The following is a 57,250-nucleotide window of genomic DNA, read 5'->3' on the forward strand; positions in this document are numbered from 1 at the left end:
GTAACGCCATGGACTACGACAACTGGTCGAAACTGCCCGGTCTGGAAGACTGGACCTACCTCGACTGCCTGCCGTACTTCCGCAAGGCGGAAACCCGTGACATCGGCCCGAACGACTACCACGGTGGCGACGGTCCGGTCAGCGTGACCACGCCGAAAGCCGGTAACAACCCGCTGTTCCACGCGATGGTTGAAGCCGGCGTGCAAGCCGGTTACCCGCGTACCGTAGACCTCAACGGCTACCAGCAGGAAGGTTTCGGCCCGATGGACCGCACCGTGACGCCGAATGGCCGCCGCGCGAGTACCGCTCGCGGTTACCTGGACGTCGCCAAGAAGCGTTCGACCCTGACCATCGTTACCCACGCCCTGACCGACAAGATCCTGTTCGAAGGCAAACGTGCGGTCGGCGTGCGTTACCTGATCGGCGCCGCTGAAGAGCGCGTTGAAGTCCGTGCCCGCAAAGAAGTGCTGCTGTGCTCCGGCGCCATCGCTTCGCCGCAGATTCTGCAACGCTCCGGCGTCGGCCCGGCCGAACTGCTGAAGAAACTCGACATCCCGGTGGTCCATGACCTGCCGGGCGTTGGTGAAAACCTGCAGGATCACCTTGAGTTGTACCTGCAATACGCCTGCACCCAACCGGTCTCGCTGTACCCCTCGCTGCTGCTGCACAACCAGCCGGCCATCGGTGCCGAGTGGCTGTTCAACGGCACCGGTATCGGCGCCAGCAACCAGTTCGAAGCCGGCGGTTTCATTCGCACCCGTCCGGAATTCGATTGGCCGAACATTCAGTACCACTTCCTGCCGGTGGCGATTAACTACAACGGCAGCAACGGTGTGAAAGAGCACGGTTTCCAGGCGCACATGGGCTCCATGCGTTCGCCAAGCCGTGGTCGCATCCAGGCCAAGTCCAAGGATCCGCGCGAGTACCCGAGCATCCTGTTCAACTACATGGCCACCGAGCAGGACTGGCAGGAATTTCGCGATGGCATCCGCCTGACCCGTGAAATCATGCAGCAGCCTGCACTGGACGCCTTCCGTGGTCGTGAAATCAGCCCGGGCATCGACGTGCAAACCGATGAGCAGCTGGACAAGTTCATCCGCGAACACGCCGAAACCGCGTTCCACCCGTCCTGCTCGTGCAAGATGGGCACCGACGAAATGGCCGTGGTCGATGGCGAAGGTCGTGTGCACGGCATGCAAGCCTTGCGCGTGGTCGATGCCTCGATCATGCCGATCATCACCACCGGCAACCTGAACGCGCCAACGATCATGATGGCCGAGAAAATCGCCGACAAGATCCGCGGTCGCAAGCCATTGCCACGCAGCAAGGCCGATTACTACGTGGCCGGTGATGCACCGGTGCGTGGCAAGCCGTTGCGGGATGTGAGCCTGACTGCTCAGTAAGGCAGTTACATCGAGGCGCGCCTATCGCGGGCAAGCCCGCTCCCACAGGTTCCGGGTTGGATTGCAAATGTGTGATCCACCCAAGGTCCCTGTGGGAGCGGGCTTGCCCGCGAAGGGGCCCGACCAGACAACACATCTCGACCTGACACATCCTGGCAATCCCTCCCTACACCGCTGCGCCCTTGATCTACCCCCCGCCCGGGCCTAATCTAGCGCCACGCAAACGTTTCATCCCCTCGCAATACCGATACATCGCAACTCCATACCAAGGAGGTTCCCGAATGTTCGATTTCCACCCCCAGCTCAAGCAGCGCTTCGCTGCCTTGCGCACGGGCGCTGAATTCTTTTCGCTGCGTTATGTGCGCGAGTCCGGCCAGTACCTGTCGGTGCGCAAGAATGTCGCCGAACCGCCGAGCCTGAGCCGCGACGAAGGCGCGATGCTGACCGTTCGGGTCAACGGCGTCGAAGCCTATGCCGCCACCAACGACCTGTCCCAATCCGGACTGCAAGCTGCGCTGGAGAAAGCTGAACAACAAGCCCGTCGACTCAAGCCTCACGCTCTTCTCGACCTGCGCGAGCAAGCCGTTTCCAGCGACCGCGCCGACTATTTCTCACCCAACTTCGACCAGCCCTTCCCGTCCCTCAGCGATTGCTACCAGTTGCTCGGCGCCGAATCCGCCGCCGTGCCCAAGGACGAGCGACTGGTGAACTGGCAGGCGAGCATCGGCATCACCAACGTCGAGCAAATCTACCTCAACAGCGCCGGTGCCGAGCTGCGTCAGGCCCAGCGCTTCGTCTACCCGAGCCTGGACGTCACCGCCTACGACGGCAACGACAGCCAGACCCGCACCCTGGGCCGCGAAAATTTCGGCCAACAAGGCGGCTTTGATGTGATCAGCCGTTGCGGCCTGATCGGTGCGGGCCCGAAAGTCGCCGATCAGGCGCTGCAATTGCTGCTGGCGCCGAACACCCCGCAAGGCCCGCGCGACTTGCTGCTGATGCCCGACCAGATGATGCTGCAGATCCACGAGTCCATCGGTCACCCGCTGGAACTCGACCGCATCCTCGGCGATGAGCGCAATTACGCCGGCACCAGTTTCGTCAAGGCAGAAGACTTTGGCAGCCTGCAATACGGCTCCGAACTGCTCAACGTCACGTTCGACCCGGACATCCCCGAGCAACTCGCCAGCTACGGCCATGACGACGACGGCAGCGCTGCCAGCAAGCAGTTCCTGATTAAAGAAGGTTTGCTGCTGCGCCCGCTCGGTGGTGCGCTGTCGCAATTCCGTGCAGGCCTCGACGGCGTCGCCAACAGCCGCGCCTGTGGTTGGAACCGTCCGCCGATCGACCGCATGGCCAACCTCAACATCGAGCCCGGCGATCAGCCGCTCGAGCAACTGATCGGCAATATCGAGCACGGCATTTTGATGAGCACCAACCGTTCGTGGTCCATCGACGATGCGCGCAACAAATTCCAGTTCGGTTGCGAATGGGGCCAGTTGATCGAAAACGGCAAACTCAAGGGTGTGGTGAAAAACCCGAACTACCGGGCGATTTCCGCACAATTCTGGAAAAGCCTCAGCGCTGTCGGCGATGCCAACACCGTCAAAGTGCTAGGCACGCCGAACTGCGGCAAGGGCGAACCGAACCAGGTGATCCGCGTCGGCCATGCGTCGCCGGCCTGTGTGTTCAGCAATGTGGATGTGTTTGGGGGAGATGCCTGATGAGTACTGCCACGAGCACTTCAAATAGCCAGGCCGAGTCATTCAAGGACCTGGTCAATTGGCTGCGCGATGCACTGCGCACGCCGGAGCAATTCACCCTTAGCTACGCCGCCGAGTCGTCGGCTTTCGTGCGTTTCAACCACGCCAAGGTCCGCCAGGCCGGGCAGGTGCAGCAAGCGAGTGTCGGGTTCAAATTGATCAACGATGGTCGCCATGCCGATCTGAATATCACGCTGTCGGGCGACCACGAAGTTGATCTTCAGCGTCTGGCCGAAGGTCTGCAGCAGTTGCGCGAAACCCTGCCACTGTTGCCTCAGGACCCGTACCTGCAGCTCAATCATAACGACTGGCAGAGCAACAACGTGCAGGAGCATCCGCTGCCGGACACCGAGCAAGTGGTCGCTGAAATCACTCAGGCTGCCGAGGGTCTGGACCTGGTCGGTTTCTATGCCGCCGGGCCGATCAGTCGCGGTTTCGCCAGTTCCTCGGGCGCGTTCGGCTGGCATCAGGCCAACAGCTTCAACTTCGATTTCAGCCTATTTCATGAAAACGGTCAGGCGGTGAAAGCCAGCTATGCCGGGCACGACTGGAACAGCGAAGGATTTGCCAGGCGCTTCCAGCAGGCCCGCGAGCAGTTGGCGTTTCTGGGTCGACCATTGCGCACGCTGGCGCCCGGCGAATACCGCGCCTATCTCGCGCCGGCAGCACTGGAAGAAATCATGGGCATGCTGAGCTGGGGCGGGTTTTCGGCCCAGGCGATTGCCAGCAAACAGAGCCCGCTGCAGAAGCTCTACGCCAGCGAAACCGGCTTCAGCCCCGACGTATGGTTGAGTGAGCAGGTCAGCGGCTCCTTGAGCCCGGCGTTTTCCGACGAAGGTTACCCCCGCGATGATCTGGGGTTGATCGCCAAAGGCATGGCCAATGCCCGACTGATCAATTCCCGCAGCGCCGCCGAATACGGCCTCACTGCCAACGGCGCGAGCAGCCATGAATACCCGACGGCGCTGGTCATGCAAGGCGGCAACCTGGAGCAGGCAGACATCCTCAAGCGCCTCGGCACCGGGCTCTACATCAGCAACCTGTGGTACCTGAACTACTCGGACCAACCGGCGGCGCGCCTGACCGGCATGACGCGATTTGCGACTTTCTGGGTCGAGAACGGCGAGATTCAGGCGCCGGTCAGCACCATGCGTTTCGATGACAGCGTCTACAGCCTGCTCGGTTCGCAGCTCGAAGCGTTGACCAAGGAGCGCGAACTGCTGTTGTCGGCCAGCACCTACAGTCAGCGGGCGACTGCTTCGGCGTTATTGCCGGGTGCGCTCGTCAGCCGACTTACGTTGACGCTCTGACACAGATCGTTCCCACGCTCTGCGTGGGAACGCCGCCCGGGACGCTCCGCGTCCCATTGCAGGCGTGACGCAGAGCGTCACAGGATGCATTCCCACGCGGAGCGTGGGAACGATCAACTCCGCCCACAAGAGGTCCCATGCCCAACCGCCCACCTCTCGACGCCGTCACCGCCCGCTGGGTACCGTGGGTTGTGGCCATTGCCTTCTTCATGCAGTCCCTCGACGGGACTATCCTCAACACCGCCCTCCCCGCCATGGCTCGGGACTTGGCCGAAGACCCGCTGCGCATGCAGGGCGTAATCATCGCCTACATGCTCACCGTCGCCTTACTGATCCCCGCCTCCGGCTGGATCGCCGATCGCTTCGGCACCAAAAAGATCTTTTTCGGCGCGATCCTCCTGTTCAGCCTCGGCTCATTGCTTTGCGCCTTGTCGAGCACCCTGAGCATGCTCATCGGCGCCCGAGTGATTCAGGGGCTCGGCGGCGCCTTGATGTTGCCGGTCGGTCGATTGGTGGTGCTGCGCGCGTATCCGCGCTCGGAGCTGGTGCGGATCATGGGGTTCATTACCATTCCAGGCCTGCTCGGCCCGCTGATCGGCCCGACCATGGGCGGCTGGATGGTGCAATACCTGACCTGGCACTGGATCTTCCTGATCAACCTGCCGGTGGGCGTCCTCGGTTGCTACGCAGTATGGAAATTCATTCCCGACCTGCGCGGCAGTGAGCGCACCCGCTTCGATAGCCTGGGCTTTTTGCTGTTCGGCGCGGCGATGGTGCTGATCACCATCGCCATGGAAGGCCTCGGCGAACTGCACCTGCCGCACTTGCGGGTGATGTTGCTGCTGTTTGGCGGCATGGCCTGTCTGGCGGCGTATTGGCTGCGGGCTGGGCACATCGACAATCCGCTGTTTGCGCCATCGCTGTTCAAGACCCGGACCTTCGCGGTGGGCATCCTCGGCAACTTGTTCGCTCGCCTCGGCAGCGGCGCATTGCCATTTCTGGTGCCGTTGTTGCTGCAAGTGGCGCTGGGTTATTCGCCGTCACAGGCCGGGATGAGCATGCTGCCCCTGGCTGCGGCCGCGATGGTCGCCAAGTCGGTGGCGCGGCCGCTGATCGAACGCTTCGGCTACCGCACCGTGCTGACCGGCAACACACTGGCGCTGGGGATCATGCTGGCAAGCATGGGCCTGGTCAGCGAGCAGACGCCGTATTGGCTGCTGCTGGCTCAGCTGGCGGTTCTGGGGGCGATCAACTCCTTGCAGTTCACCGCGATGAACACCGTCACCCTGATCGACCTCGACGACGCCAGCGCCAGCAGCGGCAACAGTTTGCTGTCGGTAGTCGCGCAATTGTCCCTGAGCCTCGGTGTGGCCTGCGCGGGCGCCCTGCTCGGTGGCTTCACGGCAGAGATCGGCAATGACGGCGTGGACACGGTTCTGGGCGCGTTCCAGCTGACGTTTGTGACGGTCGGAATCATGGCGATGCTGGCTGCAACGATCTTCTCGCAGCTTTCACCCAAGGATGGCCGACGGACGGTCAGCCGCGAGCACGATATCGAGCACTGACCCTACGACTTCTCGTCCGGAAACTTCAGGCGAATGGCCATGAGACTGATACACTGCGCGACATTTTGTTTTGCAGGCCAGTCCCGTGACCACCATCGCCACCGCTTTTAATACTTTGCCGCTGTCCGCCGCCATGCTGGCTAACCTCGACTCCCTCGGTTATGCCCAGATGACGCCGATCCAGGCGCAAAGCTTGCCGGTGATCCTCAAGGGGATGGACCTGATCGCCCAAGCCAAGACCGGCAGCGGCAAAACCGCCGCCTTCGGTATCGGTCTGTTGAACCCGATCAATCCGCGCTTCTTCGGTTGCCAGGCGCTGGTCATTTGCCCGACTCGCGAGCTGGCCGACCAGGTTGCCAAGGAAATCCGTCGCCTGGCCCGTGCCGAAGACAACATCAAGGTCCTGACCCTGTGTGGCGGCGTGTCTTTCGGCCCGCAGATCGGCTCCCTGGAGCACGGCGCGCACATCATCGTCGGCACTCCCGGGCGCATCCAGCAGCACTTGCGCAAGGGTTCGCTGGTGCTCCATGGCCTGAACACGCTGATCCTCGACGAAGCCGACCGCATGCTCGACATGGGTTTCTACGACTCCATTGAAGAAATCATCGCCCAGACCCCGGAGCGCCGCCAGACCCTGCTGTTCTCCGCCACGTATCCGGTGGGCATCAAGCAACTGGCGTCGAAATTCATGCGCACCCCTCAGATCGTGAAGGCCGAGGCGTTCCACGACGATACGCAGATCGAGCAGCGCTTCTACGAGATCTCTCCGGAAGAGCGCATGGACGCGGTGGTCAAAGTCCTCGCGCATTTCCGTCCAGCGTCCTGCGTTGCCTTCTGCTTCACCAAGCAGCAGGTTCAGGAAACCGTTGATCACCTGACCTCCAAAGGCATCTCCGCCGTCGGTCTGCAGGGTGACCTGGAACAGCGTGACCGCGATCAGGTGTTGGCGATGTTCGCCAACCGCAGTACTTCGGTACTGGTCGCCACCGATGTTGCCGCGCGCGGTCTGGACATCGATGCGCTGGACATGGTGATCAACGTCGAACTGGCCCGTGACTCGGAAATCCACATTCACCGTGTCGGCCGTACCGGTCGTGCGGGCGAGAAAGGCATCGCGATCAGCCTGGTCGCCCCGTCCGAAGCCCACCGCGCCCAGGCCATCGAGCTGCTGCAGAAGTCGCCGTTGAGCTGGGATCAGCTGAGCAACCTCAAATCCCAGGGCGGCGCACCGCTGCTGCCGGTGATGAGCACGCTGTGCATTGGTGCGGGCCGTAAAGACAAGGTACGTCCGGGCGACATTCTCGGCGCACTGACTGGCGATGCCGGCATCCCGGGTGCCCAGGTCGGCAAGATTGCGATTTTCGACTTCCAGGCTTATGTGGCCGTGGAGCGCGGGATCGCCAAGCAAGCCTTGCAGCGCCTGAACGACGGTAAAATCAAAGGCCGCTCGCTGCGCGTGCGCATCCTGTAAAACCGCCACCGCCCCCCGTAGGAGCGAGGCTTGCCCGCGAAGAACGATTACACGGTGCATCAGGTAGACCGAGTTATCGTTCTTCGCGGGCAAGCCTCGCTCCTACGGGATTTGAGTTAGCCCTTGTGAGGACACCGTTTTGCGCTCTACCGAAGTCGTGATCATTGGCGCTGGCGCCGCAGGGTTGATGTGTGCGCTGACCGCCGCCGGGCGCGGGCGCAAGGTGATGTTGCTCGATCATGCGAACAAGGCCGGCAAGAAAATCCTCATGTCAGGCGGTGGCCGCTGCAATTTCACCAACATGTACACCGAACCGGGCAATTTCCTCTCGCAGAACGAGCATTTTTGCAAATCTGCCCTGGCGCGCTACACCCAGTGGGATTTCATCGGTCTGGTGGCCAAACACGGCGTGCCGTACCACGAGAAGAAACTCGGCCAGTTGTTCTGCGATAACAAATCCAGCGACATCCTCGGCCTGCTGCTCGACGAGTGCGATCAGGTCGGCGTCAGCCTGCACCTCGACACCTCGATTCAGACCATCGAGAAGCTGGAAAGCGGTTATCTGCTGGATACCACGCTGGGCCAGATCACCTGCGAATCCCTGGTGATCGCCACGGGCGGCTTGTCGATTCCGACCCTGGGCGCCACCGGTTTCGGTTATCAAGTGGCCAAGCAGTTCGGTCACGACCTGCTACCAACCCGCGCCGGCCTCGTGCCGTTCACCATCACCGATCAGCTCAAGGAGCTTTGCACCGAGCTGTCCGGTACGTCGGTGGATTGCCTGGTGAGCTGCAACGATCAGAGTTTCCGCGAAAACATCCTGTTCACCCACCGCGGCCTCAGCGGGCCGGCGATCTTGCAGATTTCGTCGTTCTGGGAATCCGGCGACACGGTGGAAATCAACCTGATGCCGGATCACGACGTACCGAGCTGGCTGCAACAGCAGCAGGCCGAACGCCCGAATAGCGAGTTGAAAACCCTGCTCGGTGAAATCTTCACCAAGAAGATGGCCAACCTGTTGGCGGACAACTGGTTCGTCTCCAAACCGATGAAGCAGTACACCCACGCCGAGCTGGCCGACATCGCCGAAAAACTGGCGAGCTGGAAAGTCGTGCCGGCCGGCACTGAAGGCTACCGCACTGCCGAAGTGACCCTGGGCGGCGTCGACACGCGCGAAGTGTCGTCCAAGACCATGGAATCGCTGAAAAGCCCAGGGCTGTATTTCATCGGTGAAGTGCTCGATGTCACCGGGCATCTGGGTGGCTTCAATTTCCAGTGGGCATGGGCCTCCGGTTACGCCGCCGCGCAGTACGTCTGATCGACCGCGTTATCGTTCTTCGCGGGCAAGCCTCGCTCCTACGGGGCGGAGTTGCCGCAATTTTTGTGGCGACACAAAACCTGTAGGAGCGAGGCTTGCCCGCGAAGGCGTCCCGACAGGCAACACAGAGTGCGCAAGGAACAGATTTTGCTGTCAGATGTGATCGGCGCCATTGCGTCGGCGTCATTAGTGGCTCAATTTAGCGTCATTGCCTCGGAAGGCCTTCGCACTTCATGTCATCGACCACATTTCGGCAGTCTCTGCGTCGCCTCTGGGCGCTGGATAAATTCAGCTACAGCGTGCGGGTATTCATCGCCCTGACCGGCAGCATGGCGCTGTGTTGGTATCAGGATGAAATGGGGCTGCTGATCCCGTTGTTCCTGGGGATCATCGCGAGCGCCCTGGCTGAAACCGACGACAGTTGGCAGGGTCGCCTCAACGCACTGGCCGTGACGCTGGTGTGTTTTATGGTCGCCGCCCTGTCCGTCGAACTGCTCTTCCCCTACCCCGTCCTCTTTATCATCGCCTTTGCCCTGGCCAGCTTCTGCCTGACCATGCTCGGCGCGCTGGGCGAACGGTATGGCGCGATCGCTTCAGCGACGCTGATTCTATCGGTCTACACCATGATCGGCGTGGACCAACGAGGCGGCGCGGTCACTGACTTCTGGCACGAGCCGGTGCTGCTGGTGGCCGGTGCGGCCTGGTATGGCTTGCTCTCGGTGCTGTGGCAGGCAATGTTTTCCAACCAGCCGGTGCAGCAAAGCCTGGCGCGGTTGTTCCGTGAACTGGGTTATTACCTGAAACTGAAATCGTCGCTGTTCGAACCGATCCGCCAGATGGACGTGGAAGCGCGGCGCCTGGAACTGGCCCAACAGAATGGTCGGGTGGTGGCGGCCCTGAACGCCGCCAAGGAAATCATTCTGCATCGGGTCGGCGACGGTCGGCCGGGCGTGAAAGTCAGCCGTTATCTGAAGCTGTACTTCCTCGCTCAGGACATTCACGAGCGCGCCAGTTCCTCACACTACCCCTACAACGCGTTGGCCGAAGCGTTCTTCCACAGCGACGTGCTGTTCCGCTGTCAGCGCCTGCTGCGCCAGCAAGGCAAGGCTTGCCGCGCGCTGGCCGAATCGATCCAGATGCGCCAGCCATTCACCTATGACGCAAGCTTCGCCGAGGCCCTGAGCGACCTGCACGCGTCCCTCGAACACCTGCGTATCCAGAGCAATCCGGCGTGGCGCGGCCTGTTGCGTTCGTTGCGAGCGTTGGCCGCCAACCTCGGCACCCTCGACCGTTTACTCAGCGACGCCAGCAACCCCGATGCGCTCGCAGACGCCACCGACAGCAGCCTGCTCGACCGTTCGCCACGCAGCCTCAAGGATGTCTGGATACGCTTGCGCACGCAGCTGACGCCGACGTCCTTGCTGTTCCGCCATGCCCTGCGCCTGCCCCTGGCGTTGAGCATCGGCTACGCGATGGTGCATTTGATCCACCCGTCGCAAGGTTACTGGATCATCCTCACCACGCTGTTTGTCTGTCAGCCGAACTACGGCGCCACCCGCCGCAAACTCGGGCAGCGGATCATCGGCACCGCCATTGGCCTGACCGTGGCCTGGGCGCTGTTCGATCTGTTCCCCAACCCGTTGATCCAGTCGAGCTTCGCCATCGTTGCAGGGGTGGTGTTCTTTACCAACCGCACCACCCGCTACACCCTGGCGACAGCCGCGATCACGCTCATGGTGCTGTTCTGCTTCAACCAGGTGGGCGATGGTTATGGGCTGCTTCTGCCGCGACTGTTCGATACCTTGCTCGGCAGTCTGATCGCCGGGCTGGCGGTATTCCTGTTCCTGCCGGACTGGCAGGGTCGACGCCTGAACAAAGTGCTGGCCAACACCCTGACCTGCAACAGCATTTACCTGCGCCAGATCATGCAGCAATACGCCGCCGGTAAAAGCGACGACCTGGCTTATCGCCTGGCTCGACGCAACGCGCACAACGCCGATGCCGCGTTGTCGACGACGCTGGCCAACATGCTGATGGAGCCGGGCCATTTCCGTAAGGAAGCGGACGTCGGGTTCCGTTTCCTGGTGTTGTCGCACACCTTGCTCAGCTATTTGTCGGGGCTGGGGGCACACCGTGAAACCCAACTACCGTCGGACGTGCGCGAGCATTTGGTCGACGGCGCCGGCGTGAGTCTGGCCACCAGCCTCGACGAAATCGCCCAAGGCCTGGCGAGCAAACAGCCGATTGCGATTCAGAGTGATGAGGAAGAAGCGCTGGCCAATGGGCTTGAGCAGATGCCGGATGAGATCGATGAAGGGCAGCGGTTGGTGCAGACGCAACTGGCGTTGATCTGCCGGCAACTGGGGCCGTTGCGGACGTTGGCGGCGCATTTGATCAAGGATACGAGCGAGGCTTGAGACTTTTAGTGACAGGGCCGGCCCCTTCGCGAGCAAGCCTCGCTCCTACAGAATCAGTGTCGGCTACGGGATTTGTGCCAGACACCTAATCTGTAGGAGCGAGGCTTGCCCGCGAAGACGTCAGCTCAGACACCGCAGTCCTTTCAGATCACATCCCATGCTGCTTGAGCAACTTCTCATAACTCCCATCAGCCTTCATCGCCGCAATCTCACGGTCGAACCCGGCGACGATCTGTTCATGCTGGGGGTTCTTCAGGCTCACCAGAATATGCAGGCTGTTCTCGCTCAACGGCTTGGGCAAAAACTCCACGGCATTGCGTACTTTGGGTGACTCGCGGGCGAGGTAATACCGGGCGACGAACTCGTCTTCCAGGGTCAGCTTGACCCGGTCGGCCGCGACCATGCGCACAGCCATGGCAAAGTTATGCACCGGTACTTTCTGCAGCGACACATCGTCATCGAACTCGTGCGAATAGGCATAACCGCGTACCACCGCTATCGGGTAGGTATGCAGTTGTTGCAGGTTGCTGAATTCGATCGGCGCGTCTTTGCGCTTGAGAAAGCGCACGCGGTTGAGCAGGTACTCGCTGGAAAACTGCCCCAGTTTCGTGCGCTCGTCGGTGTACCAAGCGTTGACCAGCACGTCGTAACGCCCCTCGCCTACCCCAAACAAGGCTCGCGCCCATGGCACCTGTTCGAACTCACTGGCATAACCGGCCCGGGCCAGTGCGGTGCTGACGATGTCCGTGGCCAATCCGCCATTAACCAGCGTGGCGTCGGTAAAGGGAGGCCAGGCATCGGCTACCAGACGCAGCTTTTCCGCTGCCGCGCTCTGTGTCAGCAACAGCAATCCAATCAAAGCAAACGCTCGATGCAATCGCGGCATGCCAGAAAATCCTTAGCGGGCGGGCTGCCCGACGTGTTTTTCAGCCAAAACTCCAAGGCCCCTCTACCGGCGAAACCCAGGTCCTAACATTAGCTCATCGACGACATTGCACAGCGCTTCATCGCAGATTACACAAAGAAGACAATCTCGCGAGAAATGAATGATGGCATTTTGGCCTTTGTCACAGATTTCTCTGCCATCAAGACATCCCACGTCAGGACGCTTAGTATCGGAGCAACGTTGTTCAAGGAATCTGAAGATGACAATCGATTGGGTCTGCAAGCACCACAGCGATCTGGGTAAAGAGCAGCTGTATGCCCTTCTGCAGCTGCGCGCCGAAGTGTTCGTCGTCGAGCAGAAATGCGTTTATCAGGACATCGACGGGCAGGACCTGGAAGGTGACACCTGCCATTTGATGGGCTGGGACGGGGATCGTCTGGTGGCTTACCTGCGCTTGCTCGACCCGGAGTTACAGGGCGGCGACGTGGTGATTGGCCGGGTGATCATTGCTCCCGCTGCACGCGGCACCGGGCTTGGGCATGAAATGATGAGCCAGGCGTTGAAACAGGCAGAAAAGCACTGGCCTGAAGTGCCGATCTACCTCTCGGCCCAGGCGCATTTGCAGGGATATTACGGACGGTACGGGTTTGTCGTGGTGGGTGAGGAATACCTGGAAGATGACATTCCGCATATCGGGATGCGTCGTTCCTGACGGCCTCTTCGCGGGCAAGCCTCGCTCCTACAGTGATCGCGAGTGGATCACACATTTGCAATCCACCCCGGACCCGGTGGGAGCGGGCTTGCCCGCGATGGCGTCAGCACCGACGCCGCAATACTCAGGGATACTCAAGTACCGCTTTAATCTGCCGCAGATTACGCTCGATCCACCCCCGATCAATCGCCCCCCACTCGCGAATCCGATAGCGCCCCGCATGGTTGCGCGCGCCCTCTTCCTGCTCGAATTCACAAACGATATCCAGATCCGCCAATGCCGCGATGGTGTCCTGGGCTGTGCGCCGAGGCATGCCGGTGACTTCAGTCAAAGCCGGGACGCTGCTGGCCAATCCGCTATCGATCAGGTACGCCACGTACAACCGGCGGTAGAAGCTGCTTTTGGTCTTGCTCACGTCCATCCATGCGCTCCTTATCAGAAGATCAAAAGATCGCAGCCTTCGGCAGCTCCTACGCGCCTGTGGGCGCCGCCGAAGGCTGCGATCTTTTGATCTTGAGCTTCTATTGCATATCCCGCCAAGTCAGGTACACCCGTACATCGAACTCCACCTGGTGATACCCCGGCAACATGTGTTCGCACAGCTTGTAGAACGCCTTGTTGTGATCCGACTCTTTGAAATGCGCCAACTCATGCACCACGATCATTTTCAGAAACTCGGAGGGTGCGTCCTTGAACAACGATGCCACGCGAATTTCTTTCTTGGCCTTGAGCTTGCCGCCCTGTACCCGGGAGATCGCGGTATGCAGGCCGAGCGCCCGGTGGGTCAGGTCCAGACGGTTGTCGAATAACACCTTGTCAATCGCCGGGGCGTTACGCAGGTATTCCTGCTTGAGGTCCAAAGCATAGGTGTACAGCGCCTTGTCGCTCTGCACCCCGTGCTTTTGCGGATATCGCTGGCTCAGGTAGTCGCCCAGCCGACCTTCGGCGATCATCTGTCGCACCTGGTCCTGCAACGTAGCGGGATAGGCCTGGAGGTATTTCAACGCGGTCATTGGGGCGGCAACACGAGTCACGAAAAGGCCGCCAGTGTAACGAATTCAACTCGTCAGCGCGCTCCAGTCGAACGGCTCGACAAAGTGACGGGTGTCCTCGGCCATCAACGGCCGCGCGACCAGAAACCCCTGCACATACTGGCAACCGTTGGCTTGCAGCCATTCATATTGCGCCACCGTCTCCACCCCTTCAGCGATGACTAACAGACCGAACTGTTTGCACAAGTCGATGACACTGCGAGCCAGCGCCGCATCCCGTTCGGACCCCGGCAACCGGGCGATCAAATGCCGGTCGAGCTTGAGCGTGTCCAGTTCGAGGTCTCGCAGGTGCGCCAGCGAACAAGCCCCGGAACCAAAATCATCCAGCGCTACCCGTACTCCCAAATTGCGCAGCAAACGCAGCTGCTTGCGGGTCTCGTCGGGGTTAAGCATCAAGGCCTCTTCCGTGACCTCGACCTCCAGCTGCCGCGGTTTCAAACCATGGCGGTCCAGCACCTGGCGCAGCTCGGTGACCAGGTTGGGCAATCCGAATTGCGTGCTGCTCAAACTGACGCCCAGCACCAGATCTTCGGCAAACAAGGTTTCCCAGGCTTTTCGCTGTTTAGCCCCGCGATGGTAAATCCAGCTGCCCAGGCGACTGATCAACCGCGCCTCTTCCAGCAACGGCAAAAACAGCCCCGGCGGTACATCGCCGACACTCGGATGCTGCCAGCGCAGCAACGCTTCGAACCCGCGAATCTGCCCGTCGGCAATGGCTACCTGAGGCTGATACACCAGGTTGAAATCACGGTTCTCGATGGCCGTGCGCACGCTCTCTTCAAGCATCAGCCGCGAGCGCGCCCGGCCATTCATTTCGTGATCGTAGAAGCGATATTGCTGACGCCCGGCACGCTTGGCTTCGTACATGGCGATGTCGGACGCCCGCATCAACCCGTCGAGATTAGCCCCGCAATCGGGATAAGTGGCGATGCCGATACTGGCGCCCAAGGCGATGTCCATGCCTTCGATTTGCTGACAGATCGATACCCGCTCGATGAGCTTCTCGGCAATCTTTGCCGCATGCTCGGGGAGCTCAAGATCCAGCAGCGCGGTGAACTCATCGCCACCCATCCGCGCCAGAATATCGAAGGGCCGCAGACACGCCTTCAGCTGCTCGGACACCCAACGCAGCACCCGGTCGCCAGCATCGTGGCCAAGGGAATCATTGACCCGCTTGAAGCCGTCGAGGTCCAGGTACAACAGCACCCAGGTGCTGTCGGAGCGTTCACCGCGCAGCAGCAGGTTTTCAACCGTCTGATAAAAACCCCGGCGATTGAGCAGCCCGGTCAGTGGATCGGTCACCGCCTGGAACTCCAGCTGCTGATGCAGATGGCGCACCACCGACATGTCCAGCACCGTCACCACCATGGCATGTTGTTCGGTGGGCAAAGGCGCGCAGGACAATGCCACCGGCACTTGCTGGCCGGGCGCAGTACGCAGCAACGCATCGTGCAGGCGCAGGGTTTCACCGCGCTTGTAGCCGGCAAACAATTCGGAGTCGGCCCAGATCGGGATGTGCGGTTTTTGCAGGAAATCCAGAAACTCTTTGCCTTGCAGTTCGTGCACCGTGGCATTGAGCAGGCGAGACATCGCCGGGTTGGCAAAACGAATCAGCCCATCCTCGCCCACCACCAGAATGCCTTCGGCGGCGTTATCCAGCACCGAAGCATTGAAGGCACGAGCGACTTCCAGGTCATGGCTCAACTTCTGCAAGGCACGACGATTACGCTGATGCTCGAGCAGGGCCTGGACTTTGGGTTTGAGAATTTGCGGGTCGAACGGTTTGAACAGGTAATCCACCGCGCCACTGGCGTAGCCCTTGATCACTGCGTCCTGGGATTGTTCGTTGGCGGTAAGGAAAATAATCGGCGTGAGTCGGGTTCGCTGGCTACCACGCATCAAGCGCGCCACCTCGAAACCGTCCATACCCGGCATCTGCACATCCAGCAGCACCAGGTCGACGTCGTGTTCGAGCAACAGGCTGAGCGCTTCAAAGCCGGAAGCCGCGGTGAATACCTGCCAGTCCTGGCGCTGTAACAACGCGCGCATGCTGATCAGGTTCTCGGGGTAGTCATCAACAATTAAAAGGATTGAGCTGCCTTCAGCTGGCGTAGGTTGTGCGCATTCCATGCTGCATCTCTTGTTCGGGACCTCAGGCCGGTTTCTTGTGAAAACCGGACACGTAGTGCGACTTCACTCTAGACCCGGATCCGCGAAAGCAGAAGGTGCCGGTGTGCCATCACTTCAGTAAAGTTTCACATAGCCGACTAACGGTCAGTCCTACAGCCCCCGTAAACCGGGAAAGATGGCATTTCGACAGGATGTTGACGTCAACCATCTGCCAAACGGGCATTAACAAACAGCCGTTCTACGCTTATAAAGACGGCCCCGAAGTCGCGCGCTAGAGCTTCTGGCACTCGCGTGCAGAAAAAATGTGGAAGCTTGAATATGATCGATCTCGCAACCTGGAACCTCAGCGTTCCTGTCGGCAGTCCGCCGTACACCGTTGAAACAACCAAACTGGTGGACGGCTTCAAGGATCAATACTTCCACTCCGACACTGGCACCTTGTTTTTCTGGTCCCCGGTAACCGGCACCCGCACTGAAAACGCAATCTACCCTCGCACCGAACTGCGCGAAACCTACAGCAATGGCACGCTGAAAAACTGGTACTACCCCGACGCGGATAACTCCCTGCGTGCGACCCTTACGGTCAGCAAGGTACCCAGCACGGGCAAGATCGTCATTGGCCAGATCCACGCCTACCAAAGCCAGAAGCCGATGGTGAAGCTCGAATATCAATACAAGGACTCCAGCGCGACCGGAAACATCGTCGCCAAAGTCCGAATGCATCCTGACGACGACACCGCCCGGGTCATCACCCTTGCCACCGGCGTAAAACTCGATCGGGAATTCTCCTACCTCATTCACCTCAGCCCCGGCGGTGCATTGGGCATCAGTGCGGCGGGTTACCAATGGGACACCGACATCAGCGCGATGTGGCGTGATAAACCGCTGTACTTCAAGGCCGGCGCCTATGTGCAGGACAACACCGGGTACACCAGTGAAGGCGGGCAAGTGACGTTCAGCAAGCTGGATATCGATCACGATACCTAATCCCTAAAAGATCTTGAGCTCCGGAAGTTTCGAAGGAATCCACCCATTGTGGCGAGGGAGCTTGCTCCCGTTGGGCTGCGCAGCAGTCCCTCTTTTTTGGGGGCCGCTTTGCGCCCCAGCGTGAGCAAGCTCCCTCGCCACAGGTTCTTTATGTCCAACTCCATCACTTCACTGACCGGCATCTGGCCCCACTTAAACGCTCACGTTTAAAGACACTCAGCGTTACTTCATGAAGCCTACAACGGCTTGCGTCACCACCTACAGGTACGCCAGAATCCGCCGACTTGTGCGCCTTGAAGCCCACCGGTAACTTGATTCGCGTCACTGATTTCCAGTGATCGGGTTTAGTAGCCCGTGGTTTCGAGCTTGGTGCACAAGCATCTGTCAGTCAGGGATTTCGATTCCTGCGCTTGATGGTAACTGTGCGCAGGGCACCTTCGGGTGCGCCGGCTTGCTCGAAACCCCGGTCTACTAACCTGCGTACAGTTGCCTCCACTTTGATTAGTAGCCAGAGAGGGGGCACTCCAATCAGGTTTCGAGCAAATGACTAAATCAACGCCGCATCCGCCGGTCACCGACCCGGCATCCCCCTACGAATCCCCCGATTCAAAAAAATTCCACGAAGCCGCCGAGCGCGCCCTCGACCATTACCTCACCCGGCCGCCAAAATCATGGCCACCACCAACGAACCCGAGCCCATGTACTTGGCCAATCCGAAGTACAACACCGAATCCCTGCTGGCCAACGCCAGCGAAACACTGGGCTCGGCCACCACCATGCTCAACAATTTCGCGGCGCTGCTGGAGACCTCCCATCGCAAGACCCTGCTGGGCATCGCTCAGGTAGTCATGCTCGGCGAACTGGCGGTGAACCAGGCGCTGGACCACGTCGAATTGAAGGAGTAATCGGGCTCTGGTTGGAGCAACGCGAGCAAACTTGCTTCCAATAAAAAACCCGCCTCTCGGCGGGTTCTTTATCAGCGCAGTTTAACGCTCAGGCTCAGTTAACCATAGCGTTCAACTAACTGAATAAGGGACGATTAAATAAATCCCTTTGTCCCTGCCAACCACCACAAAAATCACCTGTCCGTCTTGCCCACGGGTTTACGCCTAAGCCCCGACACAACAGTGTCATCCCGCGCCGCCATCCGCCCGGCATCCCACTCACGCTGCATATCCGCAAGGAGTTCGCCATCCACGCGATATCGATTAACCGTTAACGCTTGAGTCATCGCCTCGGCAATACGCTCAATGATCAAGGCCGGCCTCTCCACCGCGCAGTGTTTTCGACCGAATTCAATCAATTGCTGACGATCCGGGTAGTTTTTCACTTTGTTCATCTTGATGGCCAACGTCCGGTCAACCAATGACCGACCGGATTTTGGATTGTAGTTTTCATAAACGGTCGTGGTCGTGACATCGAAAACCGGTGCCAATTGCACTGTTTCAAGCGCATCAGGATGGGTGTAGATCACACCGAAGTTCTTCAGGTGTGCGTCTCCGTTGCGGACCATGACTGAAAGACAAACCGAAGAAAAAAAGCGCTCCAGTTCGCGCACCGGATCGCCATGTCGGCAGACTTGGCCAATCACCGCAGCAAGGGTTTCATAGCTTTGGGAATACTTGTAGTTGTCATGGGGATCCTTGTTGAGCCCCAGAAGGACGGCCATGTCTTCAAACCCGAGACGACCGGAAGCGTTCAGATCGAATCGCTCCATCACAAATAGATCACCGTTTTCAGACAGCCAGAACGGCGGCGTTTCCAACCCGGCAAGACGGGCCGCTTCCAGACAGAGAAATTCGTTCTGAGCCAGGTGTGCATACTCGTCTGCGCCTGACTTAACGATCAGATCGGAGCTGAGCATGGTTTTTCGATTACCGGTGAGCTTATCCAGATCGGGTACCAGCACCTTGGGCTGCACACCTGAAATGCCCGACTCGAAATAGGTATCGACCAGGAACTCGAAGACACCTTGCGAAGCATCTGCAGACAGGATTTCCTGCAGCCCGACCTGAGCACGAACGGACACGAGTGCCTCTGCCGGGTTCTGGTAGGTGAGGCGCCCGATTTGATTCCCTCCGATGACCGATAACAGGCGCATTTCATCCACCTGCATATGCTTGGCCATCCGGCGTTTGATCTGATCGGCCAGAAATCCTTCAGGCACATTCATATCGAAGATCGGATGCAGCACATTGCTCACCGAAGGCGTCGGGTCATAGGGCATGACCAGTGAGACTTCCCTGGGTGCATCGGCGGATTCGTAGGCAAACGAGAACTGCGACCCCTTGGACAGCTCGCCCGAAAAGCCTTGCGGTGTCATGACGTTGAGCAGTTTGACCTTACTCATCGTGCTCTACCAGATCAGCAAGGGATTTGAGATCAATTCGGTTGTCGACAATTTCAAGCGCCATGCCCAGCGCTGATAGCACCCGGAACGCGGTGTAAAGCGCGACATTTTCACCGGCCTCAAGGTCAATGATGGTTTTGCGGTTGCATTTTGCTCTGTGCGCCAATATTGCCTGGCTATAGCCTTTGGCGCGTCGTAACTGGCGGACTCTTTCACCGAACACAGAGGGGTTGTGCAGGAGCATGAATGTCACCTATATCGGACTTTACTAACGAATATTTTTATTATGTCCACTATAAGTAACATTTCAAGCGCCTTACGTCAGACAGCGTCCAGATGAAATCTCCTCCATAAAAAAACCCGCCTCTCGGCGGGTTTCTCTTCAACGTGATAAAACGCTCAGGCTCAGTTCACCTTAGCGTTCAACTCACCTTTGAGGTAACGCTGATACATCGCTTCCAACGAGATCGGCTTGATCTTCGAAGCATTGCCCGCCGTACCAAACTGCTCATAACGTGCGATACACACATCACGCATTGCAGTCACGGTCGCGCCGAAGAACTTACGCGGATCGAATTCGCTAGGGTTGGTAGCCATCAGGCGACGCATCGCACCGGTGGATGCCAGGCGCAGGTCGGTGTCGATGTTGACCTTGCGCACGCCGTGCTTGATGCCTTCGACGATTTCTTCAACCGGTACGCCGTAGGTTTCTTTGATGTCGCCGCCGTACTGGTTGATGATCGCCAGCCACTCTTGCGGAACCGAAGACGAACCGTGCATCACCAAGTGGGTGTTCGGGATGCGTTTGTGGATTTCCTTGATGCGGTCGATGGCCAGCACGTCGCCGGTAGGTGGCTTGGTGAACTTGTAGGCGCCGTGGCTGGTGCCGATGGCGATGGCCAGGGCATCGACTTGGGTGCGTTTGACGAAGTCAGCGGCTTCTTCCGGGTCGGTCAGCATTTGGCTGTGATCCAGAACGCCTTCGGCGCCGATGCCGTCTTCTTCACCGGCCATGCCGGTTTCCAGCGAACCCAGGCAGCCCAGCTCGCCTTCAACCGAAACGCCGCAGGCGTGAGCCATGGCTACCGTTTGTTGGGTAACACGGACGTTGTAGTCGTAGTCGGTCGGGGTCTTGCCGTCTTCGCCCAGGGAGCCGTCCATCATCACCGAGCTGAAGCCCAACTGGATGGAGCGCTGGCAGACGTCAGGGCTGGTGCCGTGGTCCTGGTGCATGCACACCGGGATGTGCGGGAATTCTTCGATTGCCGCCAGGATCAGGTGACGCAGGAACGGGGCGCCTGCGTATTTGCGAGCACCGGCCGAAGCCTGGACGATCACCGGGGAGTCAGTCTTGTCAGCGGCTTCCATGATGGCGCGCATCTGCTCAAGGTTGTTGACGTTGAAGGCTGGAACGCCGTAGCCGAACTCGGCTGCGTGGTCCAGCATCTGGCGCATGCTGATAAGTGCCATTGTGTGTCTCTCTCCCGGTTGAGGGTCGTTAATCGTGCCAGCCTGCCGTAGCGGCGGCGGCTATTCAAGTTATTGCAGATCGGGGGTTGGCCCGGGCTGCGAATTCGGTGCTGCCTAAATCTCTACAAGCCGTCGATTTCCTGTAGGAGCGGAGCTTGCTCGCGAAGGGGTCATCACATTCAACACAGGTGTTGTCAGTTAAACCGCTTTCGCGAGCAAGCTTCGCTCCTACAGGTTTTGCGCAAGCTTTCAATTACTCGGCTTTACAACCGCGGCCGATCAAATCGTTGGTGGCGACCCAGTAAACTAGGCCTTCCTCACCTTTTACGTGAAACGCCAGCATGTCGTTGCTGTACAGCGAACCTTCGGCGCCCGGCTCCAGCTTCAAACGGTAGACCTGATCAGCACCGCCCAGGCGAACATCGACTTCCTTGCGGTTGATGTCAGTGTAGCGCCAGAGCACTTTGGCCTGGCTATCGCAAGTCCAGGTGGTCCAACTGTCCGCTGGCCCGGCAGCGTTGAACAGGTTCAAATGGGTGCAACCTGCCAGCAATGCCAATGCCGCAACGGCGATAAAGCCTTTCATCCGTGTTCCTCGGCTGACGGCGCACGCCGCCCACCTTGAGTAAAGAGTCTGACCCCTCAAGGGCAACCATGTTCCTTGGCCGGGGTCTGTGTCTCGTATTTGTCCAGGCCATCGGGCCCGGAGCGCTTGTTGATCACCGGGTTGGTTTCCGCTTGCCAGTCGGCCTGGTAGCAGCCTTTTTCCTGCGTTTGCGGCGCGGGTTCCGGCGTGGCTTTCGGGTTACTCCCGCAAGCCGCCAGCATACCCGCGGCGATCAACAACACTAGGGTCCTGACCATGTGAACACTCCTTTGCCTGGTCAACTGCGCGGCCTCAGGCCTTGGCCCGGCTTTCCAGGACTTCAACGGCCGGCAGCACTTTGCCTTCGACGAATTCGAGGAACGCGCCGCCGCCGGTAGAAATGTAGGAGATCTGCTCAGCAACGCCATACTTGTCGATGGCCGCGCAGGGTGTCACCGCCGCCAGCAATGGAGAACGCCGAGCTTTCGGCAATGGCTTGGGCCAGCACTTTGGTGCCGTTACCGAACTGGTCGAATTCGAACACGCCCACCGGGCCGTTCCACAGGATGGTCTTGGACGACTTCAACAGCTCGGCGAAATTCGCCGCGGTCTGTGGACCGATGTCCAGGATCATGTCGTCTGCGGCCACGTCGGCAATCAGCTTGACGGTCGCGGTCGCGCTTTCAGCGAATTCCTTGGCAACTACCACGTCCACCGGCAGTGGCACGCTGACCTTGGCGGCGATTTCACGGGCCGTATCCAGCAGGTCCGGCTCGTACAAGGATTTGCCGACCGGGTGACCAGCAGCGGCCAGGAAGGTATTGGCGATGCCGCCACCGACGATCAGCTGGTTGCAGATCTGGCTCAGGCTGTTGAGCACGTCGAGTTTGGTCGACACTTTGGAGCCGGCAACGATAGCGGCCATTGGCTGCGCCGGGGCGCCCAGGGCCTTGCCCAGTGCGTCCAGTTCGGCGGCCAGCAGCGGGCCAGCAGCGGCGACTTTGGCGAACTTGGCCACGCCGTGGGTCGAACCCTCGGCGCGATGAGCGGTGCCGAAGGCGTCCATCACGAACACGTCGCACAGGGCCGCGTATTGCTTGGCCAGTTCGTCAGCGTTCTTTTTCTCGCCCTTGTTGAAGCGCACGTTTTCGAACAGCACGATGTCGCCGGCTTTCACGTCGACGCCGCCCAGGTAATCAGACACCAGCGGCACTTCGCGGCCCAGGGCTTTGCTCAGGTAGTCAGCGACTGGCTTGAGGCTGTTCTCGGCCGAGAACTCGCCTTCGGTCGGACGGCCAAGGTGCGAGCAGACCATCACGGCCGCGCCTTTTTCCAGGGCCAGCTTGATGGTCGGCAGCGAAGCCAGGATTCGCGCATCGCTGGTGACAACACCGTCCTTGACTGGGACGTTGAGGTCTTCGCGGATCAGTACGCGCTTACCTTGCAGATCGAGGTCGGTCATCTTCAACACGGTCATGGGTCGCATTTCCTGGATAGCTGTTTTAGAGAGCAGGTTTTGGTTGTGGTGCAGCTGTTTGCAAATAGTGTTCTGCAACGTCCAGCATTCGATTGGCAAAACCCCATTCGTTGTCGAACCAGGCCAGGATGTTCACCAGCCGAGGGCCGGAAACGCGGGTCTGACTGGCATCGACGATGGCCGAATGTGGGTCATGATTGAAATCACAACTGGCGTGAGGCAACTCGGTGTAGGCCAGAAGGCCCTTGAGCGGGCCATGGGTGGCGGCCTCGCGCAGAATCCGGTTGACCTCGGTGGCGTCGGTATCACTTACGGTCTGCATCGTAATGTCGAGGCAGGACACGTTAACCGTCGGCACCCGCACGGCTTTGGCCTGAATTCGCCCGGCAAGTTCCGGCAGCAGGCGTTCAATGCCTCGCGCCAGACCAGTGGACACCGGAATCACCGACTGGAACGCCGAACGGGTGCGGCGCAGGTCTTCGTGGTGATAGGCGTCGATCACCGGTTGATCGTTCATTGCCGAGTGGATGGTCGTGATCGACACGTATTCCAGACCAATGGCCTGATCCAGCAGGCGCAACAGCGGCACGCCGCAGTTGGTGGTGCAGGACGCGTTGGATACCAGCAGCTCATCGCCGGTCAGGCAATCCTGGTTCACGCCGTAGACGATGGTGGCGTCGACATCTGCCTCGCTGGCCATCGGCTGGGAGAACAGCACCCGCGGCGCACCGGCGTCGAGGAACCGCTGGCCATCAGCACGCGTGTGATAAGCGCCGGAGCACTCCAGCACCAGATCGACGCCCAGTGACGCCCAATCGATGCCTTCGGGGGTGGCACTGCGCAGGACCTTCACGCAGTCGCCTTTAATATGCAGACAATCGCCCTCGACCCTCACCTCACCGGGAAACCGCCCGTGAGTGGAGTCAAAGCGTGTCAGGTATTCGATGCTGGCCATGTCGGCCAGATCGTTGATCGCAACAATTTCAAACCCGGCCGTCGAGCCTCGCTCAAACAACGCACGCAAGACGCAACGACCAATCCGGCCGTAGCCGTTGAGTGCAACTTTGTAAGGACGCGGTTGAGGCATGGGGTTCTCGATTACCGTGGTGAATCCGTCAGTGTTGCGTTGAATGTTCAATTGCCTTCGCGGGCAAGCCTCGCTCCTACATGGGCGGTGTAAATCCCTGTAGGAGCGAGGCTTGCCCGCGAAGACGTCAGCACAGACAACGCAACTGTCGGACTTAGTCTTCCAGCAGCTCTTCAGCCTGACCCAGGATGTTTTCCAGGGTGAAGCCGAACTCTTCGAACAAGGCAGGCGCAGGCGCCGACTCGCCGTAGGTGGTCATGCCGATCACGCGGCCTTCCAGGCCCACGTACTTGTACCAGTAGTCCGCGTGAGCAGCTTCGATGGCGATCCGCGCGCTGACCTGCAATGGCAGGACCGCTTGCTTGTAGCCAGCGTCCTGGGCTTCGAAGACGCTGGTGCACGGCATCGAAACAACACGCACCTTGCGGCCTTGCTCGGTCAGTTTGTCGAAGGCTTGGACGGCCAGGCCGACTTCCGAACCGGTGGCGATCAGGATCAGCTCAGGCTCGCCTGCGCAGTCTTTCAGCACGTAGCCGCCGCGATTGATGCACTCGATCTGCACCGCGTCACGGGTTTGGTGCTGCAGGTTCTGACGGGAGAAGATCAGTGCCGACGGGCCATCGTCACGCTCCAGAGCGCATTTCCAGGCCACTGCCGATTCAACGGCATCGGCTGGACGCCAGGTGTCGAGGTTCGGCGTGCAGCGCAGGCTGGCCAGTTGCTCGATCGGCTGGTGAGTCGGGCCGTCTTCGCCCAGACCGATGGAGTCGTGGGTGAACACATAAATGATGCGTTTCTTCATCAGCGCCGACATGCGCACTGCGTTGCGGGCGTATTCCATGAACATCAGGAAGGTCGCGCCGTAAGGCACCAGGCCGCCGTGCAGGGCCACACCGTTCATGATCGCGCTCATGCCGAACTCGCGAACGCCGTAGTACATATAGTTGCCGCTGGCGTCTTCGGCGGTGACGCCTTTGCAACCTTTCCACAGGGTCAGGTTGGAACCGGCCAGGTCAGCCGAACCGCCGAGCAGTTCCGGCAGCAGCGGGCCGAACGCGTTCAGGGCGTTCTGGCTGGCTTTACGGCTGGCGATGGTTTCGCCCTTGGCCGCGACTTCAGCGATATAAGCAGCCGCTTTTTCCGCGAAGTCTTCCGGCAGGTCGCCGCTCAGACGACGAACCAGCTCGTTGGCCAGCTCCGGGAAGGCCGCGGAGTACGCAGCGAAACGCTGATCCCACTCGGCTTCGGCAGCGCGACCGGCTTCCTTGGCATCCCACTCGGCATAGATGTTGGCCGGGATTTCGAACGGGCCGTGGTTCCACTTCAGTGCTTCACGGGTCAGAGCGATTTCCGCGTCACCCAATGGGGCGCCGTGGCAATCTTCCTTGCCTTGCTTGTTCGGCGAACCGAAACCGATGGTGGTCTTGCAGCAGATCAGCGTCGGGCGCTCGCTTTTACGCGCCGTGTCGATGGCGATCTTGATTTCTTCCGGGTCATGACCGTCGACGTTGCGGATCACCTGCCAGTTGTAGGCCTCGAAACGCTTCGGCGTGTCGTCGGTGAACCAGCCTTCGACTTCGCCGTCGATGGAGATGCCGTTGTCATCGTAGAAGGCGATCAGTTTGCCCAGGCCCAAGGTACCGGCCAGGGAGCTGACTTCGTGGGAAATGCCTTCCATCATGCAGCCATCACCCAGGAACACGTAGGTGTGGTGATCGACAACGTTATGGCCGGGACGGTTGAACTGCGCCGCCAGGACTTTTTCTGCCAGGGCGAAACCCACGGCATTGGCCAGGCCTTGGCCCAGTGGGCCGGTGGTGGTTTCAACGCCCGGGGTGTAACCGAATTCCGGGTGACCCGGGGTGCGGCTGTGCAGCTGGCGGAAGCTTTTCAGGTCATCGATCGACAGGTCATAGCCGGTCAGGTGCAGCAGCGAGTAGATCAGCATCGAACCGTGACCGTTGGACAGCACGAAGCGGTCACGGTCGGCGAACGATGGATTGCTCGGGTTGTGCTTCAGGTAGTCACGCCAAAGTACTTCGGCGATATCCGCCATACCCATAGGGGCACCGGGATGGCCGCTGTTGGCTTTTTGCACGGCATCCATGCTGAGGGCACGAATGGCGTTGGCACGCTCACGACGGCTGGGCATCGCTGTTCTCCTGCGGATATTGAATCGAGAGTGAATAAAACGAAACGGAAAAAAGGCGAGCATTTTCCCTCACCCACCCGCCTCGGGGCAATGACAGATAGTCATCTGAAGACGTTTTTCCAATGGATAACAGCGTATTCGACTGATGAAACCTTTCCGCTGTTCGTTTGCTGACTAAAGCTAACGCTGAGAAATGCCATCCATCGAGCAATATCAAAACTTTTTGATATTGCTCTTGCGGTGATTTATGACCGTCACTAGACTGCTGGCCTTATGAATTTACGCGCCCCCTCCATTCGACATGACGATTGCGATGAGCTGGCGGCCCTGTGCAAGGCCGGCGGCGATCCTCTGCGGCTGAATGTATTGCGCGCACTGGCCAACGATTCGTTCGGCGTACTGGAACTGGCGCAGATCTTCGGCATCGGTCAGTCCGGCATGAGTCATCACCTCAAGGTTTTGGCCCAGGCCGATCTGGTGGCGACCCGTCGTGAAGGCAATGCGATTTTTTACCGTCGCGCCCTGCCCCACACCGATCTGCTGGGCGGCAAGCTGCATGCCGCGCTGCTGGAAGAAGTGGACAACCTGACCCTGCCAACTGACGTTCAGTCGCGGATCGGTCAGGTCCACGGGCAGCGAGCGGCGGCCAGCCAAGACTTTTTCTCACGGGTCGCGGAGAAGTTTCGCGCCCAGCAAGACCTGATTGCCGGCCTGCCGCAGTACCGCGAAAGCGTGGTGGCACTGCTCGACAAGCTGAGTTTCGGCCCCGAAGCCACAGCCATCGAAGTGGGCCCTGGCGATGGCGGTTTTCTGCCGGAACTGGCGCGTCGTTTCGCTCAAGTCGCGGCGCTGGACAACAGCCCGGCGATGCTCGATCTGGCCCGCCAGCTCTGCGAACGTGAAATGCTGGCTAACGTCAGCCTGCAATTGGCCGATGCATTGAAGGGTGTCAGCCACAAGGCTGATTGCGTTGTATTGAACATGGTACTGCACCATTTCGCCGCGCCGGCCGAAGCACTCAAGCGCATGGCCGACTTGCTGCAACCGGGCGGTAGCCTGCTCGTGACAGAGTTATGTAGCCACAACCAGAGTTGGGCCAGGGAGGCCTGCGGTGATCTCTGGTTGGGGTTTGAACAGGACGATCTGGCCCGTTGGGCCACCGCTGCGGGACTCGTTCCCGGGGAAAGCCTCTATGTAGGCTTACGTAATGGTTTCCAGATTCAGGTCCGCCATTTTCAGCGACCGGCTGGCGACACTCACCATCGGTAAATTCAGGAAAAAATCGAGATGAGCGAATACTCCCTCTTCACCTCCGAGTCCGTGTCTGAAGGGCATCCGGACAAAATCGCCGACCAGATTTCCGATGCGGTGCTGGACGCCATCATTGCTGAAGACAAGTTCGCCCGCGTAGCGTGCGAAACTCTGGTGAAAACCGGCGTGGCAATCATCGCAGGTGAAGTCACCACGTCGGCCTGGGTCGACCTGGAAGACATCGTCCGTAACGTGATTCTCGACATCGGCTACAACAGCTCCAATGTCGGCTTCGACGGCGCGACCTGCGGCGTGATGAACATCATCGGCAAGCAGTCCCCCGACATCAACCAAGGCGTTGATCGTGCCAAGCCTGAAGATCAGGGTGCCGGCGACCAGGGCCTGATGTTCGGCTACGCCAGCAACGAAACCGACGTGCTGATGCCAGCACCGATCACCTTCTCGCACCAGTTGGTTCAACGTCAGGCTGAAGCCCGTAAATCCGGCCTGCTGCCTTGGCTGCGCCCGGACGCCAAGTCGCAAGTGACTTGCCGTTACGAAGGCGGCAAGGTTGTCGGTATCGACGCTGTTGTATTGTCGACCCAGCACAACCCTGATGTGTCCTACAAAGACCTGCGCGAAGGCGTGATGGAGCTGATCGTCAAGCACGTACTGCCTGCCGAGCTGCTGTCCAAAGACACCCAGTTCCACATCAACCCGACCGGCCAATTCATCATCGGCGGCCCGGTTGGCGACTGCGGCCTGACCGGCCGCAAGATCATCGTCGACAGCTACGGCGGCATGGCTCGTCACGGCGGTGGCGCGTTCTCCGGCAAGGATCCATCGAAGGTTGACCGTTCGGCGGCCTACGCGGGTCGTTACGTGGCCAAGAACATCGTTGCCGCCGGCCTGGCCGAGCGTTGCGAAATTCAGGTTTCCTACGCGATCGGTGTTGCCCAGCCTACGTCGATTTCGTTGAACACCTTCGGCACCGGCAAAATCAGCGACGACAAGATCGTCAAACTGGTTCGCGAAGTGTTCGACCTGCGTCCATACGCAATCACCACCATGCTCGACCTGCTGCACCCGATGTACCAGGAAACCGCTGCGTACGGCCACTTCGGTCGCACCCCGGCTACCAAGACTGTGGGCGACGATACGTTCACCACTTTCACCTGGGAAAAAACCGACCGTGCCGACGACCTGCGTGTCGCGGCCGGCCTGTAAGACTTCCCCGGCGGTACCCAAAAGCCCCGCACGGTTCGCCGTGCGGGGCTTTTTCATGGGAAAGATCAAAAGATCGCAGCCTTGGCGTACACCTGTAGGAGCTGCCGAAGGCTGCGATCTTTTGATCGTCGCACTTCGAAACACGCAGAATTACACCCTTGCAACCCACACCCGAAAACTGACTAGCCTTGAAAGCATCCCACTGAGCAAGGACGCTCTCGATGCTCCCCAACCTGCGCCTGTTTTTCGCTTTCCTGCTGACCTTCGCCTGCCAGACCACCCATGCCGCCGAATGCCCCGACTGGCCACCGGCCCGCGCGCAGGAAGAAATCACCACTCTGCAACTGCAAATCGATCGCTGGGACGACAGCTACCATCGTGAAGGCCAGTCGCTGATCGCCGATGAACTCTACGATCAGTCCCGCGCACGACTGAGCGAATTGCGCGAATGTTTTGATTCAGGCCCCTCCACCGAACCATTGCGTACGGCTGGCGGCACGGCCGCTCACCCCATCGCCCACACCGGTCTGGAAAAACTGCGCGATGAGCACGCCGTCGAAGCCTGGCTAAAAGATCGCGGGGACGTCTGGATTCAGCCCAAGGTCGACGGCGTTGCGGTGACGTTGATCTATCGCAACGGTTGGTTGCACCGGGCGATCAGTCGGGGAGACGGGGTAAACGGCCAGGACTGGACTGCCTCGGCGCGCCAGATCGCCGCCATCCCTCAAAAGCTTTCGCAGCCGCTGGATTTGTTGCTGCAAGGCGAACTCTATTGGCGTCTGACCGAACACGTGCAAGCTCAGGCTGGCAGCCTCAATGCCCGGGCCACGGTGGCCGGGTTGATGGCGCGCAAGGCGCTGAGCATCGAGCAAGCCGCCGGTATCGGGTTGTTTGTCTGGGACTGGCCACAAGGCCCGAAAAACCTGCCGGCCCGGGTGGCGGCTCTGGATGAATTGGGGTTCCCGAGCACAGCGCCCTACAGTCAGCCGATCAAGGCATTTGCCGATGCCAAACACTGGCGCGATCACTGGTATCGCTCCCCCCTGCCCTTTGCCAGCGATGGGATCGTGTTGCGCCAGAGCCAGCGCCCACCGGCCGAGCGCTGGCAGGCAAAAGCGCCTTACTGGAGCGTCGCCTGGAAATACCCTTTTGCCCAGGCGCTGGCCGAAGTGCGCAAGGTCCACTTCAAGATTGGACGGACCGGCCGGATCACACCGGTGCTGGATCTGGTACCGGTGATGCTTGATGACCGTCAGATCAAGCACGTGAGCGCCAGCTCCCTGCAACGCTGGGAAGCGCTGGACATCCGGCCCGGCGATCAGGTCGCCATCAGCCTGGCGGGGCTGACTATCCCCAGGCTCGATGGTGTCGTATTGCGCAGCACCAAACGCCCGGAACTGAATGTACCGCTGGCAACAGACTTTCATTCTTTAAGCTGCTGGCAACCAACACCAGGATGCGAAAGCCAATTCCTCGCGCGCCTGGCCTGGCTCAGTGGTAAACAGGGGCTGGCATTGCCTCATGTCGGGCCAGGCACCTGGGAAAAACTGCTCAAGGCCGAACGCCTCGACAACCTGCTCGATTGGATGACCCTCGATGGGCAAGAGCTTGCTAACATTGACGGCTTCGGTGAGCGCAGCAGTGCTCGTCTTTTGAACAGTTTCAACAGCGCCCGGCAACGCCCATTCGCTCGCTGGCTCAAAGCCCTGGGCTTGCCGCCGACCGGCCAGGCACGCCTTGCCGACTCATGGCAGGCGCTGGCGCAACGAAACACCGAACAATGGCAGGCCGAAGCCGGCATCGGCCCGGGGCGTGCAGCGCAATTGAGCGCATTTTTCCGCGACCCGCAGGTCCTGGCCTTGAGTGAGACATTACGTGTTGCCGGGATTGACGGTTTCTAGACGCCAGCCCTGCCTGAGAACCGGGAACCCAAAGGTGCCGATGCGCTCAAACAGCCCATCGCTATATCGAATTTTTCACCTGGAGCTTTTATGAAACTTCTTTCACCGCTCGCCGTGTTGACCCTGTGCAGCGTGATGGCCGCTCCATTGATGGCTGACGAAGACGCCCCGGGGCTGACCGGCTGCGCAGCTAAAAAACAGGGCATCATCAACCAGATTGAACTGGCCAAGTCCCGCGGCAACGCCGATCAACAGGCGGGCCTGGAAACCGCCCTGAACGAAGTGACTGCCCATTGCACCGACGCCTCCTTGAAGAAGGAACGGGAAAACAAGGTGCTCGACGCCAAGCACGAAGTCAGCACGCGTCAGGCCGACCTCGAGAAGGCGATGAAAAAAGGCGACGCCGAGAAGATCAACAAGCGCAAAGACAAACTGGCTCAATCGCGCAAAGAGTTGCAGGAAGCGCTGGATGAGCTGGATAAGTAAAAAGATCTTTCAAGATCAAAAGATCGCAGCCTTTGGCAGCTCCTGCCCTGCAATCTTTTCTGCAATCAATGATCCCGAAACTCTTTATGGCACGCACTGCAGGCATCTTCGACCTTCTGTACCGCCGGCCCCAGATTGCTGACCTTGTAGGGCTGAACCTTGCTGGCAATCACCAGTTCACCGGTGGCGTCTTCAAGGATGCGGGCCATTTCCTGGAAGCGTGCCTGCTTCTGCCAGACATCATCCTTGGCGCTGGTGTGATCCTCTTCGCGCACCTGCGGGAAATGTTTCCACGGCTCATGGGACAAGGCATCAAGTTTCACGGCGCCGTCGGCGAATTTCGGGCCATCGAACGGAATACGCCCACGCAACATACCGCCCAGGTCTTCGCCGGTCTTGAGCATCTGCTTGAAGATCGCCTTGCGCTGACCCAGTGGCGAGTTCGGGTCGACACCACCGCAGGCGGACAAGGTCAGGCAGGCCAGCAATACAACAGAAAGTCTTTTAAGAGTCATGGTGGCTTCGGGTCACTGGAAACGGCGGCCAGTATCCTCGCGTCACCGGCAAAGACCAATAGCCCTATTATCAATACGGGTTGTTTGAGCGCATGGAGCACTCAGGCAACCGACAAAGGAATTACTCCATGAACAGCCGTTTCAAGGCATGGCGTCACAATCTGGCCTGGACCCTTCCGATGGTGGCCGTGCTGGCAGGTTGCACCGGCGGCGACAGCAGCAAACCGAAAACCCACGCACTGGCGACCTACTCCAGCGCCACCTGGGAAGCGCTTCCGGCAGTGTCCGACAACGACCTCGTCGCCGGCTTCGGCTCGTGGCGCAGCGCCTGCACCCGACTCAAGGCCGACCCGGTCTGGGGCGGCACCTGTGCGGCTTCCGCCAATGTGCAGCCAACCGCCAAGGACATCCGCGGTTTCCTCAAACAGAATCTGGACGTCTATGGCCTGCGTGCCGCCAATGACAACCCCAACGGCCTGATTACCGGTTACTACGAACCGGTGTACCCCGGCAGCCTGACCCAGACCGAGGAAGCCAACATCCCGGTGTACGGTGTGCCCGAGGACATGATCATCGTCTCGCTGGACAGTATCTATCCGGAACTCAAAGGCAAGCGCCTGCGGGGAAGACTCGAAGGTCGCGTGCTCAAGCCGTACGACGACGCGGCAACCATTGAAACCAACGGTGTGAAGGCGCCGGTGATTGCCTGGCTGACCGACCCGATGAACCTGCAGTTCCTGCAAATCCAGGGTTCGGGTCGCATCCAGCTTGATGACGGTCGTCAATTGCGCATCGGTTATGCCGATCAGAACGGCCACCCCTATCGCCCCATCGGCCGCTGGCTGGTGGACCAGGGTGAGCTGAAGAAAGAAGACGTGACCATGGGCGCTATCAGCACCTGGGCCAAGGCAAATCCTGCGCGCATTCCCGAACTGCTCGGCAGCAACCCCAGCTACGTGTTCTTCACCCGCAACCCCGACAGCAATGAAGGGCCGCGCGGTTCGCTGAATGTACCGCTGACCGCAGGTTATAGCGCGGCGGTGGACCGCAAAGTGATTCCGCTCGGCAGTCTGCTGTGGCTATCGACCACACGCCCGGACGGCAGCGCACTGGTACGTCCGGTGGCCGCGCAAGATACTGGCGGCGCGATTGCCGGCGAGGTCCGCGCGGACCTGTTCTGGGGCACCGGGGATGCGGCCGGGCAACTGGCCGGCGACATGAAACAGCAGGGACAGATCTGGATGCTTTGGCCTAAAGGGGCGGCGTTGCCGCAAGTGCCGCAGGTGGCTGACACACTTTAAAAGCAAAAGATCGCAGGCTTCGCCAGCTCCTACAGGGATCGATGTTCATCCGCGATATTGCGGCGCACGCGACCAATGTAGGAGCTGCCGAAGGCTGCGATCTTTTGATCTTCTTTAAACAGACACAACAAAGAAACTGACGATCAACCCCACTCCAATGGCCCACACCAACGACCGCAGAATTGCCCAGTCCGCCAGATAGCAAATGATGTACAGCAGCCGACTGGTGATAAACAACACCGCCAGCACATTGATCGTCACCAGATCGGCATTACCGGCCAGGTGCGCGACGATTACCGCTGCAGCAAACGCCGGTGTCACTTCGAAGCTGTTCAACTGCGCCGAATGCGCACGCCTGGCCACCCCTTCAAGCGAATCCAGAAACGCCCGCGGGTCGTGATTCTGTTTCAGCCCGAACTTGCCGCCGCTGAACTTGGCGACGCCTGTGCATAGATATGGCAAGCAGATCGCAATCAAAATGCACCACAGAGCAACCGTCATAACGCAGTCCCTTCTTCAAGTTATAGAAAATCGAATTCCATCAGCGGCGACTAAAACTTCATCACCAACATGCCGATCAGCACCAGCCCACAGGCCAAGAGCCGGGGCCTGCCGAAAGGTTCTTTCAGGTAGCGCATACCGAACAGCACGACCAGGATCACACTGATTTCGCGTAACGCCGCCGCTTCGGCAATCGAACCGAGCTGCATGGCCCAAAGCACCAGAGCGTAGCTGAACAGTACGCAAAACCCGACCGCCAATCCCAACCGCCACTGTTCCCGCCAGAACAGCATGAACGCCGGGCGTTTGCGCACCAGCGCCAGCAACGGGAATGGCCAGGCACTGAGCAATGTGACCCACACCAGGTAGTCCAGCGGATGGGACCAGCGCCGCAAGGCCTGGCCATCGATGAAGGTGTAGCAACCGATGCACAACCCGATCAGTGCCACCACCGGCAGCATCGACCACGGCAGACGCACCCCGCCACCGCCTTGCCAGAGCAGGCACAACATGCCGAACGGGATCAGCAAAATCCCGAAGATCTGCTGTGCTGTCAGCACTTCCCCGGCGAAGATCAGCGTCAGCGCCAGCACCACCAGCGGCGACAGTCCACGCATCAACGGATAGACCAGCCCGAGATCGCCGACCCGATAGGCCTGGATCAACAGGTAGCGATAGAGCAACTCAAATGCCGCTGACGCGAGAATCCACGGCCACATCTCCAGTGGCGGCAGCGCCACGAAGGGCAGCATCAGGGCGACAAACAGCAGCGCAACGCTGTCCATGCAGGCCACCACCAACAGCCGCTCTGCACTGAATTTGATCAGGGTATTCCACGCCGCGTGCAACAGCGCCGCCACCAACACCAGAACCGTCGCAAGCACGACACACTCCTTATTTTGCCCCCATCCTCCCCCGCGGGAGCTGCCGAAGGCTGCGATTTTCTGATCATCCAAAATCAAAAGATCGCAGCCTTCGGCAGCTCCAACATCACGGGCAGAGAATTGATTCGCCATATGTCCGCAGCTGTTTATACTGCAAGCGACCACGCCGCACTCAGTTGCGCACACACTAATTCCAATAATTGCTGCCTCTGCCCGCTCTCACCGAGAACGGTCGTCGGCCTGCGCATGCCTGATCAAAGCGTCAAGACTACCGACAGAGACCTTGCGCATGCCACTCGCCTTGCTTGCACTGGCCGTTGCCGCCTTCGGCATCGGCACCACCGAATTCGTCATCATGGGCTTGCTGCCGGATGTCGCCCGCGACCTGGCCGTGAGCATTCCTCACGCGGGGCTGCTCATCACGGGTTACGCCCTGGGCGTGGTGTTCGGCGCGCCGATCCTCGCGGTCGGTACCGCCAACATGCCGCGCAAAGCCACTTTGCTGGGCATGACGCTGATGTTCATTCTCGGCAATATCCTCTGTGCCCTGGCGCCGAACTACGCCACTTTGATGGCCGCGCGGGTGATCACCGCGCTGTGCCACGGCGCGTTTTTCGGCATCGGCTCGGTGGTCGCCGCCGGTTTGGTGGCACCGAACAAACGAGCCCAGGCGATTGCCATGATGTTCACCGGTCTGACGCTGGCCAACGTGCTGGGCGTTCCATTGGGCACCGCGCTGGGGCAATACGCCGGCTGGCGCTCGACCTTCTGGGCGGTGTCGGTAATCGGCGTGATTGCGGCTATTGCGCAGTGGGTTTGGCTGCCCAAGGAAATCCCCATGGACAAGGCCAACCTGGCCAGCGAGTTCAAAGTGCTGGGCAAGGTCAACGTGCTGCTGGCGCTGGGCATGAGCGTGCTGGCGTCCACCAGTCTGTTCAGCGTGTTCACCTATATCGCGCCGATCCTGCAAGACATCACCGGTGTCAGCCCGCATGGCGTGACCATCATGCTGCTGTTGTTCGGGGTAGGCTTGACGGCGGGCAGCATGCTTGGCGGCCGATTGGCGGACAGTCGTTTGCTGCCTTCTCTGGTGGGCATGGCGCTGGCGGTGGTCGTCGTGCTGGCTGCTTTTAGCCAGACCAGTCACTCAGTAATCCCGGCGGCGATCACGCTGGTGTTGTGGGGCATCTTCGCGTTTGCGCTGTGCCCGATTCTGCAATTGCTGATCATCGATCAGGCTCATGAAGCGCCGAACCTCGGATCGACGTTGAATCAAAGTGCATTCAATCTCGGTAACGCAGCCGGGGCATGGATTGGCGGGCTGGTGGTGGCCAGTGGCGCGGACCTGGCGGATCTGCCATGGACCGGCGCACTGGTCAGCGGGTTGACGGTGCTGACGGCGTTGTTTTTCATCTACCTGCAGCGTCGCAGTGCTGTCACGGTCAATGTGTCCGGCTAAGCGCAATCCATGTGGGAGCGGGCTTGCTCGCGAAGGCGGCGGCACAGTCAAGATTGATGTCGCCTGACACACCGCCTTCGCGAGCAAGCCCGCTCCCACAGGTTTCGCACCTTGAACTGACTGGCATCAGGTACGTTTACCCTTCATTTTTTGATCTTCTGCGGTTCGGTTTCCTGGTCCCGCTCCGCAGATGTCTTCGGCGGTCCGCTTTCACTGCGAATCTGCGCGTGACTGATCAGCGCGAAGATAAAACTGCCGCCGATGATGTTCCCCACCAGCGTGGGTCCTGCGAATACCAGCCAGAAATCCTTCCAGGGCAACTCGCCGGCAAACACCAGATACGAGACCTCGACCGATCCGACCACGATGTGAGTGAAATCTCCCAGCGCCATGAAATAGGTGATGAGGATGATGATCCACATCTTGGCGCTTTCCATGGACGGGATCATCCAGACCATGGTGGCGATCATCCAGCCGGAGATGATGCCTTTGGCGAACATTTTGCTGGCGTCGTTCTCCATGACCTTGCGCCCGATGTCGAGGAAGGCCAGATCGGTCTTGGTGTCGAAAATCGGCAAGTGCAGCATCACATACGCCACCAGCAAGGTGCCGCAGAGGTTGCCCACCAGCACTACCGACCACAGCCGCAACAGCCGACCGAAATTACCCAGCGTAGGCTTGCTCATGATCGGCAGCACGGCAGTCAGGGTGTTCTCGGTAAATAGCTGCTGACGGGCCAGAATCACCGCGAGAAAACCTGCGCAGTAACCGAAACTGGCAATCACCTTGAAGCCTTCGCCGTCCGGCAGACGCGAGTTGAGCAGCCCCATGCCCATCAGCGACAAGCCCATGGTCAAGCCCGCAGCCAGGGCCGACCACCACAGCGCCGCAACGCTGCGCTCGAGTTCCTTATCACCTTGGGTGCGAATGATTTCGTGCAGCACCGCCGCGCGCGGTGGCTGGTTCTTGTCGACCTCGCGCTGTTCTTTTGCCGAGAGGTCCGGGGTCTTGCCGTCTTTGGGCGTGTCCATAAAGCTCCTGAACCGGTGGCGGGTCGTTTAATTACGACACGCGGGGTTCGGAGCTGTTCAGTGATCCGTTAAATCATCTCTGACCGATAGACCGCTTTCGCGAGCAAGCCCGCTCCCACACTGGATATCTGTCGTGCACAAAGTCTATGTTCACTGAGGATCAAATGTGGGAGTGGGCTTGCTCGCGAAGGCCACACCGCCAACTTCACCCGCCGATGTCATCATCCTTGAACTGGTCTTTGACATACCTGATCTCGGTCCGGCCGTGCGGCGAAGGCAGGCCGTCTTCGCCCAGGTTCACGAAAACCATCTTCTCTACTGTCAGGATGCTCTTGCGGGTGATCTTGTTGCGCACTTCGCAGGTCAGCGTGATCGAGGTGCGACCGAACTCGGTGGCGGTGATGCCCAGCTCGATGATGTCGCCCTGGCGCGAGGCGCTGACAAAGTTGATTTCGGAAATGTACTTGGTGACCACGCGCTGATTACCCAGCTGGACGATGGCGTAGATCGCCGCTTCTTCGTCGATCCAGCGCAACAGACTGCCGCCGAACAGCGTGCCGTTGGGGTTGAGGTCTTCGGGTTTTACCCATTTGCGGGTGTGGAAATTCATGCTCACTCCTGACCGTCTTGCCGATTGATGCTGGCCATCATGGCAGAGCCCGGATTAGAGCTCTATCAAGCATCGACTATGGCCTCGATTACCGTTCGGACATTGACCTTGCAGAAAGGCTTTGGAAGATCAGCATAGCCCGCTATAATCGCCCCCGTTTCAAAACGGTAATGTTCACTTGCTACCGTTTTCCCGCCACCTGTCCGAGGGGCGCTGCAGCAGGTTCGACCTGTCAGGCTCGGATGGGGCGTTGACTGGCCACGGCCAGACACTAAACGCACAACGGCGCCCATTCGCATACATTACGAATGGAGGCTCATCATGAGCGCTGTTATCACGCCTGTAGATTTTAACGATTACAAAGTCGCCGACATGTCCCTGGCTGCCTGGGGCCGTCGCGAAACCATCATCGCTGAATCCGAAATGCCAGCCCTGATGGGCCTGCGCCGCAAATACTCCGCCGAGCAGCCGCTCAAAGGCGCGAAGATTCTCGGCTGCATCCACATGACCATTCAGACTGCCGTGCTGATCGAAACCCTGGTTGCCCTGGGTGCCGAAGTGCGTTGGTCGTCCTGCAACATTTTCTCGACTCAAGACCAGGCCGCTGCCGCTATCGCTGCTGCCGGCATCCCGGTTTTCGCCTGGAAAGGCGAGACTGAAGAAGAGTACGAGTGGTGCCTGGAGCAAACCATCCTCAAAGATGGCGCGCCTTGGGATGCCAACATGATCCTCGACGACGGCGGCGACCTGACCGAGCTGCTGCACAAGAAATACCCGGCGATCCTGGACCGCGTCCACGGCGTCACCGAAGAAACCACCACCGGCGTTCACCGCCTGCTGGACATGCTGGCCAAGGGCGAGCTGAAAATCCCGGCCATCAACGTCAACGACTCGGTGACCAAGAGCAAGAACGACAACAAGTACGGTTGCCGTCACAGCCTGAACGACGCGATCAAGCGCGGTACCGACCACCTGCTGTCCGGCAAGCAAGCGCTGGTCATCGGTTACGGTGACGTGGGCAAGGGCTCGGCCCAGTCCCTGCGTCAGGAAGGCATGATCGTTAAAGTCTCCGAAGTCGACCCGATCTGCGCCATGCAAGCCTGCATGGACGGTTTCGAGCTGGTTTCGCCGTTCATCGACGGTATCAACAACGGTACCGAAGCAAGCATCGACAAAGCGCTGCTGGGCAAGATCGACCTGATCGTGACCACCACCGGCAACGTTAATGTTTGCGACGCAAACATGCTCAAAGCCCTGAAGAAGCGCGCTGTGGTCTGCAACATCGGTCACTTCGACAACGAAATCGACACCGCTTTCATGCGCAAGAACTGGGCATGGGAAGAAGTGAAGCCACAGGTTCACAAGGTTCACCGCACCGGTCCTGGCGCTTTCGACGCTCAGAACGACGACTACCTGATCCTGCTGGCCGAAGGCCGTCTGGTTAACCTGGGCAACGCCACAGGCCACCCAAGCCGCATCATGGACGGTTCGTTCGCCAACCAGGTTCTGGCACAGATCTTCCTGTTCGGCCAGAAGTACGCCGACCTGTCACCAGCCCAGAAAGCCGAGCGCCTGACCGTTGAAGTACTGCCGAAGAAACTCGACGAAGAAGTGGCCCTGGAAATGGTCCGCGGTTTCGGTGGCGTGGTCACTCAACTGACCAAGACTCAGGCTGACTACATCGGCGTGACCGTCGAAGGCCCGTTCAAGCCGCACGCTTACCGCTACTGATTGACCCGCTGCCTGCTCTCCCTTGTGGGAGCGGGCTTTTTGTGGGAGCTGGCTTGCCTGCGATGCAGGCGCCTCGGTGTTTCAGTGACACCGAGGTGATGCCATCGCGGGCAAGCCCGGCTCCCACAAAAGCCCGCTCCCTCATTGGGATGTGCAAGTCATCAAGGCTTACGCGTTTTCAAGGGTATTCCCATGTCCCAAGACCGTCGCTACAGCTTCGAGTTCTTCCCTACGAAGACCGATGCTGGGCATGAAAAACTGATCGCCACTGCCCGTCATCTGGCGACCTACAATCCCGACTTCTTCTCCTGCACCTACGGCGCTGGCGGTTCGACCCGTGATCGCACCCTCAACACCGTGTTGCAGCTTGAAAGCGAAGTCAAAGTCCCTGCCGCACCGCATCTGTCTTGCGTGGGCGACAGCAAGGACGACCTGCGCGGCCTGCTGAGCCAGTACAAGGCAGCCGGCATCAAGCGTATCGTTGCGCTTCGCGGTGACCTGCCCTCGGGCATGGGCATGGCCAGCGGCGAGATGCGTCACGCCAATGACCTGGTTGAATTCATTCGTGAAGAAACCGGTGATCATTTCCACATCGAAGTCGCCGCTTACCCGGAAATGCATCCGCAAGCGCGCAATTTTGAAGACGATCTCAACAACTTCGTGCGCAAGGCTAACGCCGGCGCCAACAGTGCGATCACCCAGTACTTCTTCAACGCGGACAGTTATTTCTACTTCGTCGAGCGTGTACGGGCGAAGGGCGTGAACATCCCGATCGTGCCGGGGATCATGCCGATCACCAACTACAGCAAGCTGGCGCGCTTTTCCGACGCTTGCGGTGCGGAAATCCCGCGCTGGATCCGCAAGCAACTGGAAGCCTACGGCGACGACACCCAGAGCATTCAAGGCTTTGGTGAGCAAGTCATCACCGAGATGTGCGAACGCCTGCTGCAGGGTGGCGCGCCAGGGCTGCATTTCTACACGCTGAACCAGGCTGAGCCGAGCCTGGCGGTGTGGAATAACCTGAAGTTGCCGCGTTAAAAACAAAGCAAAAGCAAAGGCAAGATCAAAAGATCGCAGCCTTCGGCAGCTTCTACGCGCCTGTGGAAGCTGCCGAAGGCTGCGATCTTTTGCTTTGCGGCGCCCCTTTATTGTGCAGCCATATCCTGAGATAGAGCTTCTGGATCCGGTTTCTGGCTCTTTATGATTTCTCGTCGTAATCTCAATCCATGCCCCTGATCGCTCAGTTACTGACCGTGCTTCTGTTCACTTGCCTGAGCCTCACCGCCCGGGGCGAGAAGTTGCGTATTGTCACCGAACCCTGGGCACCTTACGTGTACGAGGAAAACGGCAAATCGCTGGGCCTGGACTACGAAACCACGGCCATTGTCTTCAAACGCCTCGGGATCGACGTCGAATGGCAGTTCTTGCCATGGAAACGCTGTCTGTCGATGCTTGAGCAAGGCCAGGCGGATGGCGCGCTGGATATTTTCCACAGCGATGAACGTGATGCGACCCTGCTCTACCCCAGCGAACCACTCTCACAAGTCGAGTTCGTGATGTTCTACGCCAACGAACGGCCCTTTCCATTTCGCACCCTGGACGATCTGAAAGGCCTGACCATCGGCACCTCGCCGGGCTACCTGTACAGCAAGGACTTCAGCGAATCGACGCTGTTCACCCAAGAGCCGGCACCCACCCATGAAGCCAACTTCGGCAAACTGGTGCGCGGCCGCATCGACCTGCTGATCACCGATCGCCGGGTCGGCCAGCATTTGCTCGATCAACTGAATATCCGCGACAAGATCACCGAGAACCCGATCATCATCAGCCAGCAAAGCCAGTTTCTGGCGGTACGCCGCAATGCCGGGATGGATTTGTTGGTGCAGCGTTTCGGTGCCGAGCTCAAACGCTTCAAGCGCGAGCCGGCCTACGCCGAACTGAGCGCCCGCTATGGTGCCGGCCCGGCCATCGAAGCACGAGCTGCCAGCGCCACCACAACCGGCGGAAAAACCGTTGAGCAGCAGGAAAGCGGCGCGCAGTGATTGCTCTGTTATACTCCGGCCTTCCCGCCAGGCTCACGCCCGGACGCTCGGACTTGTTCAAGGCATCTCGATCCCGCTACAGCGCAGCTTTTCAGCCCGCGCGAGCGCTCCAGACGAGCCTTCAAGGCCCAGCAGGACCGGACGGGATTGCGTCCTCTTAAACGCGATTCGCGCCAGGCAAGACTCCCATTGGGCCAAGCCCTAACTAAAACAGGATTACTCATGTCCTTTGCTTCCCTCGGTCTCTCCGAGGCTTTAGTCCGCGCCATCGAGGCAGCGGGCTATACCGAGCCTACTCCGGTGCAACAGCGGGCCATTCCCGCCGTGTTGCAAGGTCGCGACCTGATGGTTGCGGCACAGACAGGTACTGGTAAAACCGGCGGCTTCGCCCTTCCGATTCTGGAACGGTTGTTTCCCAACGGTCACCCGGACAAATCCCAGCGTCACGGCCCGCGCCAACCGCGCGTACTGGTCCTGACCCCAACCCGCGAACTCGCGGCCCAGGTGCACGAGAGCTTCAAGGTCTATGCCCGTGACCTGAAGTTCGTCAGCGCCTGCATCTTCGGCGGCGTCGGCATGAACCCTCAGGTTCAGGCCATGTCCCGCGGTGTCGACGTGCTGGTGGCCTGCCCCGGTCGCCTGCTCGACCTGGCCGGCCAAGGCAGCGTCGATCTGTCCCACGTGGAAATCCTCGTGCTGGACGAAGCCGACCGCATGCTCGACATGGGCTTTGTCCATGACGTGAAAAAGGTCCTCGCCCGTCTGCCGAGCAAGCGCCAGAACCTGCTGTTCTCGGCGACGTTCTCCAAAGACATCACCGACCTCGCCGGCAAGCTGCTGCACAACCCGGAACGCATCGAAGTCACGCCGCCGAACACCACGGTCGAGCGGATCGAACAACGCGTATTCCGCCTGGCCGCCAGCCACAAGCGTTCGTTGCTGGCGCACCTGATCACCGCCGGCGCCTGGGAACAGGTACTGGTGTTCACCCGCACCAAGCACGGCGCCAACCGCCTGGCCGAGTACCTGGACAAACACGGCCTCACCGCCGTCGCCATCCACGGCAACAAGAGCCAGAACGCCCGCACCAAAGCCCTGGCCGACTTCAAGGCTGGTGAAGTGCGCATCCTGGTCGCCACCGACATCGCCGCTCGCGGCCTGGACATCGATCAGTTGCCTCACGTGGTCAACTTCGAACTGCCAAACGTCGACGAAGATTACGTGCACCGTATCGGCCGTACTGGCCGTGCCGGTCGTTCGGGCGAGGCGATCTCGCTGGTTGCTCCGGATGAAGAAAAGCTGCTGAAAAGCATCGAGCGCATGACCAAGCAGAAGATTGCCGACGGCAACCTGATGGGCTTCGACTCCAGCGCTGTGGAAGCCGAGAAACCTGAAGTTCGCGAGCGTCCGGATGTGCGTAACCCGCGCAACCCACGTGGCCCGCGCGGCGACGGTCCGAACGGCAGCGGTGGTGGTGGCGGTCGTAAGGACAAAGGCAAGGACAAGGGCGGCAAGGAGAAACCTGCTGCCACTGGCCGTGGCGATCGTCCGGCCCGTGAACACAAGCCTCGCGAAGGCACTCCGGCGCGTGAGCAACAGCGTCCGGCACCTCGCGCCGCCGCTGACCGTGCTCCGGACGAGTTCCTGGACGACGATGTCGATAACTTCGGTAACCGCGTCGACTACGTGCCTCAAGCCAAACCGGCTCAGGGCCGTGGTCGCCGTCCGGGCGCTCCGGCACAAGGCGCAGGCGCAGGTGCTCCGCGTACCGGCCAGCCACAAGGTCGCCAAAACGGTCCGCGCAGCAGCAGCGGCGCAACCACCGGCACCCCACCGGCCAAGCGCAGCGGCCCACGCAACGGTGCTCCACGTGACGGCCAGGCCCGTCGCGAGGAGTCCCGCAACCGCCGCCCGGCCCGTGACGAGCAGCCTCGTTCGGAACCGGCCGTGCAGAACCCGCGCGGCCCGGCACCGAAGATCATTCACAAGGAGTCGAAAAGCGATCGCTTCCCGACACCTGAGCAGCTTGATCAACTCCCAGGCCGTCCGCGCGGCGAAAAACCAGCCTTGCTGACCCGCAATCGCTGAGTTTTTCAAAGCCATGAAAAATGCCCCGGATCGCAAGATCCGGGGCATTTTTTATGCCTCAACAAAAAACTTGTAGGTGCGAGGCTTGCCCGCGAAAGCGTCATCCGCTACACCGCAAAACCCGAGTCGCCCCCTTCGCCGGCAAGCCTGGCTCCTACAGGGTTATGTGTCGATCGCCCCTAATCCATCAGAAACAAAAAAACGCCCCGGATCGCGAGATCAGGGGCGCTTTTGTTCAAGCAGCGAAATTCACTTCGCCTTCACACCTTCAAACGTAATGTACAGCTCGACCGCGTCAGACTGTGGGCCCAGGTCTTTCTGCTTGCCGAAATCGGAACGCTTGATGCTGGTGGTGCCTTCGAAGCCGGCACGGTAGCCGCCCCATGGATCCTTGCCTTCACCCAGGAAGGTGGCTTTGACCACGATTGGCTTGGTCACACCCAGCAAAGTCAGGTTACCGGCTACGTCGGCAGTGTCTTTGCCAGCGGCGTTTTTGCCGGTGGATTTGACGCTGGTGGAAACGAACTTGGCGTCGGCGAATTTGCCCACGTTCAGGAAGTCACCGCTGGAGATGTGCTTGTCGCGTTCGGCGTGGTTAGTGAACACGCTGGCGGTGCGCACATTGAACTCGATCTTGCTGTCTTCAGGCTTGGCGGCGTCGAAGCTGAACTTGCCGTCGATGTCCTTGAAGGTACCGGTGATGTAGCTGTAACCCAGGTGGCTGATCTTGAAATCAACGAAGGCGTGCTGGCCTTCTTTGTCGACAACATAATCGGCCGCCATCACGTTAGCCGACAACAGAGCAGAACCGATTGCCAGAGCGGCGAGCGTCTTTTTCAACATGCTTTCTATTCCTTTGGAGTCGAGGTTGAACATCAGGCTTTGCGTCCCAACATTCGCGTCAGGGTCGCATCACGATCGATAAAGTGGTGTTTCAATGCTGCCAACGCATGGAGGCCGGAAAAAATTACCAGCGCCCAGGCCAGGTACAAATGAATAACACCAGCGGTGTCTGCCTGGTCCGGTAGTCCGGAAATCAGTGCAGGAACTTCAAACAGGCCAAACACCGGGATCCCGACACCGTCTGCGGTGGAAATCAGGTAACCGGCAATCATTACAGCGAACAGCCCGAGATAGAGGAAGGCATGGCCGAACACGGCGCCAAGACGTGTCATGCGGCTATAACTTTGCAGGGGCGGTGGAGGTGGGCTGATGAAGCGCCACAACACCCGTAGCAACATGACTGCGAACAACACCAGGCCAATGCTCTTGTGCAGATCCGGCGCATCTTTGCGCCAGGAACTGTAGTAGTCGAGACCAACCATCCACAGCCCTAAGGCGAACAGGCCGAAGACCGCGAGCGCCACACCCCAGTGCACGAAGATGCTGATCCAACCGTAGCGGGAAGAAGAGTTACGTAGCTGCATTGCCCAAATCCTGTAAGAACTGCGCCCAAGACTATCGAGTTATCTATCGATTTAAAGCGGAAAATTTCGCTCTGAAATATCGAAAAATACGATCAAGACCTTGGGGTCGAGATATTAAGAGAGTGTTAACCAGAAGAAAAAACCTACAGACGCTGTCCCATGCTCGCTTCCAAAAAGCCTTTACCACTCGTCAGAACTGTCATATCTGACAGTAGCCACCATCACAGGTCATTGATGAACCTGATCTCGGGCGTTAGCCCGAGCGTCTGAACAGGAGTTCTACCATGAGTCACCATTCGAGTTCATCCCCCGCGATTACGGGAAACCTATCCAATTCGATACCCGTAGGGGCAGGGCCGCGAGGGATAGCCATCAACAACGATGGATCACGGGTTTTTGTTTGCAATTACATTTCAGGCAATGTGTCAGTGATCAACACCCGGAACAGAAAGGTAATCCACACCATCGCCGTCGAGCATTACCCCCAGAACATCGTCCTTGCCCATGGAGGGAAAAGAGCTTATGTGACCAACTACGGATCAAGTTCGGTTTCGGTCATTGATACTGAAACCTATGCGGTGGGTAACGTCACAGTGGGAAAATATCCTCGGGGAATCGTCGTAAGCCGAGACGGCAAGCATGTTTACGTCACCGTTCGACAAAACAAAGAGTGGCTGGCAATTATTGATACCCGCACTTATGCGGTGAGCAGAGTGAGAGGATTACCCTCTCCCTCCATAAGTGTGGATATCAGCCAGGACGATTCGCGTCTTTATATTTCCAGTACAAACTCTCCTGATGGCCCTTATCAGGACGCACTAACGATCATCAGCAGCAAGACTTTCAAAGTCCTCGATATCATCAAAACCGAAAAGTATCCGTCAGCAGTTACCGTCAGTCCCGACGACAAAGAAGTGTATATCGTGTGTCTGGACGCTCAAAAACTGACCGTACTGGACCCTAAGTTATCGACCGCCAGGCATTTCGATTTTGTGACTTGCGAAGGGAAAATTGTGTTCGGCGAAAAAAACGCTTATGCCGTTGATCAAATCAAAAAAGAGGTCGTGGAAATTAATACCGCCACGTATGAAATCGTTCGCCGGGTGCCCATCCCTGGTGCTTCCGAACCGTATGACATGGTTCTTGATCAACATAACCATGCCTATGTCAGCGACTACCAAAGCGACGAAGTCCATAGTGTCGATCTAGCTTAGGGTCACAGCAAAATCAGCAGCGACATACGCAAGACATAAAAAAAGCGCGGCATCACTGCCGCGCTTTTTTTGATTCCAGGACTTACTGCGTCTTGGTTTCAGTCGTCGCCGGGGTCTTCGCAGCGGCACTGACCGCTGGTTTCTTCGCCGGCTCAGTCTTTTTCGCCGTCGCCTTGACCGGAGCTTTTTTGGCCTCGGTTTTGGCAGCAGGCTTTTTCACTGGCGCTTTGGCCGGTGCTTTCTTGGCAGGCTCTGCTTTCACCGGTGCCGCAGGCTTCGGCGCCTCAACCGGTGCTGGCGCTGGCGCTGGAGTCGGCGCAGGTGCTGGGGCGGGTGCCGGAGCAACCGGTGCCACGGGTGCTGGCGCCTTGGCCGGTTCCGGTTTGTCGTCAGAACCGCCGAACAGGTTGGTGAAGAAGTTACCTTTCTTCGCCGCCACTGCACCAGCCGCTGCTGCGGTCGCCGCCGGAACAACTTTCGCCGGTTCAAACGATTTGCCCGCCGCCAGGTCTTCTACCTGACTGGCTGCACGCTGACCGGTGCGCAACGCGCCTTCCAGAGTGCCTGGGTACAAGGTATCGGTGTGTTCGCCGGCAAAGGCTACACGTTGCAGTGGACGCTCCCACAGACGCCAGTACTTGCTGATCTGGCCCGGGCCGAAGGCCAGGTAAGCGCCACCCATCGACGGGTCGGTGCTATAGCGACGAATTTCATAACCGGTGAATGAACCGCGTGCCTGTGGATAAAAGGCGTGCAGACGAATCAGTACCTGATCGACCATCTGCTTGTCGCCGAAGGCCTGCATCACGCGCGCGTTGTCGCCGGACAGGTTGATCACCACGTTGGCGCCGCCTTTCAGGGCCGGCTCGACCCACAACATGCCCAAGCCGGTGTTGCTGTAGATCTCGCCGGACATGCGCGCCTTGCTTTCCCACACCGGCGTCTTGAACTTCAGCATGATCTGGTCACGCCAGCCGTAGTTGGTGCCTTTGATGGCGCCCATGTGCTGGGCATCCAGCGCCGGGGTCATCTGGATCTTGTTCAGTGCACGCAACGGCACGGCCAGCACAACATAGTCCGCCTGATAGCCAACACTGCCGACCTTCACGGTCACGCCGTCCTTGTCCTGAGTAATGGACGAAACCGGCGAGCTGGTCTTGATGGTTTTCAGTTGTTTGACGAAGGCCTGGGCCAGCACCGGGCTGCCGCCAGGCAGACGCGAGGCGCGCAGGTCACGGTCGGCAACGCCACGGTAGACGCGGCTCTGTTGTGCGAAGTACAGCAGCGACAGGCGCGAAGGTTCGTCATAACGGGTACGAATCTGCTGATTCACCAACTGACGCGCGGTGGCTGGCAGATTCAAGCGATCGAGCCAGTTGGACACGTTAATCTGGTCCAGGGCGAACAGCGTGCTGTTGGCGGCCGGGTTCTGCGGGTCTTCGATTGAACGCGCCAGATCATCCAGGGTCTTTTCGTAGCGTTTCAGCGCCTCGGCGGTGGCCGGCTGTTTAGTCGCCAGATCGGCGGCGGTGAAATATTCACCGTCGATCAGGTAGCTCGGAGTCCGCACGAATTCAGGGGCTGGCGTGGTGGTCAGCTTGAACGTCGAGACGTACTTGTTCAGTACCGGTTGGGTCTTGTCGTTGCCGATCCACTCACTGGTGGCCATGCCGGAGCGGCCGCCCAACGTCGGCTTGGCTTCCAGCAGGGTGACCTGCCAGCCTTTGTTCTGCAGTTCGTACGCCGCGGTGAGGCCCGAAAGCCCGCCGCCGACCACGATCGCCGTTTTATCCTTGGCCAGCGCCGAAACGCTGAACAGCCCCAACATCACCAGCGCACAGGCGCGCAGCCAACCAGCAGACATTCAGCGAACTCCGGAAATACACGAGGAAATAGCGGTTTTACGAGCCAGACGACTCAAAGAACCGCGAAGAATACGTCAGCCATCAAAACGCCGCCAGCGACGTCTATCTCCTTATACAAAGTAGCTCAATCGACACAATGGGTTGTCCCGATGACGCGCATTGCATAGGCTTGCGCGATTGTTTGCCCGCGCACCAAGCGAGCCGCCTCGAGGAGACTGAACATGGGCCTGAATAATCAGTGGATGCAACGCGATCTCGCGGTGTTGTGGCATCCCTGCACCCAGATGAAAGACCACGAACAGCTGCCGCTGATCCCGATCAAGCGCGGCGAAGGCGTCTGGCTGGAAGACTTCGAAGGCAAACGCTACCTCGACGCTGTCAGCTCCTGGTGGGTCAACGTGTTCGGCCACGCCAACCCGCGGATCAACCAGCGCATCAAGGATCAGGTCGATCAGCTGGAACACGTGATCCTCGCCGGTTTCAGCCATCAGCCGGTGATTGAACTGTCGGAGCGTCTGGTGAAGATGACGCCGGAAGGCCTGACCCGGTGCTTCTATGCCGATAACGGTTCGTCGTGCATCGAAGTCGCACTGAAAATGAGCTTTCACTACTGGCTCAACCGCGGCCAGCCGAACAAAAAGCGATTCGTCACCCTGACCAATGGCTACCACGGCGAGACCATGGCGGCGATGGCGGTGGGCGACGTGCCGCTGTTCACCGAAACCTACAAGGCCCTGCTGATGGACACCATCAAGGTGCCGAGCCCCGATTGCTACCTGCGCCCCGAGGGCATGAGCTGGGAAGAACATTCGCGCAACATGTTCGCCGCCATGGAGCAGACCCTGGCCGAAAATCACGACACCGTGGCCGCCGTGATTCTGGAGCCGCTGATTCAGGGCGCCGGCGGCATGCGCATGTATCACCCGGTGTACCTGAAGTTGCTGCGCGACGCCTGTGATCGTTATGGCGTGCATTTGATTCATGATGAAATCGCCGTTGGCTTCGGTCGTACCGGAACGATGTTCGCCTGCGAACAGGCCGGCATCCGTCCGGATTTCCTCTGCCTGTCCAAGGCCCTGACCGGTGGTTACCTGCCGTTGGCGGCGGTGCTGACCACCGATGAGGTCTACAGCGCCTTCTACGACGATTACCCGACCCTGCGCGCCTTCCTGCACTCCCACAGCTACACCGGCAATCCGCTGGCGTGCGCGGCGGCATTGGCGACGCTGGATATCTTCGAAGAAGACAACGTCATCGAGAACAACAAGGCCCTGGCTCAACGCATGGCCTCCTCCACCGCGCACCTGGCCGATCACCCGAACGTTGCCGAAGTGCGCCAGACCGGCATGGTGCTGGCCATCGAGATGGTCAAGGACAAGGCCACCAAGGAAGCTTATCCGTGGCAGGAACGTCGTGGTCTGAGGGTGTTCCAGCATGCGCTGGAGCGGGGTGCTTTACTGCGGCCGTTGGGCAGCGTGGTGTATTTCCTGCCGCCGTACGTGATTACTCCGGAGCAGATCGATTTTCTGGCCGAGGTGGCCAGTGAAGGCATCGACATCGCTACCCGTGACAGCATCAGCGTGGCAGTGCCGAAGGACTTTCATCCGGGTTACCGTGATCCGGGCTAGTTTCTCTCATTCCCACGCTCTGCGTGGGAATGCAGCCGGGGACGCTCTGCGTCCCAAAAGCGGACGCGGAGCGTCCGGTGAGGCATTCCCACGCAGAGCGTGGGAACGATCAGTTCAGACGAATTACAGAGACCATTGATGAGACTGTCCCGCTTCTTTATCGACGCCCCCTTGAGCACCGGCGAACACGAGCTTCCCGAGGCCCAGGCCCATTACATCAGCCGCGTGCTGCGCATGGCCGAGGGTGATGCGGTGCAATTGTTCGACGGTTCGGGCCATGAGTTTCGCGGCACGTTGGCGGAAGTCGGCAAGAAGCGCGTCGTGGTGAACATCGATGAAAGCTTCGCCGGGCAGGTCGAGTCGTCGCTTGCGGTCCATCTCGGCCAGGGCTTGTCCCGTGGCGAGCGGATGGACTGGGCGATTCAGAAAGCCACCGAACTGGGCGTCAGCGAAATCACCCCGATCTTCACCGACCGTTGCGAAGTCCGCCTCAAGGACGAGCGCGCCGACAAACGCCTGATGCATTGGCGTCAGGTGGCGATCAGCGCTTGCGAGCAATGCGGGCGTTCACGGGTGCCGGTGATTCATCCACCGCTGTTGTTGGCTGATTGGCTGAAGCAGACGCAGGCCGAATTGAAGTTGGTGCTGCACCCGGTGGCCGAGCCGCTGGTGAGCCATGCGAAACCGGCGACACTGGCGTTTCTGATCGGCCCGGAAGGCGGGTTGTCCGACGCTGAAGTCGAGCAGGCCAAGGCTGCTGGCTTTCACGCCGCCCGCCTCGGCCCTCGCGTGTTGCGCACCGAAACCGCACCGGTGGTGGCGTTGGCAGTAGCTCAGCAGTTGTGGGGGGACTTTTAGGTTTGATCGTTCCCACGCTCTGCGTGGGAATGCAGCCCGGGACGCTCCGCGTCCCATCAAAAGCCGAACGCGGAGCGTCCGTAGAGGCCCCACGCAGAGCGTGGGAACGATCTTTCAGGAGCTACTGCACCGGATCACTCACCGGTTTCGCAATGATCGCTTTCAACTCGCTGGTCATCGGAAACTCAAGGTTCAACCCTTTAGGCGGAATCGGCTGCTGGAACCAGCGGTTGTAGATGCCGTTGATTTCCCCTGAGCTATACAAATCGGCGAGCGTCGAATTCACCAACTCGAGAAATTGCGGATCGCCCTTGCGCACCATGCAGCTGTAGATTTCCCGCGATTGCTCCTCGCCCACCACGACCCACTTATGCGGATCGCGAGCCTTGGCCCGTTCACCGTAGAGCAGCGCATCGTCCATGTAGAACGCCGCCGCCCGCCCCGACTGCAGCATCTGGAATGCTTCGCCGTGGTCCTTGGCGCTGATCACAAACATATCGATCTTGTGATCGACGTTGTAGCTCTTCAGAAACCGCTCATTGGTGGTGCCGGCGGTGGTCACAACGTTCTTGCCACGCAGGTCGGCGAAGCTCTTGATGCCACTGTCCTTCGCGGTGAGCAATTGCCCCTTCACGTAGATGAACCCATAGGAAAACGCCACTTGTTGCATGCGCTCGGCAGTCACGCCAGTAGAGCCGCATTCAAGGTCGACCGTGCCGTTTTGCACCAGCGGGATGCGTGTTTGCGAGGTCACCAGGTTGTACTTCACCTGCAGATCCGGCAGTTCGAGTTTTTGCTTGATGCGCTCGACAATCTTGCTCGCCAAGTCCACCGAATAGCCCATCGGCTGCCCCGTGTGGTCACCCACGTAAGAGAACGGCACCGACGCATCGCGATAACCCAGCGTGATGCTCTTGGCATTGGCGACCTTGTTCAGCGTGCCGGTCAGCGGCGCTTCGTTAGCCTGGACCTGACTGGCGAGCAGCAGGCCGAGGGTGCAGCCGATCAACGTGATTTTTTGCATTGTTATTCTCCGTTGTGGGTAGATCGAATTAACGGCGGGCGGCGATCACGGTGATTTCCACCAGGACCTCTGGACGGGCCAGTTGCGCCTGCAACGTGGTGCGGGTCGGTGCCTTGTCCGGCGACAGCCATTGTGACCAGACCTCGTTCATGGCGGCGAAATCGCGGCCAATGTCGTTCAGGTAAATGGTCGCGTTGAGCAGATGATCCTTGTCGCTGCCAGCCTCGGCCAGCAACGCATCGATCTTCGCCAGCACTTCGGCGGTTTGGCCGGTGACGTCGGTGCTGTCACCCGGAACCTGTCCCGAGAGAAACACCAGATCGCCAAAGGTCACCGCGCCAGAGAGTCGGCTGTTGCTGTTGATACGCTTGATGCTCATCGGTTTTTCCTTTTCAAGTCAGGCGACGCGGGGGGCGAGGCCCTGCATTTCAATCGAGGGTGTGCGCCGGGCAATCAGCTCACTCAGCAACCGAGCGCTACCGCAGGCCAAAGTGAAACCCAGGGCGCCATGGCCGAGGTTGAGCCAGAGGTTGCGGTACGCCGTGGCGCCAATCAACGGCACGCCGCTAGGAGTGGCCGGGCGCATGCCGGCCCATTCGATGGCGGCGTCATAATCGCCGGCATTGGGCAAGGTTTCCTGCGCCTGGCGTTTGATCAGCGCCAGACGCTTGGGATCGAGTGCCGGGTCGAAACCGACAATGTCGACCATCGCCGCCACCCGCAGTTGTGCACCGATGCGGGCGTAAACGATCTTGCGGTTGTAATCGGTGATGCTCAGCTCTGGCGCGCGGTGTTCGGCGCGGATCGGCATGGTCAGGCTGTAACCCTTGAGCGGATACAGCGGCAGGTTCATGCCCGGCAAGGCCAGCGCTGGACTGCGATGCCCGGCAGCGATCACCAACTGCTCAACCGGCAATACCTGAGCGCCCATTTCAACGGCCTGCACCGCGCCGTCCCCGTGGCGAATGCCGGTGACCGTGCGGCCCGGCAAAAACTCGCAACGCCCCGACGCCTTGAGCCGGGCCACCAGTTGCAAGCAGAAAGCATGGCAATCGGCGACTTCTTCATCGGGCGTGTAGATCGCGCCCACAAACGGCGCATCGGCAAGCGCCGGCTCCAGCTGTGCGCACTCGGCCCGGGACAACACCTGCTGCTGTCGCGGATCAGCCAGCCCTTGGCGCGCATGCTCGAAACTCGCGGCTTCACGAAACGTCACCAGTTTGCCGTTGCGCCGCCAGTCGAAACCGTCGAGGCGGTCTTCGTCGCGCCAGCCTTGCAGCGTGGCTTGGCTCAGCAGCGCCAGGCGCAGCAGATGCGCGCCGTTGCGCTGATTCACCGAACGCCGACAGGCCGCCAGAAAGGACGCCATCCAGCGCCATTGGGCCGGGTCCAGACGCGGGCGCAGTTTCAAAGGCGAGTCACCGCGCAACATCCACCCCAGCGCCTGCAACGGTACGCCGGCATCGGCCAGTGGCGCGACGTAGCGGTAGGACAACTGGCCGCCGTTGGCGAAACTGGTCTCGCTGGCAAACGAATCCCGGGCCTCGATCAGCGTCACGTCGATGCCGTCGCGAACCAGTGCGTAAGCCGTTGTCAGCCCGATGACGCCGCCACCGATGATGCAAACCCGCTGAGCCATGTCAGTCCTTAAGCGTTGTTGAAACGTGCCCTCAGCTTAGGACCAGGTGACAGACGTTGAACAATGCATAAAGATGCCTGAGCCATAAACAAAGGTTATGGGCTTGCCATGCGACTACGACACATCGAGATTTTCCAGGCCATTCGCCAGACCGGTTCGGTCAGTGGCGCCGCTCAGTTGCTGCACGTGTCGCAGCCGGCGGTGAGCAAAGTGCTGCAACACGCCGAACAGCAACTGGGCTTTGCGTTGTTCCTGCGGGTGCGCGGTAAATTGCAGCCGACGCCCGAAGCCCTGGAGCTTGAGCGCGAGGTCGACAAGGTCACCGAAAGCCTGCAAGGCGTGCGACGTCTGGCCCAGAGCCTGCGCCGCGAGCCGGGCCACAGTGTACGGATCGGCGCGATCCCGGCGCTGGCCTTGTCGCTGCTGCCGCCGGCGATCAACGAATGGACGCAACGCTACCCGCAAATCGCCTGCGAACTGTCCAGCGCCCACAGCCGCGAGTTGATGCAGAACCTGCTGATGCGCGAAGTGGATGTCGCTCTGACGCTGCAACTGCCCGATCATCCGGGCCTGAAGGCGCAGGCCCTGGCCTGTGGGATGCTGGTGGCGCTGGCGCCGAAAGGATTTTGGGCCGACGACACTCACGGTAAACCGTTGCCGTTGATCGAACTGGCCGGTGCGCCGCTGATTGGCTTGTCCAGCGCCGACCCGCTGGCCGCCAGACTCGACAGCTACCTTGAAGCGGTCAATCCGCCGCCAAAGGTACGCATCGCGGTGCAGACCTACTCACTGGCGCGAGCAATGGTTGAATCCGGTGCCGGGTTGGCGGTGATCGACCCGTTCACCGCGCTCGGCGCGTCCCCCGCCACCACGGCAATTCGCCCCCTCGCGCCGGCGCTGCCGATCACCCTGTACGCAGTGACCCGCGCCGATGAACCGCCGCCGCACACCTTGAGCGACTTGTTGCAGGTGTTCAGCCGACGGGCGCAGGCGCAACTGGATCACCTGTGTCCCTTGTAGGAGCGAGGCTTGCCCGCGAACAAGGCCCCGCGGTATATCAGGTACACCGCGTCATCGTTCTTCGCGGGCAAGCCTCGCTCCTACAGGTTTTGCAAATTGCTGCAGTGCGGTCTACAAGACGTAAAACATAATCGCCACGAAGTGCAGCAGACTCCCGGCAATCACAAACAAATGCCAGATCCCGTGGGCATGGCGCAGACGATGATCGAGGGCAAAAAAGATAATCCCCACGGTGTACAACACCCCGCCCGACGCCAACCAGGTAAAACCGACAGGGCCCAACGCCGCCAGTAACGGTTTGACCGCCACCAGCACGATCCAACCCATCACCGCGTAAATCACGATCGACAGAATCCGTGCTTCCGAGCGCGGTTTGATCTCTTGCAGGATACCGATCAGCGCCAGCCCCCAGACAATTCCGAACAACGTCCAGCCCCACGGCCCGCGCAGGGTCACCAAACAGAATGGCGTGTAACTGCCGGCAATCAGCAGGTAGATCGAAAAGTGATCGACCTTCTGCATGATCGCTTTCTTGCGCCCGCGCACGCTGTGGTACACGGTCGAGGCGCTGTAGAGCACCAGCAAGGTGAACGCGTAAATCGCCACGCTGACGATCTTCCACGGACTGCCATCCATACTGGCAATCACCAGCAACCACACGCCCCCGACAAACGCCGCCACCGCCCCGACCAAATGCGTCCAGGCGTTCAATCTTTCCCCGTGATACATGTATTGCTCACCTCAAAATTCATTAACACAAAGCCCCGTAGGAGCTGTCGAGTGAAACGAGGCTGCGATCTTTTGATCTTGATTCTAGGCGCCCTCTGAAAGTGCCGAAGATCAAAAGATCGCAGCCTTCGGCAGCTCCTACGAAAGCCATCGAGCCAAACGTCAGCCAATTGGGCACAATCGAACGATTCGAATAAGAGTCTGGCCCATGCTGATCGATGAAGAGTTGACCCTGAAAAAACTCGAGGTGTTCCTGGCCTTCATGCGCACCGGCAACCTGGCCCGCGCCGCTGCCGAGTTGCAAACCAGCAACGTCAGCGTGCACCGCGCTATTCACTCCCTGGAAAGTGCCCTGCGTTGCCCGCTATTCAAACACGAAGGCCGCAACCTGACCCCACTCGAAAGCGCTTATGTGCTGGAAGAGCGCGCGCAGAAGCTGATCCAGGACGTGCTCGAAAGCGTGCGCCTGACCCGCGAAGCGGCCGGGTTCTCCGCTGAGCGTTTCAAGCTTGGGTCACTGTATTCGTTGACGGTGAAGACCGTGCCGCAGCTGATCATGGGCCTGAAGATTCGCCGAAGCGAACTCAATATCGACCTGATCCTGGGCTCGAACATTGACCTGCTATACAAGCTCAAGAACATGGAAGTCGACGCGATCCTGGTGTCGCTGGATGACAGCGTCAACGACCCGGACTGCGAGCAGATTCCGCTGTTTTCCGATGACATCTTCCTCGCCACGCCGGCGGATTCGCCCTTTGCCCAGCGGACCGAAGTCGATCTGGCCGAAGTGCGCGACGAGACATTCATCACCTTGACCCAAGGCTTCGCTACGCACCAGGACGGTATTCGGGTGTTCAAGCAGGCGGGGTTCGAGCCGAAGGTGGCGATGCAGGTCAACGACATCTTCACCCTGCTGAGCATGGTCAGCTCGGGGGTCGGTTATGCGTTGCTGCCGGGAAGGATTGCGGCGGTGTATGAGAACCGGGTGAAGCTGATTCCATTGCAGGAAAAGTATCGGCTGCAGCAGCACATTGGTGTGGTGTTTCTGAAGGCCAAGGAGCGTGACCCGAATTTGCTGGCGCTGTTGGCAGAGTGCCGGATGTATGCCAATCGGCAGGCTTGAGACCGTGTCGCAGCTATCGCGAGCAGGCTCGCTCCCACAGGGGATTGCATTCCAATGTGGGAGCGAGCCTGCTCGCGATGGCGCCGGAACAGTCAGCGATGATCTACTGGCTTAACCCACAATCCCGCGAACAATGAAGTACAGCAGCGAAGGCCCAAGCAAGCACCCAAGCCCGGTGTGGAACGTCGCGGTCAACGCGCCATACGGCACCAGCCGCCGATCCGTCGCCGCCAGCCCTGCGGTCACCCCACTCACCGTCCCGGCCAGGCCGCCAAACACCATGGCCGAGCGCGGGTTATCCAGCCCCATCCAGCGCGCCGCCATCGGTGTGCCGACCATCACCAGAATCGCCTTGATCAACCCGGTGGCAATCGACAACGCCATCACATCGGACGTGGCACCAATCGCTGCCCCGGTCACTGGCCCGACGATGTACGTCACCGCGCCCGCGCCAATGGTGGTCATGCTGATCGCATCGCGATAACCGAACACCCAGGCCATGCTCGCCCCGACAATGAACGGCAGAATCGTGCCCAGCAGCAGCGCGATAACACCAATCATCCCGGCCTTTTTCGCTTCGGTGGCCTGCACCTCGAACGCCGTGGCGACGATGGCGAAGTCCCGCAACATCGCTCCGCCCATCAAACCAATACCGGAAAACAGTGACAAATCCGCAAGGCCTTTTTGCCCGCCGGTCATGGTGCCGCCGACCCAGGCCAGCACCAGGCCGATGACGATGGCAATCGCCGAGCCGTGAATCCGCCCGAAGGTCAGGCGTTTGGACAACACCACCGACACCCACATGATCACGCCAACGAACGCGAACGCCGTGATCAGACCGTTATGCTCCAGACCTTTCTCGATGAGATCCCACATATCAGCGACCTCCTGCCGGTGCGCCAACCGACGTTATATCCGCCGGTTCATCGGGCAAGGGCTCGCCTTTGTGGGTCCGGCTGATCAGCGCAATCGTGCAGCCACAGAGCACCACCGAACCAATCGCCGCCAGCACCGCCACCGGGCCGCCGTGCAAGGCGGTAACGACGTTCTGTTGCGCGGCCATCGCCACCACCACCGGAATGTACATGGCGCCCCAGAAGCCGACGCCCATCTCGCAATCCTTGGTCATGCCGCCGCGTTTTTGCATCCATAACCGCGCGCAAATCAGCAGGATCATCGCGATCCCGACCCCGCCGACGTTGGATTTCACACCCAGCAATGCGCCGAGCATGTCACCCATGATCACCCCTGCCAGCGTACAGATCGCCAACAGCGCCACACCGTAAATAATCATTGTTGTAGTCCTCAAAGTGCATCGTCGGAATTGTTGTTTTTGTAGTTCGCAGCCTGAGTCGGTGATCTAGGGTTGGCGGCTTCCCTCCTCACGCAACAGCGCCTGCAAGGTATCGAGCCGCGCACCGTCGAAGGCAATCACGGTGCCCTGCTCGAACACCCGGCGCGCCAGCCCGGTCAATACCGCACCGGGCGGCAGTTCGATCTGTAGACGTACGCCACGCTCGTAGGCGCTTTGTACCGTGCCGCGCCAATCCACCACGCGGC

The 57,250-nt window shown here is 59.7% G+C and carries 50 protein-coding genes, 2 pseudogenes and 1 riboswitch (2 of these 53 running past the window's edge); of the genes and pseudogenes, 25 read left to right on the top strand and 27 right to left on the bottom strand.

Translation table 11 applies throughout. From position 1 onward, the window contains the following. The 7 genes from betA to yccS form a co-directional block, all read left to right on the top strand. Positions 1-1,403 carry the 3' portion of a choline dehydrogenase gene (gene betA / locus AB7M22_RS24585; RefSeq protein WP_008010281.1) on the top strand. The gene continues 301 nt to the left of window position 1, outside the view, so 1,403 of the gene's 1,704 nt are visible here — the last part of the coding sequence; its start codon lies beyond the left edge, outside the window; the stop codon is at positions 1,401-1,403. A gap of 281 nt (positions 1,404-1,684) precedes the next feature. Further along, a complete protein-coding gene (locus tag AB7M22_RS24590) occupies positions 1,685-3,127 on the top strand; it encodes a TldD/PmbA family protein (protein WP_454188036.1) in 1,443 nt (480 codons plus the stop codon). Beyond that, positions 3,127-4,476 (top strand): TldD/PmbA family protein, encoded by a 1,350-nt coding sequence (locus AB7M22_RS24595; protein ID WP_454188037.1) that lies wholly within the window; start codon positions 3,127-3,129, stop codon positions 4,474-4,476. The genes AB7M22_RS24590 and AB7M22_RS24595 overlap by 1 nt, the downstream gene beginning before the upstream one ends. 137 nt (positions 4,477-4,613) lie before the next feature. Then, entirely contained in the window at positions 4,614-6,041 is a 1,428-nt protein-coding gene (gene mdtD / locus AB7M22_RS24600; protein WP_454188038.1) for a multidrug transporter subunit MdtD, read from the top strand. Positions 6,042-6,174: 133 nt separating this feature from the next. Then, positions 6,175-7,512 (top strand): ATP-dependent RNA helicase DbpA, encoded by a 1,338-nt coding sequence (dbpA, locus tag AB7M22_RS24605; protein ID WP_454188853.1) that lies wholly within the window; start codon positions 6,175-6,177, stop codon positions 7,510-7,512. A 139-nt stretch (positions 7,513-7,651) separates the two neighbouring features. Continuing rightward, positions 7,652-8,830, top strand: coding sequence for an NAD(P)/FAD-dependent oxidoreductase (locus AB7M22_RS24610; protein WP_454188039.1), 1,179 nt, complete (start codon positions 7,652-7,654; stop codon positions 8,828-8,830). Positions 8,831-9,063: 233 nt separating this feature from the next. Continuing rightward, a complete protein-coding gene (gene yccS, locus AB7M22_RS24615; protein WP_008010291.1) occupies positions 9,064-11,247 on the top strand; it encodes a YccS family putative transporter in 2,184 nt (727 codons plus the stop codon). A gap of 148 nt (positions 11,248-11,395) precedes the next feature. Here yccS and AB7M22_RS24620 read toward each other — a convergent pair whose 3' ends face one another. Then, the gene (locus AB7M22_RS24620; RefSeq protein WP_454188040.1) at positions 11,396-12,133 is read right to left on the bottom strand and encodes a substrate-binding periplasmic protein; all 738 of its coding nucleotides are present in this window, start codon (positions 12,131-12,133) and stop codon (positions 11,396-11,398) included. A 259-nt stretch (positions 12,134-12,392) separates the two neighbouring features. Here AB7M22_RS24620 and AB7M22_RS24625 point away from each other — a divergent pair, with 259 nt between their 5' ends. After that, the gene (locus AB7M22_RS24625; protein ID WP_454188041.1) at positions 12,393-12,845 is read left to right on the top strand and encodes a GNAT family N-acetyltransferase; all 453 of its coding nucleotides are present in this window, start codon (positions 12,393-12,395) and stop codon (positions 12,843-12,845) included. Positions 12,846-12,969: 124 nt separating this feature from the next. Here AB7M22_RS24625 and AB7M22_RS24630 read toward each other — a convergent pair whose 3' ends face one another. The 3 genes from AB7M22_RS24630 to AB7M22_RS24640 all read right to left on the bottom strand — a co-directional run bounded on the left by AB7M22_RS24630 (position 12,970) and on the right by AB7M22_RS24640 (position 16,027). Then, positions 12,970-13,266, bottom strand: a complete 297-nt coding sequence (locus tag AB7M22_RS24630; protein WP_007894945.1) for a winged helix-turn-helix domain-containing protein — start codon at positions 13,264-13,266, stop codon at positions 12,970-12,972. Positions 13,267-13,366: 100 nt separating this feature from the next. Next, positions 13,367-13,858, bottom strand: coding sequence for a M48 metallopeptidase family protein (locus AB7M22_RS24635; RefSeq protein ID WP_454188854.1), 492 nt, complete (start codon positions 13,856-13,858; stop codon positions 13,367-13,369). 45 nt (positions 13,859-13,903) lie between these two features. Further along, entirely contained in the window at positions 13,904-16,027 is a 2,124-nt protein-coding gene (locus tag AB7M22_RS24640) for a putative bifunctional diguanylate cyclase/phosphodiesterase (protein ID WP_454188042.1), read from the bottom strand. Between the two features lie 318 nt (positions 16,028-16,345). Here AB7M22_RS24640 and AB7M22_RS24645 point away from each other — a divergent pair, with 318 nt between their 5' ends. Together AB7M22_RS24645 and AB7M22_RS24650 are read left to right on the top strand one after the other, a co-directional pair. Beyond that, positions 16,346-17,014: a polysaccharide lyase family 7 protein gene (locus tag AB7M22_RS24645; protein ID WP_454188043.1), complete on the top strand. Its 669-nt coding sequence runs from the start codon at positions 16,346-16,348 to the stop codon at positions 17,012-17,014. A gap of 543 nt (positions 17,015-17,557) precedes the next feature. After that, positions 17,558-17,919: pseudogene (locus AB7M22_RS24650) on the top strand (DUF6124 family protein). A gap of 173 nt (positions 17,920-18,092) precedes the next feature. Here AB7M22_RS24650 and AB7M22_RS24655 read toward each other — a convergent pair. The 8 genes and pseudogenes from AB7M22_RS24655 to tkt form a co-directional block, all read right to left on the bottom strand. Beyond that, positions 18,093-19,364 (bottom strand): type II toxin-antitoxin system HipA family toxin, encoded by a 1,272-nt coding sequence (locus AB7M22_RS24655; protein ID WP_454188044.1) that lies wholly within the window; start codon positions 19,362-19,364, stop codon positions 18,093-18,095. Next, positions 19,357-19,608 carry a helix-turn-helix transcriptional regulator gene (locus AB7M22_RS24660; protein ID WP_008010309.1) on the bottom strand — a complete coding sequence of 84 codons (252 nt, stop codon included), beginning with the start codon at positions 19,606-19,608 and terminating at the stop codon, positions 19,357-19,359. Before AB7M22_RS24660 ends, AB7M22_RS24655 begins: the two co-directional genes overlap by 8 nt. 161 nt (positions 19,609-19,769) lie before the next feature. Beyond that, positions 19,770-20,834 (bottom strand): class II fructose-bisphosphate aldolase, encoded by a 1,065-nt coding sequence (gene fba / locus AB7M22_RS24665; protein WP_007894938.1) that lies wholly within the window; start codon positions 20,832-20,834, stop codon positions 19,770-19,772. 253 nt (positions 20,835-21,087) lie between these two features. Continuing rightward, positions 21,088-21,420, bottom strand: coding sequence for an MliC family protein (locus AB7M22_RS24670; protein WP_454188045.1), 333 nt, complete (start codon positions 21,418-21,420; stop codon positions 21,088-21,090). A 56-nt stretch (positions 21,421-21,476) separates the two neighbouring features. Continuing rightward, positions 21,477-21,698: a hypothetical protein gene (locus AB7M22_RS24675; protein ID WP_123719649.1), complete on the bottom strand. Its 222-nt coding sequence runs from the start codon at positions 21,696-21,698 to the stop codon at positions 21,477-21,479. 34 nt (positions 21,699-21,732) lie between these two features. After that, positions 21,733-22,897, bottom strand: a pseudogene (locus AB7M22_RS24680) (phosphoglycerate kinase). 25 nt (positions 22,898-22,922) lie between these two features. Continuing rightward, entirely contained in the window at positions 22,923-23,984 is a 1,062-nt protein-coding gene (gene epd / locus AB7M22_RS24685) for an erythrose-4-phosphate dehydrogenase (protein WP_007894931.1), read from the bottom strand. 154 nt (positions 23,985-24,138) lie between these two features. Continuing rightward, positions 24,139-26,136, bottom strand: a complete 1,998-nt coding sequence (gene tkt / locus AB7M22_RS24690; RefSeq protein WP_454188046.1) for a transketolase — start codon at positions 26,134-26,136, stop codon at positions 24,139-24,141. Between the two features lie 273 nt (positions 26,137-26,409). Here tkt and AB7M22_RS24695 point away from each other — a divergent pair, with 273 nt between their 5' ends. The 4 genes from AB7M22_RS24695 to AB7M22_RS24710 all read left to right on the top strand — a co-directional run bounded on the left by AB7M22_RS24695 (position 26,410) and on the right by AB7M22_RS24710 (position 31,001). Beyond that, positions 26,410-27,405: an ArsR/SmtB family transcription factor gene (locus AB7M22_RS24695; RefSeq protein ID WP_454188047.1), complete on the top strand. Its 996-nt coding sequence runs from the start codon at positions 26,410-26,412 to the stop codon at positions 27,403-27,405. 18 nt (positions 27,406-27,423) lie between these two features. Next, complete coding sequence (gene metK, locus AB7M22_RS24700; protein WP_008010319.1) at positions 27,424-28,614, top strand: methionine adenosyltransferase; 1,191 nt, start codon at positions 27,424-27,426, stop codon at positions 28,612-28,614. Positions 28,615-28,835: 221 nt separating this feature from the next. Beyond that, positions 28,836-30,515 (top strand): NAD-dependent DNA ligase LigB, encoded by a 1,680-nt coding sequence (gene ligB, locus AB7M22_RS24705; RefSeq protein ID WP_454188048.1) that lies wholly within the window; start codon positions 28,836-28,838, stop codon positions 30,513-30,515. Between the two features lie 90 nt (positions 30,516-30,605). Continuing rightward, positions 30,606-31,001, top strand: coding sequence for a DUF1090 domain-containing protein (locus AB7M22_RS24710; protein WP_007894925.1), 396 nt, complete (start codon positions 30,606-30,608; stop codon positions 30,999-31,001). Between the two features lie 65 nt (positions 31,002-31,066). On the opposite strand, the gene AB7M22_RS24715 is transcribed toward AB7M22_RS24710, so the two are convergent. Continuing rightward, positions 31,067-31,516, bottom strand: a complete 450-nt coding sequence (locus tag AB7M22_RS24715; protein ID WP_454188049.1) for a c-type cytochrome — start codon at positions 31,514-31,516, stop codon at positions 31,067-31,069. Positions 31,517-31,644: 128 nt separating this feature from the next. On the opposite strand from AB7M22_RS24715, the gene mltA reads away from it, so the two are divergent. Then, the gene (gene mltA / locus AB7M22_RS24720; protein WP_008074838.1) at positions 31,645-32,817 is read left to right on the top strand and encodes a murein transglycosylase A; all 1,173 of its coding nucleotides are present in this window, start codon (positions 31,645-31,647) and stop codon (positions 32,815-32,817) included. Positions 32,818-32,931: 114 nt separating this feature from the next. Here the strand turns inward: mltA and AB7M22_RS24725 are convergent, their stop codons facing one another. Beyond that, positions 32,932-33,318 carry an MAPEG family protein gene (locus tag AB7M22_RS24725; RefSeq protein ID WP_454188050.1) on the bottom strand — a complete coding sequence of 129 codons (387 nt, stop codon included), beginning with the start codon at positions 33,316-33,318 and terminating at the stop codon, positions 32,932-32,934. Positions 33,319-33,368: 50 nt separating this feature from the next. After that, positions 33,369-34,202 carry an EamA family transporter gene (locus AB7M22_RS24730; RefSeq protein WP_008010329.1) on the bottom strand — a complete coding sequence of 278 codons (834 nt, stop codon included), beginning with the start codon at positions 34,200-34,202 and terminating at the stop codon, positions 33,369-33,371. 289 nt (positions 34,203-34,491) lie between these two features. Between AB7M22_RS24730 and AB7M22_RS24735 the strand changes: the two genes are divergently transcribed. Then, a complete protein-coding gene (locus tag AB7M22_RS24735) occupies positions 34,492-35,661 on the top strand; it encodes an MFS transporter (RefSeq protein WP_447795014.1) in 1,170 nt (389 codons plus the stop codon). A gap of 143 nt (positions 35,662-35,804) precedes the next feature. Here the strand turns inward: AB7M22_RS24735 and AB7M22_RS24740 are convergent, their stop codons facing one another. Further along, positions 35,805-36,692: a formate/nitrite transporter family protein gene (locus AB7M22_RS24740; RefSeq protein WP_454188051.1), complete on the bottom strand. Its 888-nt coding sequence runs from the start codon at positions 36,690-36,692 to the stop codon at positions 35,805-35,807. Between the two features lie 205 nt (positions 36,693-36,897). After that, entirely contained in the window at positions 36,898-37,302 is a 405-nt protein-coding gene (locus AB7M22_RS24745) for an acyl-CoA thioesterase (protein ID WP_454188052.1), read from the bottom strand. Between the two features lie 199 nt (positions 37,303-37,501). Then, positions 37,502-37,600, top strand: a riboswitch (S-adenosyl-L-homocysteine riboswitch). A gap of 23 nt (positions 37,601-37,623) precedes the next feature. Here AB7M22_RS24745 and ahcY point away from each other — a divergent pair. The 4 genes from ahcY to AB7M22_RS24765 all read left to right on the top strand — a co-directional run bounded on the left by ahcY (position 37,624) and on the right by AB7M22_RS24765 (position 43,163). Continuing rightward, positions 37,624-39,033, top strand: coding sequence for an adenosylhomocysteinase (gene ahcY, locus AB7M22_RS24750; protein WP_008007509.1), 1,410 nt, complete (start codon positions 37,624-37,626; stop codon positions 39,031-39,033). A 192-nt stretch (positions 39,034-39,225) separates the two neighbouring features. Continuing rightward, the gene (gene metF, locus AB7M22_RS24755) at positions 39,226-40,071 is read left to right on the top strand and encodes a methylenetetrahydrofolate reductase [NAD(P)H] (protein ID WP_008007506.1); all 846 of its coding nucleotides are present in this window, start codon (positions 39,226-39,228) and stop codon (positions 40,069-40,071) included. A 188-nt stretch (positions 40,072-40,259) separates the two neighbouring features. Then, on the top strand, positions 40,260-41,075 hold the full coding sequence (locus tag AB7M22_RS24760; protein WP_454188053.1) for a substrate-binding periplasmic protein: 816 nt from the start codon (positions 40,260-40,262) through the stop codon (positions 41,073-41,075). Between the two features lie 222 nt (positions 41,076-41,297). Next, on the top strand, positions 41,298-43,163 hold the full coding sequence (locus AB7M22_RS24765) for a DEAD/DEAH box helicase (RefSeq protein WP_008007500.1): 1,866 nt from the start codon (positions 41,298-41,300) through the stop codon (positions 43,161-43,163). 249 nt (positions 43,164-43,412) lie between these two features. Here AB7M22_RS24765 and AB7M22_RS24770 read toward each other — a convergent pair whose 3' ends face one another. Continuing rightward, positions 43,413-44,006 carry a YceI family protein gene (locus tag AB7M22_RS24770; RefSeq protein ID WP_454188054.1) on the bottom strand — a complete coding sequence of 198 codons (594 nt, stop codon included), beginning with the start codon at positions 44,004-44,006 and terminating at the stop codon, positions 43,413-43,415. Positions 44,007-44,038: 32 nt separating this feature from the next. Then, positions 44,039-44,590, bottom strand: a complete 552-nt coding sequence (locus tag AB7M22_RS24775) for a cytochrome b (protein ID WP_454188055.1) — start codon at positions 44,588-44,590, stop codon at positions 44,039-44,041. A 284-nt stretch (positions 44,591-44,874) separates the two neighbouring features. Between AB7M22_RS24775 and AB7M22_RS24780 the strand changes: the two genes are divergently transcribed. Further along, the gene (locus AB7M22_RS24780; protein ID WP_454188056.1) at positions 44,875-45,804 is read left to right on the top strand and encodes a YncE family protein; all 930 of its coding nucleotides are present in this window, start codon (positions 44,875-44,877) and stop codon (positions 45,802-45,804) included. Positions 45,805-45,886: 82 nt separating this feature from the next. Here AB7M22_RS24780 and AB7M22_RS24785 read toward each other — a convergent pair whose 3' ends face one another. Further along, positions 45,887-47,668, bottom strand: a complete 1,782-nt coding sequence (locus AB7M22_RS24785; RefSeq protein ID WP_454188057.1) for a flavin monoamine oxidase family protein — start codon at positions 47,666-47,668, stop codon at positions 45,887-45,889. A 222-nt stretch (positions 47,669-47,890) separates the two neighbouring features. Here AB7M22_RS24785 and AB7M22_RS24790 point away from each other — a divergent pair, with 222 nt between their 5' ends. Both AB7M22_RS24790 and AB7M22_RS24795 read left to right on the top strand, forming a co-directional pair. After that, entirely contained in the window at positions 47,891-49,297 is a 1,407-nt protein-coding gene (locus AB7M22_RS24790; protein ID WP_454188058.1) for an adenosylmethionine--8-amino-7-oxononanoate transaminase, read from the top strand. Positions 49,298-49,435: 138 nt separating this feature from the next. Continuing rightward, positions 49,436-50,155, top strand: coding sequence for a 16S rRNA (uracil(1498)-N(3))-methyltransferase (locus tag AB7M22_RS24795; protein ID WP_454188059.1), 720 nt, complete (start codon positions 49,436-49,438; stop codon positions 50,153-50,155). Between the two features lie 121 nt (positions 50,156-50,276). Here the strand turns inward: AB7M22_RS24795 and AB7M22_RS24800 are convergent, their stop codons facing one another. Genes AB7M22_RS24800 through AB7M22_RS24810 form a run of 3 tightly spaced genes read right to left on the bottom strand, consistent with a single transcriptional unit; the run spans position 50,277 to position 52,818 of the window. Further along, positions 50,277-51,179 carry a transporter substrate-binding domain-containing protein gene (locus AB7M22_RS24800; RefSeq protein WP_007898005.1) on the bottom strand — a complete coding sequence of 301 codons (903 nt, stop codon included), beginning with the start codon at positions 51,177-51,179 and terminating at the stop codon, positions 50,277-50,279. A gap of 28 nt (positions 51,180-51,207) precedes the next feature. Further along, positions 51,208-51,558, bottom strand: coding sequence for a RidA family protein (locus tag AB7M22_RS24805; protein ID WP_008007483.1), 351 nt, complete (start codon positions 51,556-51,558; stop codon positions 51,208-51,210). An 18-nt stretch (positions 51,559-51,576) separates the two neighbouring features. After that, on the bottom strand, positions 51,577-52,818 hold the full coding sequence (locus AB7M22_RS24810; protein ID WP_454188060.1) for a D-amino acid dehydrogenase: 1,242 nt from the start codon (positions 52,816-52,818) through the stop codon (positions 51,577-51,579). Between the two features lie 108 nt (positions 52,819-52,926). On the opposite strand from AB7M22_RS24810, the gene AB7M22_RS24815 reads away from it, so the two are divergent. Beyond that, positions 52,927-53,838, top strand: coding sequence for a LysR family transcriptional regulator (locus AB7M22_RS24815; protein ID WP_008007479.1), 912 nt, complete (start codon positions 52,927-52,929; stop codon positions 53,836-53,838). Between the two features lie 111 nt (positions 53,839-53,949). Here the strand turns inward: AB7M22_RS24815 and trhA are convergent, their stop codons facing one another. After that, entirely contained in the window at positions 53,950-54,567 is a 618-nt protein-coding gene (gene trhA, locus AB7M22_RS24820; RefSeq protein WP_454188061.1) for a PAQR family membrane homeostasis protein TrhA, read from the bottom strand. A gap of 208 nt (positions 54,568-54,775) precedes the next feature. Between trhA and AB7M22_RS24825 the strand changes: the two genes are divergently transcribed. Further along, positions 54,776-55,690 (top strand): LysR family transcriptional regulator, encoded by a 915-nt coding sequence (locus tag AB7M22_RS24825; RefSeq protein WP_052965016.1) that lies wholly within the window; start codon positions 54,776-54,778, stop codon positions 55,688-55,690. A gap of 111 nt (positions 55,691-55,801) precedes the next feature. Here the strand turns inward: AB7M22_RS24825 and madM are convergent, their stop codons facing one another. The 3 genes from madM to mdcH all read right to left on the bottom strand — a co-directional run. Continuing rightward, positions 55,802-56,566 (bottom strand): malonate transporter subunit MadM, encoded by a 765-nt coding sequence (madM, locus tag AB7M22_RS24830; RefSeq protein WP_008007473.1) that lies wholly within the window; start codon positions 56,564-56,566, stop codon positions 55,802-55,804. 1 nt (position 56,567) lies between these two features. Further along, on the bottom strand, positions 56,568-56,984 hold the full coding sequence (gene madL, locus AB7M22_RS24835) for a malonate transporter subunit MadL (protein WP_007897996.1): 417 nt from the start codon (positions 56,982-56,984) through the stop codon (positions 56,568-56,570). A 66-nt stretch (positions 56,985-57,050) separates the two neighbouring features. After that, on the bottom strand, positions 57,051-57,250 hold the end of the coding sequence (mdcH, locus tag AB7M22_RS24840) for a malonate decarboxylase subunit epsilon (protein WP_454188062.1). 712 nt of this gene lie beyond the right edge of the window; 200 of the gene's 912 nt are visible here — the last part of the coding sequence; the start codon falls outside the window, past its right edge; the stop codon is at positions 57,051-57,053.

The organism is Pseudomonas sp. ADAK2 TE3594, assembly GCF_053628675.1.

Excerpts from the sequence above, each read along its gene's own strand:
- AB7M22_RS24590 (WP_454188036.1), top strand. The coding sequence starts at position 1,685 with ATGTTCGATTTCCACCCCCAGCTCAAGCAGCGCTTCGCTGCCTTGCGC.
- AB7M22_RS24595 (WP_454188037.1), top strand. The coding sequence starts at position 3,127 with ATGAGTACTGCCACGAGCACTTCAAATAGCCAGGCCGAGTCATTCAAG.
- mdtD (WP_454188038.1), top strand. The coding sequence starts at position 4,614 with ATGCCCAACCGCCCACCTCTCGACGCCGTCACCGCCCGCTGGGTACCG.
- dbpA (WP_454188853.1), top strand. The coding sequence starts at position 6,175 with ATGCTGGCTAACCTCGACTCCCTCGGTTATGCCCAGATGACGCCGATC.
- yccS (WP_008010291.1), top strand. The coding sequence starts at position 9,064 with ATGTCATCGACCACATTTCGGCAGTCTCTGCGTCGCCTCTGGGCGCTG.
- AB7M22_RS24620 (WP_454188040.1), bottom strand. The coding sequence starts at position 12,133 with ATGCCGCGATTGCATCGAGCGTTTGCTTTGATTGGATTGCTGTTGCTG.
- AB7M22_RS24625 (WP_454188041.1), top strand. The coding sequence starts at position 12,393 with ATGACAATCGATTGGGTCTGCAAGCACCACAGCGATCTGGGTAAAGAG.
- AB7M22_RS24630 (WP_007894945.1), bottom strand. The coding sequence starts at position 13,266 with ATGGACGTGAGCAAGACCAAAAGCAGCTTCTACCGCCGGTTGTACGTG.
- AB7M22_RS24635 (WP_454188854.1), bottom strand. The coding sequence starts at position 13,858 with ATGACCGCGTTGAAATACCTCCAGGCCTATCCCGCTACGTTGCAGGAC.
- AB7M22_RS24640 (WP_454188042.1), bottom strand. The coding sequence starts at position 16,027 with ATGGAATGCGCACAACCTACGCCAGCTGAAGGCAGCTCAATCCTTTTA.
- AB7M22_RS24645 (WP_454188043.1), top strand. The coding sequence starts at position 16,346 with ATGATCGATCTCGCAACCTGGAACCTCAGCGTTCCTGTCGGCAGTCCG.
- AB7M22_RS24655 (WP_454188044.1), bottom strand. The coding sequence starts at position 19,364 with ATGAGTAAGGTCAAACTGCTCAACGTCATGACACCGCAAGGCTTTTCG.
- AB7M22_RS24660 (WP_008010309.1), bottom strand. The coding sequence starts at position 19,608 with ATGCTCCTGCACAACCCCTCTGTGTTCGGTGAAAGAGTCCGCCAGTTA.
- fba (WP_007894938.1), bottom strand. The coding sequence starts at position 20,834 with ATGGCACTTATCAGCATGCGCCAGATGCTGGACCACGCAGCCGAGTTC.
- AB7M22_RS24670 (WP_454188045.1), bottom strand. The coding sequence starts at position 21,420 with ATGAAAGGCTTTATCGCCGTTGCGGCATTGGCATTGCTGGCAGGTTGC.
- AB7M22_RS24675 (WP_123719649.1), bottom strand. The coding sequence starts at position 21,698 with ATGGTCAGGACCCTAGTGTTGTTGATCGCCGCGGGTATGCTGGCGGCT.
- epd (WP_007894931.1), bottom strand. The coding sequence starts at position 23,984 with ATGCCTCAACCGCGTCCTTACAAAGTTGCACTCAACGGCTACGGCCGG.
- tkt (WP_454188046.1), bottom strand. The coding sequence starts at position 26,136 with ATGCCCAGCCGTCGTGAGCGTGCCAACGCCATTCGTGCCCTCAGCATG.
- AB7M22_RS24695 (WP_454188047.1), top strand. The coding sequence starts at position 26,410 with ATGAATTTACGCGCCCCCTCCATTCGACATGACGATTGCGATGAGCTG.
- metK (WP_008010319.1), top strand. The coding sequence starts at position 27,424 with ATGAGCGAATACTCCCTCTTCACCTCCGAGTCCGTGTCTGAAGGGCAT.
- ligB (WP_454188048.1), top strand. The coding sequence starts at position 28,836 with ATGCTCCCCAACCTGCGCCTGTTTTTCGCTTTCCTGCTGACCTTCGCC.
- AB7M22_RS24710 (WP_007894925.1), top strand. The coding sequence starts at position 30,606 with ATGAAACTTCTTTCACCGCTCGCCGTGTTGACCCTGTGCAGCGTGATG.
- AB7M22_RS24715 (WP_454188049.1), bottom strand. The coding sequence starts at position 31,516 with ATGACTCTTAAAAGACTTTCTGTTGTATTGCTGGCCTGCCTGACCTTG.
- mltA (WP_008074838.1), top strand. The coding sequence starts at position 31,645 with ATGAACAGCCGTTTCAAGGCATGGCGTCACAATCTGGCCTGGACCCTT.
- AB7M22_RS24725 (WP_454188050.1), bottom strand. The coding sequence starts at position 33,318 with ATGACGGTTGCTCTGTGGTGCATTTTGATTGCGATCTGCTTGCCATAT.
- AB7M22_RS24735 (WP_447795014.1), top strand. The coding sequence starts at position 34,492 with ATGCCACTCGCCTTGCTTGCACTGGCCGTTGCCGCCTTCGGCATCGGC.
- AB7M22_RS24740 (WP_454188051.1), bottom strand. The coding sequence starts at position 36,692 with ATGGACACGCCCAAAGACGGCAAGACCCCGGACCTCTCGGCAAAAGAA.
- AB7M22_RS24745 (WP_454188052.1), bottom strand. The coding sequence starts at position 37,302 with ATGAATTTCCACACCCGCAAATGGGTAAAACCCGAAGACCTCAACCCC.
- ahcY (WP_008007509.1), top strand. The coding sequence starts at position 37,624 with ATGAGCGCTGTTATCACGCCTGTAGATTTTAACGATTACAAAGTCGCC.
- metF (WP_008007506.1), top strand. The coding sequence starts at position 39,226 with ATGTCCCAAGACCGTCGCTACAGCTTCGAGTTCTTCCCTACGAAGACC.
- AB7M22_RS24760 (WP_454188053.1), top strand. The coding sequence starts at position 40,260 with ATGCCCCTGATCGCTCAGTTACTGACCGTGCTTCTGTTCACTTGCCTG.
- AB7M22_RS24765 (WP_008007500.1), top strand. The coding sequence starts at position 41,298 with ATGTCCTTTGCTTCCCTCGGTCTCTCCGAGGCTTTAGTCCGCGCCATC.
- AB7M22_RS24770 (WP_454188054.1), bottom strand. The coding sequence starts at position 44,006 with ATGTTGAAAAAGACGCTCGCCGCTCTGGCAATCGGTTCTGCTCTGTTG.
- AB7M22_RS24775 (WP_454188055.1), bottom strand. The coding sequence starts at position 44,590 with ATGCAGCTACGTAACTCTTCTTCCCGCTACGGTTGGATCAGCATCTTC.
- AB7M22_RS24780 (WP_454188056.1), top strand. The coding sequence starts at position 44,875 with ATGAGTCACCATTCGAGTTCATCCCCCGCGATTACGGGAAACCTATCC.
- AB7M22_RS24785 (WP_454188057.1), bottom strand. The coding sequence starts at position 47,668 with ATGTCTGCTGGTTGGCTGCGCGCCTGTGCGCTGGTGATGTTGGGGCTG.
- AB7M22_RS24790 (WP_454188058.1), top strand. The coding sequence starts at position 47,891 with ATGGGCCTGAATAATCAGTGGATGCAACGCGATCTCGCGGTGTTGTGG.
- AB7M22_RS24795 (WP_454188059.1), top strand. The coding sequence starts at position 49,436 with ATGAGACTGTCCCGCTTCTTTATCGACGCCCCCTTGAGCACCGGCGAA.
- AB7M22_RS24800 (WP_007898005.1), bottom strand. The coding sequence starts at position 51,179 with ATGCAAAAAATCACGTTGATCGGCTGCACCCTCGGCCTGCTGCTCGCC.
- AB7M22_RS24805 (WP_008007483.1), bottom strand. The coding sequence starts at position 51,558 with ATGAGCATCAAGCGTATCAACAGCAACAGCCGACTCTCTGGCGCGGTG.
- AB7M22_RS24810 (WP_454188060.1), bottom strand. The coding sequence starts at position 52,818 with ATGGCTCAGCGGGTTTGCATCATCGGTGGCGGCGTCATCGGGCTGACA.
- AB7M22_RS24815 (WP_008007479.1), top strand. The coding sequence starts at position 52,927 with ATGCGACTACGACACATCGAGATTTTCCAGGCCATTCGCCAGACCGGT.
- trhA (WP_454188061.1), bottom strand. The coding sequence starts at position 54,567 with ATGTATCACGGGGAAAGATTGAACGCCTGGACGCATTTGGTCGGGGCG.
- AB7M22_RS24825 (WP_052965016.1), top strand. The coding sequence starts at position 54,776 with ATGCTGATCGATGAAGAGTTGACCCTGAAAAAACTCGAGGTGTTCCTG.
- madM (WP_008007473.1), bottom strand. The coding sequence starts at position 56,566 with ATGTGGGATCTCATCGAGAAAGGTCTGGAGCATAACGGTCTGATCACG.
- madL (WP_007897996.1), bottom strand. The coding sequence starts at position 56,984 with ATGATTATTTACGGTGTGGCGCTGTTGGCGATCTGTACGCTGGCAGGG.